The organism is Pseudohaliea sp., assembly GCF_040217025.1.
Classification (GTDB): Bacteria; Pseudomonadota; Gammaproteobacteria; order Pseudomonadales; family Halieaceae; genus Pseudohaliea.
In genome coordinates, this window is sequence record NZ_JAVJOA010000008.1 from 1,485,512 (window position 1) to 1,541,932 (window position 56,421).

Here is a 56,421-nt window from a genome sequence, read left to right on the forward strand (position 1 = left end):
TCAGCGCTGCGAGCGCCAGGGTCAGTTTGGCGAGTCTGGTCACGATACTCTCCCGTAGTTCACTGTAAGTAGTTTACTGTCAGTTGGTTGCTGTAGGTCATTGGCCCACGGTGGTCAGAAACCGCGGCCGAGGGTGAACTGGAACACTTCCTCACGATCGATATCGGAGGCGTTCAGCGGCTTGGCAAGGCTGAAGGTCATGGGGCCGAAGCCGGAAATCCAGGTCACGCCGATCCCTGCAGAGTAGCGGAGTTCATCCGGGTCGATATCGAAGCAGTTCAGCTGGTCGCCACCGCACTTGGTGTCGAAGACGTTGCCGATATCGAAGAAGAACGCCGAGCGCAGGCGGCTGCGGTCCTTGATGAAGGGCAGCGGGAACAGCAGTTCCGCGGAGCCCTCGATGAGAGCGTTGCCGCCGAAGGGCGGCGGACGCCGGAAATTCTGTACTTCCTGGAAGCTGAGCTTGTCCGTCGTCGGGTCGAGGACATAGCCGAACTGGTTGCCGTCGGGGCCGCCGACCTCCGTCGGGTTGCCATCTTCATCAATGCCCGTGGTCGGCTGGTTGACGTCGTAGATGACCGGCGGCGTACTCCGCGGACCGAGCGTGTTCACCTCGTAACCGCGCACGGAGCCGAAGCCACCGGCAAAGAAGTGCTCGTAGAACGGCAGGTCCGTGGTGTCGCCGTAGCCGTCGCCATAGCCCAGCTCCGTGCGGAAATGCAGCACCCACTCGTTGTAGACGGGGAAGTAGATTTCCCCACGGTAGGTGAGCTTGAAGAACTCGAGGTCGGACAGCGGCATGGCCACTTCCAGGGCCACGGACTGGGACGCACCGCGCGTGGCCAGCTGGCCCCGGTTGAGCGTGGACTGGGTCCAGCTGGTGGTGATGGTCCAGTTCAGGAACTCGTCGCCGTTTTCATCGAGGAAGCCGGGCTCGTCCGGAATCGTCAGCGCGCTGTCCGGCAGCTCCGTGATCGGGCGGATCGCCTCCGGCTCCAGGAAGGTGCCGTCCTGCTGGCGGGTGCTCTCGTAGAAGTTGTCGATGCCTTCGATGAGCCGGGGGCTGGAGCGGATTTCCTGCACAGCGAAGCGGCCGGCGGTGATCTCCGTGCTCTCCACACCGAAGCTGAAGCCCAGGCGCTCCGTCTCCTTGATCGGGTAGCCGAAGTTGAGGCCGGCGCCGTAGGTGTCCGTCGTGTAGCTGGCGACGTTCACCTCGTTGAGGTCCGTGGACCGGTAGTAGACGTTGAAACCGCGGCTCACGCCGTCCTCGGTGAAATAGGGGTTGGTGTAGCTGAAGTTGACCTGGTCCTGGAAGCGCGAGGAATTGACACCGATGCCCACACGCTTGCCGCTGCCGAGGAAGTTGTTCTGCTGCAGGTTCACGCCGAGGATGACACCGGCGTCCTGGGCGTAACCGAGGCTGGCGCCGATGCTGCCGGAGGATTGCTCCTCGACTTCGAACTCGACGTCGATGAGGTCATCGTGGCCCGGGACTTCCGGGGTTTCCACCGTGGCGTTACTGAAGAAGCCGAGACGCTGCAGGCGGATACGGGACTGCTCGATGGCGGCAGCGGAGGCCGGTGCGCTCTCCATCTGGCGCATCTCGCGGCGCAGCACGTCGTCGGCGGTGCGCATGTTGCCCTTGAAGCTGATGCGGCGGACATAGGTCCGCTTGCCCGGGTCAATGAAGAACTTGATGCCGACGGTGTTGTCGTCCTCGTTGATTTCCGGAATGCCGGTGACCTTGGCGAAGTTGTAGCCCTCGTTGCCGAGGCGACGGGTGATGTAGTCCTCCGTGGCGGTGACCAGCTGCTGCGAGTAGGTCTGCCCCTCGGTGATCAGGATGAAGCGCCGGAGGTCGCTCTCGTCGAGCACGAGGTCCCCGGACAGGCCCACCGAGTTGACCGAGAACTTCTCGCCCTCGCTGACGTTGGCGGTGATGAACACCTCCTCCTTGTTGGGCGATACGGAGACCTGCGTGGAATCGATGCTGAACTGCAGGTAGCCGCGGTCCATGTAGTAGGACGTCAGGGCCTCGAGGTCGCCCGTGAGTTTCTCCCTGGAGTACTTGTCGTCGTTGGTGAAGAAGGACAGCCAGCCGGTCTCCTTCAGCTCGAAGACATCCTGCAGCTCCTCGTCGCCGAACACGGAGTTGCCGACGATATTGACATGCTTGATGGCAGCGACCGTGCCCTCGTCGACGTCGATGTTCACCGACACCCGGTTGCGCGGCTCCGGCAGCACCTCGGTCTCGATGTTAGCGTCGTAGCGGCCCTGCTGCACGTACTGGCGCTGCAGCTCGAGCTGCATGCCCTCCAGGGTAGAGCGCTGGAAGACCTGGCCGACCGCGAGGCCGGCACTCTTCAGGCCGTCGAGGAGGGCCTCGGTCTCGATGGCCTTGTTGCCCTCGATGTTGATCTCGCTGATGCTCGGGCGCTCGGCGACGACGACCACGAGGACGTTACCGTCACGGCCGATGCGAATGTCGTCGAAGTTGCCGGTGGCAAAGAGGTTGCGCGCCGTGGCCTGGATGCTCCCCGTATCGGCGACATCGCCGACGCCGATGGGCATGGCGGCGAAAACACTGCCGGCGGAGATACGCTGCAGGCCCTCGACCCGGATGTCGGAGACCACGAACCCCTGGGCCCAGGCCAGCGGGGCCAGGAGCCACAGGGCAAGGAGCCAGTTGCGGCAAATCAGCTGTCGCGTTTTCAAGGCGTTTCCAACAATCAGCAAAGCGCGCTCGCAGCACCGGCCGCCCGCGGCGCCGGCGCCCTCCCGCTAGAGGCGCGCAAAATCGTTATACAGTGCCAGCGCCATCAGGCTGATCACCAGGAAGAGGCCGACCTGGTAACCCACCACCTGGATGCGCTCAGGCACCGGTCGTCCAGCCACCAATTCTACCGTGTAATACAGCAGATGACCGCCATCGAGCACCGGAATCGGCAAAAGATTGAGCACGCCGAGGCTCACGCTGAGCAGGGCGAGAAAGCCGATATAGGATTCGAGGCCGGACTTGGCTGAGGTGGACGCCACTTTAGCAATGGTGATCGGGCCGCTCAAGTTCTTCGGCGAGATCAGCCCCTGCAGCATCTTGCGCACGGACTCCAGGGTGAAGGCCACCAGTTCACCGGTGCGCTGGATCCCCGCGCCGAGGGCCGCGATGGGGCCGCGCTCAAACTCCCGGCGCAGGTGGTCGGGCATGGGAGGAATCGCCACGGCCATGCCGATGCGGCCGATGGTCTCGCCCTCGTCCGTGGTCGCCGGCTCCGGCACGATGCGGGTCTCGAATTCGCTGCCGTTCTCCCGGCGAACGCGCAGGTCGATGGGCTGCCCCGGGCGCTCGCGCACGTAGCCGACCCAGTCCTCCCAGAGCGCCATGGGCCGGCCGTCGGCGCTCAGCACCAGGTCGCCGACCGCGAGACCGGCGCGCTCGGCCGCGCCGCCGGGCACGATCTCGTTCGCGCGCGGCTCGATGGGCGGGGTGTAGAGCTGGATACCGATGCCCCCGAGCAGGTCCGGTTCCTCTTCGCCCGCGAGCCAGGCGTCGAGGCGGGCATTGGATTCGTAGCGGATGTCAGAGTCCGGGTAGCGGGCCGTGAAGCGGATTTCGCCCGTATCGCCGATACGCTCGAGGAGGCGGAAGCTGAGCGCCTGCCAGGTGGGCGTCTCCCGCCCGTCCACGGCGACGATCTCCTGGCCGGCCTCGAGCCCCGCGAGGTCCGCCACGGAGCCGGCCTTCACCTCGCCGATGACCGGCGCGTAGCCGCTCTCCCCGGCGAGGAACAGGCCCCAGTAGGCGACGATGGCCAGCAGGAAATTGGCCAGCGGCCCCGCCGCCACCACGGCGATGCGCTGCAGCACCGGCTTGCGGTTGAACGCGCGGTCGAGCTCTTCCGCCGGCACCTCGCCCTCGCGCTCGTCGAGCATCTTCACGTAGCCGCCGAGGGGAATGGCGGCGAGGGTGTACTCCGTGCCCTGGCTGTCGTGCCAGCGGGCCAGGGGCCTGCCGAAGCCGATGGAGAAGCGCAGCACCTTGACGCCACAGCGGCGCGCGACCCAGAAATGGCCGAACTCGTGCACGGCGACCAGGATCGCCAGCGTTCCCAGGGTAATGAGAATGGTTTGCAACAGGTCCATCAGCGCTCCGATTGTGCCAGCGGAGCCCGGCCGCGGGCGCGCATGAGCTCGCCGGCCACCTGCCGGGCCTCGCTATCCGCAGCTTCGACCACAGCCAGGCTCTCGGGTTCAACACGGCTTACGCGGGCCAGGGTCTCCTCGATGACCGCCGGGATCTCCATGAAGCCGATGGCCCCGTCGAGGAAACCGGCTACCGCGATCTCGTTGGCGGCATTGCAGGCAGCCATGGTCGTGCCGCCCGCGGCAATGGCCTCGCGGGCGATACGCAGACAGGGGAAACGCCCTTCGTCCGGCGCCTCGAAGTCCAGCCGGGCGGTCTCGAAGAGGTCCAGCGGCGTGACGCCCGCGGCGAGGCGCTCGGGCCAGCCGAGGCCGTAGGCAATGGGCGTGCGCATGTCCGGGTTGCCGAGCTGGGCCAGCACCGAGCCATCGCGGTACTGCACCAGCGAATGGATCACGCTCTGCGGGTGCACCACGATGGTCACCTGCGCGGGCCCGACGCCGAAAAGCCAGCAGGCCTCGGCCAGCTCCAGGCCCTTGTTCATGAGCGTGGCCGAGTCCACGGAGATCTTCCGGCCCATGGACCAGTTCGGGTGCGCGCAGGCCTGGTCCGGCGTGGCCGCGGCGATGCGGGCCGCGTCCCAGGTGCGGAACGGCCCGCCGGACGCAGTCAGCAGGATACGGTCGACGCCGGCAAGGCCGGGACGGGCACCGTCGTCCACGGGCAGGCACTGGAAGATGGCGTTGTGCTCGCTGTCGATGGGCAGCAGCAGCGCCCCCGCGTCGCGTACCGCCGACATGAACAGGGCACCGGCCATGACCAGCGCCTCCTTGTTGGCCAGGAGCACCCGCTTGCCGGCGTTCGCCGCCGCCAGGGTCGCGGGCAGCCCGGCGGCGCCGACGATGGCCGCCATCACGGCATCCACGGCCGGGTCCGCTGCCACCTGGTCGAGCCCCGCGCCGCCCGCGAGCACGGTAGTCGGCGAGCCCGCCGAGGCCAGCTCCCGCTGCAGTTCCTCGGCCGCGGCCTCATCGGTCATCACCGCGTAGCGCGGCGCATGCACCAGGCACTGGTCGCGGAGCGCGGCGACGGAGCGCTGCGCGGTGAGGGCGTGGACGGCGAAGCGGTCCGGGTGCCGGGCGATCACATCCAGCGTGTTGACGCCGATGGACCCGGTGGAACCGAGGACCGTGACCTGTTGCCTGGTGGTCCGTGCCATGGTCAGTACCCCGCGAGAAGAAGACCAAGGGTGAAGGTAGGCGCTGCGCCGCAGAGGCTGTCGAGGCGGTCGAGCAGGCCGCCGTGGCCCGGCAGCAGCGAGCTGGAGTCTTTCACACCGCTTTCCCGCTTGACCATGCTCACCGTGAGGTCGCCGAGGACGGAGGTCAGCGCGGTGGCCAGCGCCACCGCCACCACCGCGGCGATGCCGAGGTGGTCGAAGCGCGTCGGCAGCGACGTCCACAGCAGCGCGGCGACGGCCACGCTGCAGGCAACGCCGCCCCAGAATCCCTCCCAGGTCTTGGCGGGACTCACGGACGGCGCCAGGTAGTGACGCCCGAAGCGCTTGCCGGTGAAAAAAGCGCCGATGTCCGAAGCGGCGACCAGCAGCACCAGTACCACCATCAGGGCGCCGCCGAGGGGCAGCGTGAGCAGGTAAACGGCCGCCACCCAGGCGGGCACGAGGACGAGCAGGCCCATGACCATGCGCACGGGCCGCGAGTTCCAGATCATCGCGCTGCCCGGGAAGGCGCGGACCCAGAGCAGCGCAAAACACCACCAGAGGCAGGCCAGGCCCAGCACCGGCTGCACATCCGCCCGGCGTGGCGTCTCCCCCAGCGGCAGGAGGAACCAGGCCCCGGTGCAGCCACCGAGCACGAGCAACGCGTACAGGGACTGCAGCGCGGCGCCACGCAGCCCGGCGAGGGGCGCCCACTCCCAGGCGCCGGCGGCCACCACCAGCGCAAAAACGGCGGCGAGCGCGGCGAGGGGCAGGAAAAAGATGCCGGCCAGGAAAAGCCCCGCCATGGCGAGAGCCGTGATAACGCGTTGCCTAAGCATCCAGGTCGCCGCCGGCGACGAGCCCGTCGGGCTCGCGCTGGCCGAAGCGGCGCTCGCGCCGGGAATAGTCGGCCAGGGCGCGGGCGAACTCCAGCTCGCCGAAGTCCGGCCAGAGCGTGGGAGTGAAGTAGAGCTCGCTGTAGGCGAAATGCCAGAGCAGGAAATTGCTGATGCGGGCGTCGCCGCCGGTGCGGATACACAGGTCCGGCAGCGGCAGCTCCGCCAGGCTGAGCTCGGCGGCGAGGGTCGTCTTGTCGATCGAGGCCGGGTCCAGTTCGCCGCTGGCGGCGCGCTCGGCCAGGCGCCGGGCGGCGCGGGCGATATCCCACTGGCCGCCGTAGTCCACGGCGATCACCACCGTCGCCTCCCGGTTGTCCGCGGTGGTGCGCTCCGCGTGCTCCATGAGCCGCTGCAGGCGCGCGCTGAAGCGGGTCCGCTCCCCGATGAAGCGCAGGCGCACGCCATCGTCGCGCAGCTGCTTGACCTCCGTGCGCAGGTAGCGAGAAAGCAGCGCGAGCAGGGCGCGGACCTCGTGCCGGGGCCGGCCCCAGTTCTCGCTGCTGAAGGCGAAAAGGGTGAGCACCTCCACGCCGTGGTCACGGCAGGCCTGCATGACGCTGCGCACGGCCTCCACCCCGGCGCGATGCCCGGCGGGACCGGGCAGGCCGCGGCGCTTGGCCCAGCGGTTGTTGCCGTCCATGATGATGGCGACGTGGCGCGGCACGACCACCGGAGGTTTACCGCTCGGTGCGGTCATCGCAAACCGTCAGATTTCCATCAGGTCGGCTTCCTTGTCCGAGAGCATCGAGTCCACCCGGGCAATGTAGCCGTCTGTGAGTTTCTGCACCGCGTCCTGGCCGCGGCGCTCGTCGTCCTCGCTGATCTCCTTCTCCTTGACCAGGTCCTTGAGCATGGCCATGGCGTCGCGGCGGGCGTTGCGGATGGACACGCGCGCCGATTCCGCCTCGCCCCGGGCCTGCTTGATGTAGCCCTTGCGGGTTTCCTCGGTCAGCGGAGGCATCGGGATGCGGATGACCTCGCCCGCCGTGGCCGGGTTCAGGCCGAGGTCGGACTTCATGATCGCGCGCTCCACCTCCGGGATCATGGATTTGTCCCAGACCGTGAGGCTCAGGGTGCGCGCGTCCTCGACATTGACGTTGGCCACCTGGTTCAGCGGCGTATCGGCGCCGTAGTAGGGCACCTTGAGCCCGTCGAGGATGCTCGGATGCGCCCGCCCGGTGCGGATCTTGTTGAAGTGGGTGCCGAGGGCGTCGAGGCTGTTTTTCATGCGCTGCTCGGCCTCGGACTTGATATCGTTGATCACGCTTTTACTCCCTGTTGATCACTCGATGAGCGTACCATCCTCGCCGCCGCGCACGATATTCAACAGCGCCCCGGTCTTCTCCATCATGAAGACGCGCACGGGCATGCGGTGGTCGCGGCAGAGGCAGATGGCAGTCAGGTCCATGACCTCGAGTTTCTTGTCGAGTACCTCGTCGTAGCTGAGGCGCTGGTAGCGGATGGCCTCCGGTTCCTTCATGGGGTCGGCGGAATAGACACCGTCGACCTTGGTGGCCTTGAGCACCAGGTCCGCCTCCACCTCGATGCCACGCAGGCAGGCGGAGGAGTCCGTGGTGAACAGCGGGTTGCCGGTGCCGGCACAGAAGATGACCACGTCGCCGTTGGACAGCGCCCGGATCGCCTTGCGCCGGTCGTAGTGGTCCACCACGCCGGACATGGGGATGGATGACATCACCTGGGTGGCGATGTTCGAGCGCTCCAGGGCATCGCGCAGGGCCAGGGCGTTCATGACGGTAGCCAGCATGCCCATGTGGTCGCCGGTGACCCGGTCGAGCCCTGCCGCCTGCAGGGCCGCGCCGCGGAACAGGTTGCCCCCGCCGACCACCAGGCCGACCTGCACCCCGATGCCCACCAGCTGGCCGATCTCCAGCGCCATGAGGTCGAGCACCTTGGGATCGATACCGAATTTCTCGCGGCCCGAGAGCGCCTCGCCGCTGAGCTTCAGGAGTATCCGCTTGTACTTCTTCTCGCCGCTTGCCGTCACCCGCTGTACCACCTCCCTGAAAACTGCCGCTATCTTACCCGACAACCCGGGCCGGCGGCAGCGCCCCGGGCTGCTTGACGCCTGCCGGAGTCAGCCCGCCAGCGCGCGATGCGCAAAAAAAACGGGGCCAGAGCCCCGTTTCCGTCAAGCGTGCCGTCCTCAGCCGCCCAGCTGGGCTGCGACCTCGGCGGCGAAGTCGACTTCTTCCTTCTCGATGCCCTCGCCCACCTCGAAGCGGCAGAAGCCCGCCACGGAGGCGCCGGCGGCGGCGACCAGCTTGCCGACCTTGGTCTCCGGGTCCTTGACGAAGGGCTGCTCGACCAGGCTGTTCTCGGCGAGGAACTTCTTGATCCGCCCGCCGATCATCTTCTCGACGATCTCCGCCGGCTTGCCCGAGTCGAGGGCCTGCGCCGTGTAGATCTCCTTTTCCTTGGCGACCAGCTCTTCCGGCATGTCGTCCGGGGAAACCACCTGCGGGTTCACCGCGGCAACATGCATGGCCACGTCGCGGGCCAGGTCCTGGTCACCACCCTTGAGCTGCACCAGCACCGCGATGCGGTTGTTGCCGTGCACGTAGGAGCCGACCACGCCGTCGCTGGCTTCCTGCAACGCCACGCGGCGCACGCTGATGTTCTCGCCGATCTTCTGGACCAGGCCTTCCCGGGCCTGCTCCAGCTCGCCGGCCATGAGCGCGGCAACGTCTTCCTGGCGCTCGCTGAAAGCCTTCTCGAGAACGCTGTCGACGAAGCCCAGGAAACTGCCGTCGCGGGCGACGAAGTCCGTCTCGCTGTTGACCTCGACGAGCACGCCGTAGCTGCCGTCCTCGGCCACGCGGGCCGCGACGACACCGTCAGCAGCCGTCCGGCCGGCCTTCTTGGCCGCCTTCATGCCGCTGGACTTGCGCAGCTCTTCGATCGCCTTCTCGATGTCGCCATCGGCGGCGGCGAGGGCTTTCTTGCATTCGAGCAGGCCGAGCCCGGTCCGCTCCCGAAGTTCCTTGACCAATGCTGCAGACATTGCAGTACCTCCTGCGGTGTCGACCCGGCGCTGCCGGGCCGGTCAAATCCATGTCGAAACGATGAGGGCCCGCCCGGCTATGCCGGCGGGCCCGTGCCCTGTTCAGTGCGGGCGGCGCGCTGCCGCCGGAAGGATCAGCCCGCGTCGGCGGCTTCGGCGGTGCCGGCGTCGTCAGCCTCTGCTGCCGGCGCCTCTTCCACGAACTCGCCTGCGGCGGCCACCGCCTCGCCGGACTCAACGCGGCCGGCGATGCAGGCATCGGCGAAGGTGGTCACGTAGAGCTTGATGGCGCGGATGGCGTCGTCGTTGCCCGGGATCACGTAGTCCACGCCATCCGGGTCGCTGTTGGTGTCGACGATGCCGATGACCGGGATGCCGAGCTTGTTCGCCTCGGTGATCGCGATGCGCTCGTGGTCCACATCGACCACGAACAGCGCGTCCGGCAGACCGCCCATATCCTTGATACCGCCGATGCTGCGCTCCAGCTTCTCCATGTGCCGGGCGCGCATGAGCGCTTCCTTCTTGGTCAGCTTGGCGAAGGTGCCGTCGGCCTGCTGGGCTTCGAGTTCGCGCAGGCGCTTGATGGAGGCACGAATCGTCTTGTAGTTCGTAAGCATGCCGCCCAGCCAGCGGTGGCTGACATAGGGCATGCCGGCGCGCTGCGCCTGCTCCTTGATGATCTTGCCGGCGGCGCGCTTGGTGCCGACGAACAGGATCTTGTTCTTGTTGCCGGCCATGGTCTTGACCAGCGTCAGCGCCTCGTTGAAGGCGGGCACCGTGTGCTCGAGGTTGATGATGTGAATCTTGTTGCGGGCACCGAAGATGTACTGGTCCATCTTGGGATTCCAGAAACGGGTCTGGTGCCCGAAGTGCGCGCCGGCCTGCAGCAGGTCGCGCATGCTTACCTGGGACATGACAATTACCTTTTTTCGGGTTGGGTCCTCCACATGCCCCCGGGGCCAAACCGTCCGTGACGGCACCCTGGCCCGGGTTGCGGCATGTGTGCGTATTTGCCGCGGACCTCCGCGGCGCGCGCTTTATAGCACAGCACCGGCGCAAAGGAAAGCCGGTGTAGAGCCGGCTGGCATCAATCTTGCGGCTCTATCTACCTACCTACGGTTGCTTGCAGCTGCCCTCGCTGTTGCCTTGCCGGTCGCCGCCCCGTTACCGGGCCCCTGCCCTTGCGTTACACTAGCCGGCTGGCATCCCCGGCGCTGTCCGGGGCCTGATCACTGCAACGGATGTCCCATGGCTGTAACGATCAAGTCGGCAGAAGAGCTGGAAAAAATGCGCGTGGCCGGTCGCCTCGCGGCGGAGGTACTGGAGATGATCCGGCCGCAGGTCGTGCCCGGGGTATCGACCGGAGAACTGGACCGCATCTGCCACGACTACATCACCGGAGAGCAGGAGGCCGTCCCGGCCCCGCTCAACTACCACGGCTTCCCGCGCTCGATCTGCACCTCGGTGAATGACGTGGTCTGCCACGGCATTCCCAGCGACGGCAAGAAGTTGAAGAAGGGCGACATCGTGAACATCGACGTCACGGTCATCAAGGACGGGTATCACGGTGACACCAGCATCATGGTCGGCGTCGGCGAGGTGGCCCCGCACGCCGAGCGCCTGGTGCGGATTACGCAGGAATGCCTCTACCGGGCCATCGACATCGTCCGCCCGGGCACCCGGCTCGGCGACATCGGCGCCATCATCCAGCAGCATGCGGAGGCGAACCACTACTCGGTGGTGCGCGAGTACTGCGGCCATGGCATCGGCCGGGGCTTCCACGAGGATCCGCAGGTGCTGCACTACGGGCGCCGCGGCGAGGGGCTGGTCCTCGAGCCGGGCATGACCTTCACCATCGAGCCGATGATCAACGCCGGCCGCCGGCACACGCGGCTCAACCAGAAGGACGGCTGGACCGTCACCACCCGCGACGGCCGGCTGTCGGCGCAGTGGGAGCACACGCTGGCGGTCACCGACGACGGCTGCGAGGTTCTCACCCGGCGCAGCGAAGAAACGTTCGCGTAGGCCCCCGCAATCCCGCCCATGGCACCGCTCCCCGATCCCCTGTTCGACGCCGAAGCCTTCCGCAGCCGCGCCGCGGAGAAAGGCCTGGTCGCGGCCGGGCGGAAAACGCTGGCCGAGAGCAACACCGCCCTCGACGCGGCTTTCACGGCCGGCGAACCCGCGGGCGAGCTGATCCGCGGCCGGGCCTGGGTCATCGACGGGCTGCTGGCCGAACTCTGGTCGCGCGTCGACTGGGGCTCGACGCCCCTCGCCCTGATCGCCGTGGGCGGCTACGGCCGCGGCGAACTCCACCCGCACTCGGACATCGACCTCCTCGTGCTCCACGGCGACGATGCCGCGGTGCCTGAGGTCGCCGTGGAGCGTTTCGTGACCCTGCTCTGGGACCTCGGGCTCTCCCTGGGCCACAGCGTGCGCAGTGTCGACGAGTGCACCCGGCGCGCCCGCGACGACATCACCATTCTCACCAACCTCCTCGAGGCACGGCTGCTCGCCGGCGACGGAACGCTCCTCGATGACCTGCGCGAGCGCACCAGCACCGAGCACATGTGGAGCGCCCGCGCCTTCCTCGAGGCCAAGCGGGAAGAGCAGGAATCCCGGCACGAGAAGTTCGCCGACACGGAGTACAACCTCGAGCCGAACGTGAAGAGCTCTCCCGGCGGCCTGCGCGACCTGCAGCTCATCGGCTGGCTGGCCCGGCGGCACTTCGGCTGGAGCAGCGTCGAGGAACTGGCGGAGAACGGCCTGCTCACGGAAGAGGAAGCGCAGATCCTCCTGCGCGGGCGCGAGTTTCTCTGGCAGGTGCGCTATGCCCTGCACACGCTGGCGGGCCGGGAGGAGGACCGGCTGCTTTTCGATCACCAGCGCGCCCTCGCCCGGCAGTGGGGCTTCACGGACGACGAGAAGCTCGCCGTCGAGAAGTTCATGCAGGTTTATTACCGCTGGGCCCTGGCCATTGCCCAGCTCAACGAACTGCTGCTGCAGACCTTCGACCAGGCCATCCTCTGCACCGACAGCGAGGATGAAGTCGAGGTCATCAACGACAACTTCGAGCTACGCAACGGCTACATCGCCGCCCGCCGGCCCGACCTGTTCAACGAGCGGCCCGGCGCCCTCCTCGAGGTCTTCCACCTCGCCGGCAGCAACCCGGCCATCAAGGGCATCGCCGCGCCGACGATCCGCCTGATCCGCGAGCACCGCCACCTGGTGGACGACGAGTTCCGCGCGGACCCGGCCAACCGGGCCCTGTTCCTCGACATCCTGCGCTGCCCGCATCGCATGACCCGGCAGCTTCGGCGCATGTCGCGCTACGGTATCCTCGGCAAGTACCTGCCGGCCTTCGGCCGGATCGTCGGCCAGATGCAGCACGATCTTTTCCACACCTACACCGTGGACGCGCACACGCTGCAGGTGGTGGAGAACATGCGCCGCTTCCTGCGCCCGGAAAGCGACGAGCGCTTCCCGGTCACCGGCCGCGTGGCCCGGCGCCTGCCGAAGCTCGAGCTGCTCTATATCGCCGGCCTGTACCACGACATCGGCAAGGGCCGCGGCGGCGATCACTCGGAGCTCGGCGCCGTCGACGCAGAGATCTTCTGCCGCGACCACGGCCTCAGCCGCCGGGACACGGAGCTGGTCAGCTGGCTTGTGCGCAACCACCTGCTCATGTCCGCCGTCTCCCAGCGCAAGGACATCTCCGACCCGGACGTGATCCAGCAGTTCGCCCGCCACGTCGGCACCCAGGAGCGGCTCGACTACCTGTTCACGCTGACCGTCGCCGACATCACCGGCACCAACCCGACCCTATGGAACGCCTGGCGCGGCAGCCTGCTGCGCCAGCTCTACGCCGAGACCAAGCGCGCGCTGCGCCGCGGCCTGGAGAACCCCGTTGACAAGGGCGAGTGGATCGAGGAGACGCGGCGCGCCGCCATGGACATCCTGGAGTACCGCGGTTTCACGGAAGACGAGCTCGACTCGCTCTGGGCGCAGCGGGGCGAAGACTACTTCCTGCGCGAGCGCGCCGAGGACATCGCCTGGCACACGGAGGCGATCGCCGGCCACCACGACCGCGAGCAACCGCTGGTGCTGGTGCGCAACACCGTCGAGTCCAGCGTCGCCAACACCACGCAGATCTTCATCTATGCACGCAGCGACAAGGGCACCTTCCCGCGGATCTGCGCCGAGCTCGAGCAGCTCGACCTCAGCGTCCACGACGCCAGGGTCTACAACGGCAGCGACGGCATGAGCCTCGACACCTTTTACGTGCTCGATTCCAGCGGCGCCCCGCTGGACGAGGAGGCGGGCCGCCTCAAGCACATCAGCGAGCACCTGAGCCGGGCCCTCGCCGACGAAGCCCGGGGCGTGGCGATCATGCAGCGGCACATGCCGCGGCAGATGCGTTCCTTCACCCTGCCCACGGAAACCTCCATGAGCACCGACGAGACCAAGGGCGTCACGGTGCTCGAGGTCATGTCGCCGGACCGGCCGGGCCTGCTCGCGCGCATCGGCGAGGTCTTCGTGCGCTACGGCGTGGTACTGCAGGCCGCGAAGATCCAGACCCTCGGTGAGCGGGTCGAGGACGTATTCTTCATCACCGACGATGCGCAGCGCCCGCTCACCGACCCCGCGCGCTGCCGCGACATCCAGGAGGCGATCTGCCGCGAGCTCGACGGGCAGCAGGCGGCATGAACCCGGACCTCGATCGGCTTCAGCCCTACCCCTTCGAACGCCTGCGCGAGCTCTTCGCGGACCTGGTGCCACCCGCGGACCGGCGCCCCATCGCTCTCTCCGTGGGCGAGCCGCAGCACGCGCCACCGGCCGCGGTCTGCGAGGTGCTCGCCGGCTCCCTCGACCGCCTGGCCCGCTACCCGGCCACCCGCGGCGAGCTGGCCCTGCGCGAGGCGGTGGCCGACTGGCTGGCCGCGCGCCACGGCCTGCCGGCGCCGGATCCGGAGCGGGAGGTGCTGCCGGTAAACGGCACGCGCGAAGCCCTGTTCGCCATCGCGCAGACCTGCGTCGACCGCAGCCGCGCGGCCCTGGTGGCGACGCCGAACCCCTTCTACCAGATCTACGAAGGCGCGGCTTTCCTCGCCGGCGCCGACGTGCGCTTCATCGACCTCACCGCCGAGCGCAGCTTCCTGCCGGCCCCGGAGGACCTCACCCCCGAGGACTGGGAGCGCTGCCAGCTCCTGTACCTGTGCACTCCCGGGAACCCGAGCGGCGCCGTGCTCTCGCGGGAGCAGCTTGCCGCCTTCGTGGAGCGGGCGCTGGCACACGACGTGGTCCTGGTCAGCGACGAGTGCTACTCGGAGCTCTACGCCGACGAGAACGCGCCGCCACCGGGGCTCCTGGACGCCTGCCACCTCGCCGGCAACCCCGGCTACCGCAACTGTCTCAGCTTTCACAGCCTGTCGAAGCGGTCGAACCTGCCGGGGCTGCGCTCCGGCTTCGTGGCCGGCGACGCGGCGCTCATCGAGGCCTTCACCCGCTACCGGACCTACCACGGCTGCGCCATGCCGCCGCACCACCAGCTCGCCAGCATCACCGCCTGGCGCGACGAAAACCACGTGCGCGAGAACCGCGAGCGCTACCGCCAGAAGTTCCGCGCCGTCCTGGACCTGCTCGGCGAGCCGCTGGGCCTGTCCCTGCCCCCCGCGGGCTTCTACCTCTGGCCCGAGACCCCGATCGACGACCGCGAGTTCGCCCGCCGCCTCTACGCCGAGGAGGGCGTGACGGTGCTGCCCGGTCGCTACCTGGGGCGTGACGCGGGGGCCGGCAACCCCGGTGCCGGGCGCGTGCGCATGGCCCTGGTAGCGGAACTCGAGGACTGTATCGAGGCTGCCGACCGTATCGGTGCCCTGCTCGGGCGCCTGGCGTGCTGAGCAAGCCGGAGCGGGTTGCCTTCATCCAGGCGAGGCTGGGCGAGCTCTACCCGGACCCGCCGGTCCCGCTGGACCACCGCGACCCGTTCACGCTGCTGGTGGCCGTGCTGCTCTCGGCCCAGTGCACGGACGAGCGCGTCAACCGGGTCACGCCGGCCCTCTTCGCCCTGGCGGACACGCCGGGGGCCATGGCGGCGCTGCCCGAGGATGAAATCCGCGCCGTGATCCGCCCCTGCGGGCTGTCGCCACAGAAAGCAAAGGCCATCAAGCGCCTGAGCGAGATTCTCGTGGAGGAACACGGCAGTGCGGTACCCGGCGACATGGCCGCCCTGGAGCGCCTGCCGGGCGTCGGCCACAAGACCGCGAGCGTGGTCATGGCCCAGGCCTTTGGCGTGCCCGCCTTCCCCGTGGACACGCACATCCACCGGCTGGCGCAGCGCTGGGGTCTTTCCTCGGGGAAGAACGTGACACAGACCGAGCGCGACCTGAAACGCCTGTTCCCGCGAGAGACCTGGAACGACCTGCACCTGCAGATCATCTTCTACGGGCGCGAATTCTGCACCGCCCGCGGCTGCGACGGCCGGGTCTGCGAGATCTGTCGCACCTGCTACCCTGCGCGCAAACACCCGAAGAAGACCCGCAAGGCCTAGCCGCCTGCCGGGTGTCCTGTCGATGCGGCGCAGGGCCCCTTTTGCTATCCTCTCGGACCCCGCAGAGGCCCCCGGGAGGGCGCTGGCAGTGATCACGGTCTACGGCATCAGCAACTGCGATACGGTGCGCAAGGCGCGGCGCTGGCTGGAAGCACACGCTATCGAGTACCGCTTCCACGACCTGCGCGAAGACGGCGTGGACGAGGCCGAGGTCTCGCGCTGGATCGACGAGCTGGGCCTCGACGCAGTCGTCAACCGCCGCAGCACGAGCTGGCGCGCCCTGCCCGACGCGATCCGAGACGCGCTGGACCCGGCGAGCGCACCGGCCGTGATCGCCGGGCACCCGACCCTGGTCAAGCGACCGCTGCTGGATACGGGCACGAGCCTGCATACGGGTTTCCGGGAGGCGGACTACGAGCGCCTCTTTGAGCGTCACACACTCTGAAGCACCCGCCGTGCCGCAAAACCGGGCACGGACTCCGGTCGAGGAAGCCGGGCCGGGAAGCGTTTGTGGGAAGCCGGCCCAGGAATAGAAGGAAGCACCATGACTGACAGCGTTTTTGCCCTCGGCATCGGCCCGGGCACCCGGGACAGCCAGGGCGACTGGCTCGACGTGTTCTACCCGCAGCCGCTGCTAGCGCCCGCAGCGGAGACTGCAACGCGCGTCCGCGATTTCGCCGGTGCCGAGCCTCTGTCCACGGCAGCGCTCGCGGGCCTGGCGGACGCCCTCGCCGACGATCCGGCCCTGGGCCCGCTGGCCGCGCGCCTGCGCGACAGCGGACGGCCGGTAGCCTGCACGCTGCTCGAGAGCGACGCCGCCCCCGCCTCCGTCCCGGAAGCCTACCTGAAGCTGCACCTGCTCTCGCACCGCCTGGTCAAGCCCCACGGCACCAACCTCGACGGGCTCTTCGGCCTGCTGCCCAACGTGGCCTGGACCGACGAGGGCCCCATCGCCCTGCCCGAGCTCGCCGAGCGCCAGCTCGCGGCGCGCCTCGAGGGCAGGGTGCTCGAGGTGAGCTGCGTCGACAAGTTCCCGAAGATGACCAACTACGTGGTCCCCAGCGGGGTGCGCATCGCCCACACCGCGCGCGTCCGCCTCGGCGCCTACCTCGGCGAGGGAACGACGGTCATGCACGAGGGCTTCATCAACTTCAATGCCGGCACGGACGGCCCCGGCATGATCGAGGGCCGCGTCTCCGCCGGTGTCTTCGTCGGTGCCGAGTCGGACCTCGGCGGCGGCTGCTCCACCATGGGCACGCTCTCGGGCGGGGGCAATATCGTCATCTCGGTCGGGCGCCAGTGCCTCATCGGCGCCAACGCCGGCATCGGCATTCCCCTCGGCGACCGCTGCACCGTGGAGGCGGGGCTGTTCGTCACGGCCGGCACCAAGGTGACGGTGCTGGACAGCAACGGGCAGCCCGCGGAGACGGTGAAGGCGCGCGACCTCGCCGGCCTGTCGGACCTCCTGTTCCGCCGCAACTCGCTGAACGGCGCCGTGGAGTGCCAGACCAATCGCTCCGCCATCCAGCTCAACGAAGCACTGCACAGCCACAACTAGCCCGGACTCTTCATGACCGAACCGCTGCAGCCACCTGTTATGGACCCCGTCATCGCCCTATGCCGCGATCTCATCAGCCGCCCCTCGGTGACGCCCGAGGACGCCGGCTGCCAGGTGCTGATGATGGACCGGCTCGCGGCCCTGGGCTTTCGCTGCACACCCCTGCCCTTCGGCAACACCGAGAATTTCTGGGCGGAGCGCGGCGACCCCGCGGGTCCCCTGTTCGTGTTTGCCGGGCACACGGACGTGGTCCCGCCCGGCCCGGCGAGTGCCTGGGAGAGCGACCCCTTCACCCCCACGGAAGAGGACGGCATGCTCCGCGGCCGCGGCGCAGCGGACATGAAGGGCAGCCTGGCGGCCATGATCGTGGCCACGGAACGCTTCGTCGGCGCCAACCCGGACCACCGCGGCCGCATCGGTTTCCTGGTGACGTCCGACGAGGAGGGGCCGGCGACGGACGGCACCGTACGGGTGGTCCAGTGGCTCGGCGAGCAGGGTACGACCATCGACTGGTGCCTGGTGGGCGAGCCCTCCAGCTCCGAGCATGTCGGCGACGTGGTCAAGAACGGGCGCCGCGGGTCCCTCGGCGCGACGCTGACCGTCCGCGGCGTGCAGGGCCACGTGGCCTACCCGCACCGGGCGGACAACCCGATCCATCGCGCCCTGCCCGCGCTCGCCGAACTCACCGCGCGGCACTGGGACAATGGCAACGATTTCTTCCCGCCGACCAGTCTGCAGCTCACCAACGCCCACGGCGGCACCGGCGCTACCAATGTCGTGCCCGGGGAGTTCACGGTGCTGTTCAACTTCCGTTTCTCGACGGAATGCACGGCGGACGGCCTGACGGCGGCCACCGAGGAGATCCTCGACCGCCACGGCCTCGACTACCACCTGCACTGGACGCTGTTCGGTGAACCCTTCCTGACGCCGGAGGGCGAACTCGTCGCCGCCACGCAGGCGGCGATCCGTGCCGTCACCGGCCGCGAGACGCTGCTGTCCACGGCCGGGGGTACGTCCGACGGCCGCTTCATCGCGCCCACGGGCGCGCAGGTGCTGGAACTCGGCCCGGTGAACGCCACCATTCACCAGGTGAACGAAACCGTGAGCTGCGCGGACCTTTCGACCCTCGCCGAGATCTACGAGGACATCCTCGGGCGCCTACTCGCCGACTGAGCGCACCACCCTGCCCAGCGCGGCGCTGACCATGGCGCGGTTTTGCGCGCCGGTCACCAGCACCACGCCGGCCTCCTCGTCGTCCAGCGCGGCGAGACTCCCGGCTACCACCGCATCCGCTTCCATCCACAGTTCCTCGGGCATGCGTGACGGGTCGAAGCCCTCGAAGCTGTCCCGGCTGTGGATTTCCGTGCGCGTGAGCCCCGGACAAAGAGCCTGCACGCGGATACCGTGGCCTTCCTCCTCGGCCTGCAGCGAGAGAGAGAACGCGCTCAGGAAGGCCTTGGTCGCCCCGTAGACCGCGGTACTGGGCATGGGCAGGAAGGCGCCGATGGAAGCCACGTTGATGATCTGACCTCCGCCGGCCTCGCGCATGAAGGGCAGCGCCGCGCGGGTGAGGCGCAGCGTGGCATCCTGGTGCACGCGCACCATGGCGAGTTCCCGATCGATATCACTCGCGGCGAAGGCGCCGAAGGTGCCGAAGCCGGCATTGTTCACCAGCAGTTGCACCGGGCCGCGCTGGCGCAGGGCCTCGACAGCGCGCACCTGGCCTTCCACCGTGGCGAGGTCCGCCACCAGCGGCTCCACGGTCACCGTGTCCGCCAGCTCGGCCGCCAGCGCCTCGAGCCGGTCGCCGCGGCGGGCCACGGCAATGATGTGACGGCAGCGCGGTGCGAGCTGGCGCAGGAACTCCTCGCCGAGGCCGGAGGAGGCACCGGTCACCAGGGCGATGGGCTTGTCGTCGGTCGTGTCTACTGCCATGGGCGTTACTCCGTTGCTGGCCTCTCGCGGTCGGGATTCGGATAAACGTCGAAGCGCACCGCGCGTCCGGGCAGGCTGTGCGACGGGCGGCGGCTGCCGAGGGGCAGTGCACGCCGCGGCCGCTTGACCACGACCCGGCGCACCGGCTGCGCCAGGGCCCAGTCCACCAGCGCCGCCGCCGCTGCCTCATCGTCGTCGAGCAGGTGCTGCAGCACGGTCATCGCCTTGCCGGAGGCAGCACGTTTGCCGGCCACCGGGAACATGGGATCAAGGTAGATCGCATCGGCCGCCGACAAGGTCTCCGCGGGAAGGGTGCGCACGTCGGCGGCCACGAGCCGCAGGCGGCCTGCGACCTCACGCAGCCAGGGATCGTCACCACCCGCGGCGCTGGCGATGGCCTCGGCGAGGAGCGCCGCGAGTACCGGCTGCCGCTCGCAGACCGTGACCTCGGCGCCGAGATCCGCCAGCACGAAGGCGTCGCGGGCAAAACCGCCGGTGCCATCGATGATGCGCACCGGCCGCGCGCTGCCCACCGCCAGGGCCCGGCCGATGGCCTCGTTGTGACCGCCCCGGCGCCGGTGGCGCAGCGCCCCGTCATCGAAGCGGCAGCGCACCGGACCGGAGGCGCCCGGTCCCAGGGGCCGGAGCGCCGGGCCGGCAGCATCGACCAGCAACAGGAGGTCCAGGTCTTCCCCCGGTTCCGGCAGCAGCGGCAGCGCCAGCGTGGCGGCGAGCCGGCGCGCCAGCGCGGGATCGCCGCCGTCGCCGACTGCGACGGCGAGCCGCGGCACAGCGGTCACAGTTCCCCGGGGCGCAGGCCCAGGTGCAGGGGTTCGCCCTCGAGGTCAACGGCGAGCTCGAGATTGTAGGCGCGGTGCGCGAGGCCGTGCTTGTCGCTGAAGGCCAGCGCCCGGGGCTCGCTGCCCTCGGTGCCGTCCGTCAGCCAGCACTTCACTGCGTCGATCGACTGGCCCATCATCTTGAGGCCACGGACCCGGGCCAGACCCTCGCTGCGCCCGGCCACGAAGGCCGGCGCGCCGGCCTTGAAGTCGCCGACCAGCAGCTGCCCGGGCTCCGCCATCTCCAGCATCCGGGCCAGCTCGATGGTGACCGTGCCGACGATGTAGCTGAAAACGCTCGGGTTCACGCCCTCGGCCTGGTACAGCTCATAGTGACTGCCGCAGTGGAAACCGGCGCGAATGACCGGCACGGTCTTGCCGCGGGAGGCGGCCCGGGCCAGGGCGTTGTCGAGCACGGTGAGCACGAGGAAATCGAACAGCAGCTGATCCGCCTCGGGCCCCGTGTCGCGGTTCCACACGTAGTACCCGTCACCGGTAGTCGTCCGCGCGAAGTGGATCTCGAGGCCTAGCGCCGAGAGCTTGTTGTAGACCGAGTTCATGGAGTAGGACAGGCTGTTGAGCTGGCTGGCCTGTTCAAAGGGGGTATGCAGCGAGAAGTCGCAGATATCGAAGAGCAGCACGCCGCGGCCTTCGACGAAGTTGAGGCCATAGCGACGGATGAGTTCCTCCACGCCGTTGATCACCGGCGGCGTGTCCTCGAGCGGCAGGTCGAGCTTGATGAAGGTCGGTGCCGCACCGAGCCGCTCCGCGATGGCGAAGAGCTCTTCCCTGGCCTTGCGACGCCGTCCGGAAATCAGGCTCCGGATGTAGCTTTCGTTGTCCGCCGCGGCTGCCTTGCCTTCCCGGCCCGGCGCACAGAAGTTGCCGAGGAAGTAGTGCGGCACGAGGATCACCAGAATGCCTTTCTCGTCCCGGGACCAGCAGAGCACGATGTTCTGGCCGAGGCGCCACTGGCGGCGCAGCGTGCGCTCGAGGCTCTGCAGGTTTCCTCGCTGTACGAGACTGATGGCTTCCAAGGGGACGGTACTCCTGGCAGGGCGCCGCTGCGGCCGGCACCGCGTGCTATGCTACCACGACCCGCGGCAGCCCGGAGGCCACCGCCCATGCAACCGCACCGCCCTGCCCTGCTGCGCGCCTCCCTGTTTGCCGGCCTGTTTACCGCTCTTCCCGGCGCCCTGCTCCTCGCGGGATGCGCCGACTACGCCGTCACTTTCAACGACCGCACGCTGTACACGCCGCCGCCCCTTTTCCGCGACTTTTCGCTGGACGACGAGGCCCTGCGCGAGTGCGTCACCCAGCATATCGTCGACGGCGAGCTTACCAGCGCCGAGGCGCTCACCCTCCTCGACTGCAGCCAGGCGGGCATCAGTGACCTCGCCGGCATCGAGCGGTTCACGGGGCTCACGCGGGTGCGCTTCTCCGGCAACGCGATCGAGGACGTGACCCCTCTCGCCGCGGCATCGGGTCTCGAGCTACTGCTGCTGGAAAACAACCGCATCAGCGACGCGACACCGCTGTTTGCGCTGGAAGCCCTGGAGCGTCTCGACCTGTCCGGCAATGACCGGCTGACCTGCCCCGAACCCGTCCCGGCCATCGCAGAGCTCACCCTGCCGGAGCACTGCTAGCCCGAGAGGACGCTAGTCGTCGAGAGGAATCCAGCCGAAGCCTTCGCCCTGGCAGGCCCAGTGCGCCCGCTCGAGCCACGCGGGGTGCTCCGCGGCGAGAACCTCGCGCACGGCGGCCGGGCTGTTGTTCTTCTCGCTCATGTGAGCAATGACGAGGTGCCTGAGCGCGGGGCCGTCGAGCGCCGCCAGGAGATCACTGGCCTGGCGGTTGTTGAGGTGGCCCCATTCGCCACCGACCCGCCGCTTCAGCGCCGGCGGGTAAGCGCCCGCGGCGAGCATGGTGCTATCGTGATTGAACTCCAGCACCAGCCCCTGGCAGCCGCGATAGGCGGCCACCACGTGGGGGGTGACGCTGCCGAGGTCCGTGAGGATACCCAGCTCGCGTCCGCCGGCGGCGAGACGGTACTGGCAGGGCTCGCGGGCGTCGTGGGGCACGGCCACCGAGCGCACGGTCACGCAGCCCACGGTGAACCCCTCCCCGGCGTTGAAGCGCTCGAGCACGGCGCACTCGCCGAGGCGGCCGCTGGCGGCGGTACCGTGCGTCGCGTAAACGGGAATGCCGTGGCCCCGGGACAGGGTGCCGACGCCGGCGGCGTGATCGCTGTGCTCGTGGGTGACGAGGATGGCGTCGATATCGCCCGGGGCCAGGCCGAGGCGAGCGAGGCGTCGGGTCGTCTCGCGGAGGGAGAAACCGCAATCGATCAGCAGGCAGGTTTCGCCGCTGGCGACCACCGTCCCGTTACCCTTGCTGCCGCTGCCGAGGGAGGCGACGCGCACCGGAGTCTCCCTGCCTTGCTGTCTGGCTAGTTGATGTTGCCCTGGATCCTCGCGAGGAGCGACTGGTGCTGGCGCTTCTCGAGCGGCTCCCCGACATCGTCCTGGGCCAGGCGGATCTCCACCCCGTCGCCGCCCACGGCGTCGACGGAGAGCAGGAAACGGCGATCGGCGAGGGGATGGTCCTCGTCGCCACCGGTCAGCCAGTCGAACCAGCCGCCCTCGTCATCCTTGTTCGGGCCGAGGAAGCGGAGGTAGTAGCGGCCGGCACTGCGGTCGCGATCGGTGATCTCGAAAGAGGCATCCTCCAGCGCCAGGGCGACGGATGCCCAGGCGCGGTTGAAGGGCAGACCGAGGGCGATATAGGTCTCGCCGTCGTCATCCTCCTCGAGAGCGATGCGGCCGCCGGCGCTGATCGCCTGGTCTGCCATCATCGACACAGGCGCGGTCTCTGCGCTGTTGGCGATGTACTGCGCCACGCTGCGCAGCATGTCCCCCTCCTGGGCGAGGTCGTCGGACACCGGGGGCCACTCGTCGTCCTCGCCGAGGCGCGACTTCTGCAGCACGTGCAGTTCGCTGGTGCCGCGCTGCACACCGCGCTCGATGCGGAAGCGGAAACGGGATTCGCCGCTGGCATCCTGGAGCTGGAGCCAGTCGGATTCGATGATGCCCTGGCGGGCGTCCGCCCGGGCCACCTGCACGCCGGCCGCCGACAGGAAGCTGCGCACCTGCGGCCAGAGCTGCCCCGGGGCGACACCAATGAGCGCCCAGCTGTCTTCGCCGAGCTTCTGGATGCGCACCAGTTGATCCGCGGCGCCCGCGGCGAGCGGTGCCGGCCGCGGCACCTCGAAGTCGCCGGCCAGCAGGAGGTCGTTCCGCACCGGCGGGATGGCGTAGAGCTCCTCGAGGGCTGTCGTGTCCATCCCGGGGGGGACGTCGATGACGTCGAGCTCCACGGCATCGCGATAGGCCTCGGAGCGGTCGCGGAAGAAACCGTCATCGCCGAAGAGGTAACCGCAGCCGCCGAGGGCGAAGGCAAGCAATCCGGTAACGAGGGCGCCCGCAGCACGCCTCATGCCATGACTCCCGCCAGCGCATCGCGCACGACCGCTTCGAGCTTGTGGTCCAGCGGCGTCAGCGGCAGGCGGATGCCCGGGCCGATGAGGCCGAGGTGCGCAAGCGCCCATTTCACCGGGATGGGGTTCGGCTCGAGGAACAGGGCGGAGGTCAGCGCCGCGAGACGCTCGTCGATAGCGGCCGCCTCCTCTGCATCGCCGGCGATCGCTTCGCGGCAGAGCGCCGCCATGAGCTCGGGAACGACGTTCGCGGTAACGGACACGTTGCCGTGGCCGCCGGCGAGCATCAGCTCGCGGGCCGTCGGGTCATCCCCGGAATAGACCGCGAAGCCCTCGGGCGCGCGTGCGAGGAGGTCCCGGGCACGCTCGATATTGCCGGTGGCATCCTTGATACCGATGATGTTCTCGTGCCGCGACAGCGCCAGCGCGGTGTCGTTGGCAAGGTCGACGCCGCAGCGCGCCGGCACATTGTAGAGAAGCTGGGGGATCGCCACGGCGTTGGCGACCGCCAGGAAGTGCTCGTACATCCCGGCCTGGGTGGGCCGGTTGTAGTAGGGCGTCACCAGCAGGCAGGCATCCGCGCCGGCCTCGGCCGCGGCACGGGTCAACTCGATGGCCTCGGTGGTGGCGTTGGCACCGGTCCCGGCGATGACCGGGATGCGACCGCCCACGTACTCGACGCAGTGGCGGATGATGGCCATGTGCTCGGGCACGGAGAGCGTCGCGCTTTCCCCGGTCGTACCGGTCACGCCGATCGCCGCGGTGCCCGAGGCGATGTGGAGGTCGAGGAGTCGCTCGAGTGCCGCCCAGTCGAGACTGCCGTCAGCGTGCATCGGTGTGACGAGGGCGACGATACTGCCAGTGATCATGCAAGGACTCCGGGGGACGGGACAGGCGTGCGGCGCTCCGCGGCCGCACCGCGCCAAAGGCGCAATTATCCACGCCGAGGCCCCGAACACAACCGGATTGAGCGTTACTGCTGCGCGCGCTACCCTTTCCGGATGACTTTACCCGGTACCGCCGCGATGGCCACGAAGCCTCTTTTCACCCGTGTGTCCACACGTCCCCCCACTGGCTCCTGTGCCCGCCTACCGCTGGGCACGCTGGCGCCGCTGCTTGCGCTCTGCGCCGTGCTCTTCGCCCTGCTCGCCGCGCCGGCGGGCGCCCAGGGCACGGGCATGGGGGACGCGGGGCTGGAGGCGCGCATCGGCGAGCTGACGGACCTGGACCGGCGCTACCTGGCGCAGCAGCGCACGGACCTCGAAGACCTGGCACGGACCGAGCTGGGGGCCTTTTTCACCGGGGACCCGGCCAACGACATCCCCGTGATGCAGCGCCTCCTCGACGAGGGCGTTGTCACCGCCGACGACCGGCGCCGGCTGCAGGCCATGGGCGTGGTGCTCGGCGACCTCCTGGCCGAGGACCTCGACATGCACTGGGTCATCTACGAGGACCAGGTCGGGCGCAGCCGGGCGCTGCGTTACCGCCAGAGCGACAACTACCTGTTTCCCGCCACCATGGTGTCTCGCCGGCGGGAAGCCGGTGACCGGACCCCGGTGCAGGAGATCTACGACAAGGCCGTCGGCATTATCCGGCCCGTGCAGGAGCCGCTGCCCTTCCAGTGAGAAGGACCCGGGTGGAACCGGTTCGCGAGCCCCCGCCGTTGAAAGGTCGGCGGCAGGCCTCGCGCAGCGCGATGGCACATCGCCGGTAGCGCCCGTAGACTGGCCCTTTCCCGGCATCAATGACAGGTAACGCGCCCCGGTGGCTGCCCCTGAACCCAGTTGTGACCTGAGCGTCGAGGACGGCGCGGCCCGCCTTCGCGTTGCCGGCTCCTGGCGCGGTGCCAGCCTGCCGGACACCGACGCGGTACTTGCCCGGTTGCGCGCCACGCCGGCGCCGCAGCTCACCGTGGATGCCGCCGCCGTCGCTGACTGGGACTCCCGGCTTCCGGCCTTCCTGCTCGCCTGTCACGAGGCCTGCGGGGCGAACGGGGGCAGCATCGACGGTCGGGGCCTGCCCGACGGCCTGGCCAAGCTGCTGCGCCTGGCCACGGCGACGGACGCGGCGGAAGCATCGCCGTCGCGGCGCCACGGCCTGCTCTCCCGCGCCGCCCTGCGACAGCAACTGCACGAGATCGGCGAGGAAGTCCTCGACTCCCTCGCCTTCCTCGGCGACGCCGTGCGTGCCAGCGCCCGCGCTTTTGTTCCGGGCTCCGCCACCCGCTGGGTGGACCTCAGGGACTGCCTCTACCAGGCCGGCCCGGACGCCCTGCCCATCATCACCCTGACCAGCGTGCTGGTCGGCATGATTCTCGCCTACCTGGGTGCCGTGCAGTTGCAGCAGTTCGGCGCAGAGGTCTATGTCGCCGACCTGGTGGCCATCGGCATGCTCCGGGAAATGGGCGCGCTGATGACCGCGGTGGTCATGGCCGGCCGCACCGGCGCCGCCTACGCGGCGCAGCTCGGCACCATGCAGGGCAACGAGGAGGTGGACGCCATCACCACCCTCGGCCTGTCGCCGATGGAATTCCTCGTGGCGCCGCGCATGCTGGCCCTGGTCGCGACCATGCCGCTGCTGGTCATCTACGCGGACCTTCTCGGCATCATCGGCGGCGGTATCGTGGCGGGCGGCATGGGCATCAGCGCCTTGCAGTACCTGAGCCAACTCGAGGGGTCCTTCTCTTATACCCATGCCCTCGTCGGCCTCGTCAAGGGCGTCCTGTTCGCCTTCCTCATTGCCCTCGCCGGCTGCCGCGCCGGGATGAGTGCCGGGCGCAACGCGGCCGCCGTCGGCCGCGCGACCACGGAGGCGGTGGTCACCGCCGTGGTCTACCTCATCGTGGCCGACGCCGGCATGAACATCCTCTTCCAGCAGCTGGGGATCTGAGCCGATGCCCGCCGAACCCGCCATCACCGTCGAAGGGCTGACCATGGCCTTCGGCAGCAAGGTGCTGCAGCGCGACCTGACCTTCGACATCAACCGCGGCGACATCTTCGTCATCATGGGCGGCTCGGGCTGCGGCAAGAGCACGCTGCTAAAGCACCTGCTGGGCCTCCTCCGACCGGCCGCCGGCGATATCCGCTACGGCGACGAGAGCCTGGTCGGCGCCGACGCCCGCACCCGCCGCCGCCTGCGTCGCAGCTGGGGCATCACCTACCAGGCCGGCGCGCTCCTCAGCGCCATGACCCTCGCCGAAAACGTCGCCCTGCCGCTGACCCAGTACACGGACTACAGCCGCGACACCATCTCCGGCATCGTCCGCTACAAGCTCGCCCTGGTCGGCCTCGCGGGCTACGAGGGCTACCTGCCCTCTGCGATTTCCGGCGGCATGCGCAAGCGCGCGGCGCTCGCGCGGGCGATAGCGCTGGACCCGGAGATCCTGTTCTTTGACGAGCCCTCCGCGGGCCTCGATCCGATCAGCTCCCGGCGTCTCGACGACCTGATCCTGGAGCTGAAGGAATCCACCGGTGCCACGGTGGTGCTGGTTACCCACGAACTGCCCAGCATCTTCGGCATCGCGAACAACTCGGTCTTTCTCGATGCCGGGACCAGGACCATGATCGACGGCGGCGACCCGCGCTGGCTGCGCGATCACAGCAGCCAGCCGCTGGTGAGGCAATTCCTCAACCGGTCCGCGGAAATGGAGGATATACCCCATGGATGAACGCAGGCACAGCGTGCTCATCGGCGCCTTCGTCGTCGGTGGCCTCCTGGTCGCTCTCGGCGCGGCGCTGTTCTTCGGCGGCGCCGGTTTCGGCGGCCAGCGCGACAAGGTCGTGATGGTCTTCGACGGATCGGTCAAGGGCCTCAACGTGGGCGCACCCGTGGCCCTGCGCGGCGTCACCATCGGCCAGGTCACGGACATCCAGCTGGTGCTGTCCACGGACCGCCCCGAGATCACCATGATCGTGGAGGCCGAGCTGGCCGCCGACAACGTCCTGGTCCGCGGCCAGGAGCTCGGCCGCCGGGACATGCTCGACTACCTCGTCGACAACGGCCTGCGCGCCCAGCTCAACATGCAGAGCGTACTCACCGGCCTGCTCTACGTGCAGATGGACTTCCACCCGGAAAGCGAAGTCGTCGTCGCCGACGTCGATTCGCCCTACGCGCAGATCCCCACGATCCCGACGGAACTCGAGATCCTGCGCCGCACCCTGCAGTCCATCGACTACGCGGCCATGGCCGAAGCGGGGCAGAGTATCGTCACCGGCCTGCGGGCCTTCGTCGAGGACGAGGATTTTCTTGCCCTCCCCGGCGAACTGCGCGGCACGCTCGCCTCGCTCGCGGCGGCAAGCGGACGCCTCGAAAGCAGCCTCGCCCGCCTGGAACCCGAGCTCAGCCGGACCCTGGGCAGCGTCGGCGACGCCGCCGCGGGCATGAGCGATGCCCTGCCGACGCTGACCGGCGATCTCGCGACCGCGCTGGCCGGCCTCGAGGAGGCCCTGCGCGCGACCCGCGACGCCATGGGCGGCCTCGGCCGGCAGGTCGCCGAAGACTCGCCGACGCTGCAGCAACTGGGGGCGACCCTGCGCGAGGTTTCCCGCGCGAGCCGCTCGCTGCAGGGTTTCCTGCAGACCCTGGAAGATCAACCGGATGCGCTCCTTCGCGGGCGCCGGGAGAAGTGACCGTGAAGCCCAGCCCCCGCCGCCTGCTCGCCCCGCTCCTTGCGCTGCTGCTCGCCACCGGCTGCGCCAGCCAGGTAGAGCTGCGCTATGTCACCCTGGCACCGGCCGGGCCGCCGGCAGCGCGCGGCGCCGGCCCGGGGCTCGCCGTGGGGCCGGTGACCCTGCCCGACTACCTCATGCGCGGTGACCTGGCCGAGCGGATCGATGCGCACCGCATCAGCTACCGGCGTGACCGGCGCTGGGCCGAGCCCCTTGACCACGGCATCCAGCGCGTCCTGGTCGCAAACCTCGCCGCGCGGCTCGATTCGGCCGCCGTCCGCGGCTTTCCGGGGCCGGGGCCGGCCGCCGACACGCGGGTGGACCTCGTCGTGCACCGCTTCGAAGCCGAGGCCGGCGTGGCGATCGCCATCGTGGACTGGACACTGCACGGCAGCGCCGGCGAGGGCGACCTCGCCCGGGGAACCTTCGACGCGCGGGAACCGCTGGCCGATGAGCGTGCGGTCACCCAGGCCGCTGCCCTCAGCGGGTTGCTCTCCCTCCTGGCGGCCGACATCGCCGCGGCTGTAACCGCCGCCGCGCGCTAGGCGCCGGCGACCGGGGTGGCATATACAGGTCGGGCGACGGAGACTATTATTCTGCCTCCCCCTTCGTAACCGGAGCCTTTGAACAATGGATTTCAGCAGCCTCGACCTGAACGCGCTGATCAACGATTACGCCATCCCCTGGGGAATCCGCATCGCCCTCGCCCTCGTCATCTTCTATCTCGGGCGCGGCGTGGTCGCACTCGTGGTCCGCGGCGTGGAGAAAGTCCTCGAGCGTCAGAAGGTCGACGAGACCCTGGTCAGCTTCATGACCTCGATCCTGCGCTGGCTTCTGCTCCTGTTCGTGGTCATTGCCGCGCTGTCCCAGCTCGGTATCGACACGACCTCGCTCATCGCCCTGCTCGGTGCCGCCGGCCTCGCCGTGGGTCTTGCCCTGCAGGGCTCGCTGGCCAACTTCGCCGCGGGGGTGCTGATCATCATCTTCCGGCCCTTCACCCGCGGCGACTTCATCGACGCCGGCGGCGCCATGGGCACCGTGGACAAGATCAGCATTTTCACGACAATCCTGACCACGCCGGACAACAAGGAAGTGATCGTTCCCAACGGCGGCATCATCGGCGGCGTGATCACCAACTTCTCGGCACGGCCGACGCGCCGCGTGGACATGGTCTTCGGCATCGCCTACGACGACGACCTGCGCAAGGCGCGGCAGATCCTCGAGGAGATCATCGCCGCCGACGACCGCATCCTGGCGGACCCGGCACCCGTGATCACCGTGGGCGAACTCGCGGACTCGAGCGTGAACTTCCTGGTGCGCCCCTGGGTGAACGCCGCCGATTACTGGGCGGTTCTCTGGGATACCACGGAAACGGTCAAGCTGCGCTTCGACGAGGCGGGCATCACCATTCCGTTCCCGCAGCGCGAAGTTCATGTCCGGCAGCCGGCGGCGCCCGCTGCGGCATCGGCTCCCGCAGTCGAGTAGCCCGCCGCCAGCCGAACGCGCGCCCTCAGGGCGCGCAGGCCATACAGAGCATGTACAGGTGCGCGGGGTCCTCGAGGACCTCCAGCGCCTGCCGCGCCGCGGTGAGCGGCGCCCGGAACCGCGGCGGTACCGGCAGCGCCTGTTCCAGCCTGGCCGAAATGCCGAGCCGGTCCGCCAGCGACTGCAGCAGCAGCTGACGCGGCGATTGCGGCGGCTGGACGTAATCCACCCGGTAGGCCCCTTCTTCCAGGCCGGCGAGGCCGGCCGCTGCCCGTGCCGCGTCCTCGAGGCTGCCCAGTTCATCCACGAGCCCGACTGCCCTGGCAGCGGGCGCGCTCCAGACGCGGCCCTCGGCCACGGCCTCCACCTGCGCGGGGGCCATGGCGCGCCCCGAGGCCACGATGTCGATGAACTTGCGATAGCGGTCATTGACGGACAGCTGCAGGGTCTCGGCCACCGCCGGCTGCAGCGGCCGGTCCAGGCGCAGGGCACCGGCACGCTCCGTGGTGCCGACGCCGTCAGTCGCGATCCCGGCGCGCTCGAACAGTTCCTCGACCGTCGGGAAGGCGAGGAATACGCCGATGCTGCCGGTGATCGTCGCGGGGGTGGCCCAGATCTCGTCCGCCGGTGCCGCGATGTAGTAACCGGCGGACGCCGCCACCCGCCCCATGGACACCACCAGCGGCAGTTCCCTGCGCTGCGCAAGATCCTCGAGGCCCGCACGCACGACCTCGGCGGCGAAGGCGCTGCCGCCGGGGCTGTCGATGCGCAGGACGATCGCAGCGACGTCGGGCTCGTCGGCGACCTCGCGCAGCTGGCGCACCAGGGTTTCGGCGCCGATGGACCCCGGATCGCGCTCGCCGCTGAACAGCGGCCCCGCGGCGGTTACCACGGCGACCCGGCTGGCCGCCTTCGGCGCCGGGGGACGGCCGCGCCGTGCCAGGTAGCGCTCGAAGGGCACCGCCTCGAAACGGCCGTCGTCATCCGCGGCCCCCACGACCTCCACCAGGTAATCGTTGGCCGCCTCCCGGGACAGCAGCCGATCCACCAGGCCGTCTGCAAGCGCGAGCTGTGCCGGGTCGCCGCCCTCGGCCGCGAGCCGCTCCGGGTAGCCGTTGATGTGCGCATCAATCGCGCCGGCGGGCAGCGCCCGGCGGGCCTCCACGAGCGACGAGTACTGACCCCAGAGGTCGCCGAGCCAGGCCCGGGTGATGGCTTTCTCATCCTCGGACATGTCCATCCGCGTGAAGGGCTCGGCGATGGACTTGTGCTCGCCCGCGCGGAACACGTGCATGGTGACGGCGAGCTTGTCGAGCGCGTCGCGAAAATAGTTCAGGTAGCTAGCAAAGCCCTCGAGGGCGAGGGCGCCGTGCGGATGCAGGATCACCGTGTCCGCCTGAACCGCGAGCAGGTACTGGTCCTGCGTGAAGTAGTCGCCCCGGGCCACCACCGGCTTGCCCGTGGCGCGGAAGCGCTCGAGGGCCGGCGCCAGCTCCTGGAGCCGGCTGAGACCGAGGTAGAGCAGCTCGTCGGTGTCGATGACCAGGGCGGAGATGGCCGGGTCGTCGGCGGCCCGGTCCACCGCGTCGATCAGGTCGCGGAGGCGGACCTCAGCCGTGGCCGGCGACGGATCACCGAGGAGCGCCAGGGGCTCGACGCGGCTGCGCTCGTCCACGACCCGGCCGGCCGGAGCCAGCAGCAGCGCCGCCCGCTCCGGCAGTTCGCGCGTGGGGCCGCCGGTGAGCACCAGGTAGAGCAGCACCAGCGCCGCGATGAACAACAGGTTGGCCAGCGCCAGGCGCAGTACGGTGATGGCGCGCCAAAGCCCGCCGAAGAAGCGTCGCAGGAACGAGGGTCTAGCCATCGGAGTCTCCCGGGTCGGGTGCGGCGGCGCGGCGAAGTTGCGGACCGCGCAGGCGCACGTAGAGCATGGCGCAGGTGAAGAGGCCGATCACGGCGACCATGCCGACGATCGGCGGCAGTGCGCCTGGCTCGGCGAAGAGCCGCTCCACCAGGCGGACGAAGTAGAGAAGGACCACGAAGCAAAGCCAGACGTAGCTGCGCAGCCGGTCCCGCAGCATGCCGGGCAGGAAGATCAGCAGCGGCAGCAGGTAGGCCACCCAGATGATCCAGGGCGCCCCGCGCACGTAGGCATCCAGGGCCTGCTGGGCCAGCAGCACCAGCCAGAAGCCCCAGCTCGCCGCCCAGAGCAGGGCTGCTGCGCCGGTCCGCGGCACGGCCGTCACGGTTTCTCTCCGACGCCCGCCAGCGCCGCCGCCAGGCGGGCGACCCGCGCGCCGAGGCTGCGGCAGAGGCCCGCCTCGTCGTCGTCGAGGGCGCGCTTGTTGTCGACGCCGCCGAAATGGCTCGCCCCGTAGGGCGTGCCGCCACCGCGCGTACGGGTAAGGCCGGGCTCGCCGTAGTCGAGACCCACGAGCACCATGCCGTGATGCAGGAGCGGCAGCATCATGGACAGCAGCGTGCTCTCCTGGCCGCCGTGCAGGCTCGAGGTGGAGGTGAACACTCCCGCGGGCTTGTCCACCAGGGCGCCACTGAGCCAGCTGTCGCCGGTCTGGTCGAGAAAGTACTTCAGGGGCGCCGCCATGTTGCCGAAGCGGGTGGGGCTGCCGAGCACCAGGCCGGCACAGCCGCGCAGGTCGGCCTGGCTGCAGTACACGGGCCCCTCGGCGGGAACCTCGTCGGCCACCTGCTCGGTCTCGGCGGAGACCCGGGGGACGGTGCGCAGCCGCGCCTCGATGCCGGGGACGGTCGCCACGCCCCGGGCGACCTGGGCGGCCATCGCCGCCGTGGCACCACCGGCGGAGTAATACAGCACGAGGATATAGGGGACCTCGCTCACGGCAGGAGCTCGAGCACGTTTTCCGGCGGCCGGCCGATCACGGCCCGCTTGCCGACCACGGCGACGGGCCGCTCCATGAGCTTCGGGTGGGCGGCGAGGGCCGCCACGAGCTGGTCCTCGTCCGAGTCCGGACCGAGTCCCACCGCCTTGTACTCGGCCTCCCCCCGGCGCACCAGCTCCGCCGCCGGACGCCCCAGACGCCGGAGCAGGTCGCGCAGCCCCGCCTCGTCCAGGGGCGTGTCCAGGTAGCGGACCACCTCGACCTCGGCGCCTTGCTCCTCGAGCAGAGCCAGTGCGGCGCGGGACTTGGAACAGCGGGGGTTGTGGTACAGGGTGACGCTCGCCATGCGGGGACTCCATGTCGTTCCGGGCGCCGCAGTATAGCAAAGCGCGCCCCCTCTCCCGGGGGGGGGAAACGGCATCCTCGCCGCTGCCCGATTTCATGCGATACTGCCCGCCATGCCGGAAATCCCTGCTCAATTCGACCCCTGGCTGCGCCGGCTGCAGTACCTTTACGAGCGCTTCAACAGCGACCGCTGCCGGGACACGGCCGCCGCCCTCACCTATATGAGCCTCTTTGCCATGGTGCCGCTGCTCACGGTGCTCTACACCATGGCCTCCGCGGTGCCCGCCTTCCAGGGCGTGGAAGCCAATATCCAGGACCTGCTTTTCGAGCACCTCATGCCCGAAACGTCCTCGGACATGGAGCAGTACCTCGAGGATTTCTCGCGCCAGGCCAAGAACCTCACGGGCTTCGGGATCGCCTTCCTGGTCGCCACGGCGATCCTCATGCTGCGCAACATCGAGCGCAGCTTCAATCGCATCTGGCGCACCCCGGAAAACCGCAGCCCCGTGTCCAGCTTCCTGCTCTACTGGGCAGTGCTCAGCCTGACGCCCGTGACCATCGGCCTCGGGCTGGCCGCCAGCACCTACCTGGCGTCCTTCGCGAGCCGCCTGGGGCACCTCGACATCATCGGCGCCGGCGCCGCGTTCCTGCGCATCGCGCCGTTCCTGCTCAGCGTCATCGGCTTCACGCTCATCTACGCCGCCGTGCCCAACTGCCGGGTCCCGATCAAGCACGCGCTGATCGGCGGTGCGCTCGCCGCCATCGCCTTCAACGTTGCCCGCTCGCTGTTCACGACCCTGGTGGCCGGCTCGAGCATCACGTTCATCTACGGCGCCTTCGCTGCCGTGCCGCTGTTCCTGCTCTGGATCTTCATCTCCTGGAACATCGTGCTGATCGCCGCCATCGTCGTGCACAGCCTCTCGGCCTACCAGACCTCCGAGCAGGCGGCACGGCCGCTGGCCCTCAAGGCCCTCGAGGCCCTCTACCTGCTCTGGGACCGGCAGCGGCGCGGCGAGGCGCTGCGCGAGATCGACCTGCTCACGGACCGGAGCTGCGGTGTCGACAGCGAGAGCTGGGGCAGGCTGCGCGACACGTTCCTGGCCGAGCGGGTCATTTCCCAGAACGACCGCGGCCACTACCTGCTGTCCCGCGACCTCCATGACATTACCCTCTGGCAGGTGCTGCACTGGACCCGCGGCGACGCCCTGGCGACCGACTACGAGGGCTGCCACGCCGCCGTCGGCTGGGAACAGCGGGCGCTGGCGCTGCTCGCGGCCCAGGAGAACGCGAACCGGGAAGCCCTGTCCATCAACCTTGCGGAGCTCTTCGACCGATGACCCTTCGTGCACGCCTTGCCTGCCTCATACTCCCCTTCGGCCTCGCCATCGCCGGCTGCAGCGAGCCGCGCGGGCCCCTCGATCCCATTGGGGAACACCTCGGCGACTGGGTGCTGGTCAACTACTGGGCGGAGTGGTGCAAACCCTGCATCCACGAGGTGCCGGAGCTGAACAAGCTGGACGGCGAGGACGGCATCACGGTCCTCGGCGTGAACTACGACGGCGTCACCGGCGATGACCTCGCCGCGCAGATCGACGCCCTCGACATCGCCTTCGCCCAGCTGCCGTCGGACCCTGCCGCCGAACTCGGTATCGACCGCCCGCAGGTCCTGCCCACGACCGTGGTCATCGACCCGGACGGCCGCCGGGTGGCGACCCTGGTCGGCCCGCAGACGGCCGAGACCCTGCGCGAGGCCATGGAAGAAAGCGGGGGCTGAAAAAAAAGCCGGCCTTGCGGCCGGCCAGAGAGGAGTCTCGCTCCAGAGGGGTTTACATGACCTGAACGTCGTCCGTCCATGTGGGACGGGCGCCTAGCGCAGCGCCCTTCCACGATCTCAGACCCCCCCTTCCGCAGAAGGTTCCGCGGCGGCGAAAATTTTTCCCGGCAGCAGCACGCTGGAACCGGTGGTGCGCCGGGCCTCCAGCTCCTCGTGAGCCTGGCGGACGTCCGCCAGGGCGTAGCGCTGGTCCACCGCCACCACCAGGCGCCCGTCGGCGACGCGGTCGAGCACGGCCGCCGCGGAGGCCTGCATCTCGGCATCGTCGGCGACATAGCTGAGCAGCGTGGGCCGGGTGATGAACAGGGACCCGCGCTGGGCCAGTTCCTGCAGGTCCAGGGGCGGCGGCGAGCCCGAGGCGTTGCCGAAGCTGACCATCAACCCGCGGGGCCGCAGGCAGTCAAGGGAGGCGAAGAACGTGTCCCGGCCGACACCGTCGTAGACTACAGGCAGGCCGGCACCGCCGGTAAGTTCCCGGACCCGCTCCACCACGTCTTCCTCGCGGTAGTTGATCACGTGGTGGTAGCCGCAGTCCCGGGCCAGCGCCGCCTTTTCCGCGGTACCGACGGTGCCGATGACCGTGGCACCGAGGCTCGCGGCCCACTGCCCGAAGAGCTGGCCGACGCCGCCCGCCGCCGCGTGGAACAGGCAGGTCTCGCCGGCGGCCAGGGGCCAGGTGCGCTGTAGCAGGTATTCCACCGTACAGCCCTTGAGCAGCACCGCGGCGGCGGTCTCGAAGTCCACCGCGTCGGGCAGCGGTACCAGCCGCGACGCCGGCAGGTTGATGGCCTCGGCGTAGGCGCCGATGCCTGCAGCGCAGTAACCGACCCGGGTACCCACCGGCAGGTCGACGCCCTCGCCGACCGCCTCGACCACGCCGGCAGCTTCCAGGCCGATCCCCGTGGGCAGGGGCAGCGGGTACAGGCCGCTGCGGTGGTAGGTGTCGATGTAATTGACCCCGATGGCGCGGTTCTCCACCCGCACCATGCCCGGCCCGGGTGCCGGCAGCTCAAGGGTCTCGAGCCCCATGGCCTCCGGCCCTCCCGGCGCCGCCACGCGCACCGCGCGCACGTTCATCGCCGTCGCCATCGTTCAGGACTCCCCGGCGCCGTAGCGCTCGAACCAGGCCAGCACCGCCGCCGCCTTGGCCGCCAGCTGGCTCGGCCGCTTGGCAATGCTGTGGTAGGCACCGGGCATGCGCACGAGCGCCGTGTCCACGCCGCGCAGCTTCAGGGCCTGGTAGTACTGCTCGCTCTCCGAGATCGGTGTGCGCAGGTCGGCCTCGCCGGTGAGCAGCATGGTCGGCGTGGTCACGTTGCCCACCAGGGAAAGCGGCGACCGCGCCCAGTAGCCCTCCGGATCCTCCCAGGGCATCGCCGGGAACCAGTAGCGGGCAAAGTAAGGCGCCATGTCGGCAGTGAGCACGAAGCTCGCCCAGTTGATCACCGGCTTTGCCACCCCCGCCGCGCGGAAGCGGTCGGTCTTGCCGACGATCCACGCGGTGAGTACACCGCCGCCGCTGCCACCGGTGACGTAGAGCTGCTCCGGGTCGACGTAGCCCTCGTCGATGACCGCGTCCACGGCCGACATGAGGTCGTCGTAATCCTGCCCCGGATAGGCGTGGTGCATCAGGTTGCCGAACGCCTCGCCGTAGCTCGTGCTGCCGCGCGGGTTGACGTAGACCACCACGTAGCCCTGCGCGGCGTACAGCTGCACCTCGGCGCTGAAGCGGAACCCGTAGTTGGTGAAGGGCCCGCCGTGGATCTCGAGGATCATCGGGTATTGCTTCGACGGATCGAAGCCGGGCGGCAGGGCCACCCAGGCCTGGATAGCCCGGCCGTCGGCGCTGGAGCTGACCCAGCGCTCCTCCACCCGGGCCAGGTCGCGGTGGGCCAGCAGGTTCTCGTTCAGCGCCGTGAGCTTCCGGGTGTCGTCACCGCCGCGGCGGCCGACGGCGATATCCGCGGGTCGGGAGGTATCGCCGGCGGTATAGGCGAACCGGTCCCCGCCGCCCACGGCGAAGTCCGAGCCCGCGTAGGGCCGGCCGAGCGTGGTACCGGCCAGTCTCGCGGCCAGCTGCTCCAGCTCGCCGCCCAGGTCTGTCGCCGCCAGCACCGTGTTGCCGCGGTCGTCGTAGCGGAAGAAGAGGCGCTTGCCGTCGGCGGACCACTGCGGGTCTTCGATGTCGCGGTCCAGCTCTGCCAGCAGCTCGCGCTTGCCGCCGCCGTCGAGGTCCATGACGTAGAGCCGGCTGCGATGGTAGCCGAGTCCCCGGTCGTCCCAGCCGGTCCAGGCGACGGTCTCACCGTCCGGCGAGACCACGGGGCCGCTGTCCGGCCCCTGCCGGTCCGTCAGGCGCGTCATGGCGCCGCCGTCCAGGGGCACGCGGAACAGGTCCGTGTTGGCCGGGTTCGTCTCCCAGTCCTCACCACGGTTGGCGGACACGATCAGCGCCTCGCTGTCCGCGGTCCAGGCGAGGCCGCCGTCGTGGTCGTAGTCACCGCTGGTGAGCTGGCGCGGGCTGCCGCCCTCGGCGGGGACCACGAACACGTGCTGGAAACCGTAGGGCCGCGGGCCGCTGCCATCGTTGCGGAACACGGAACGCTCCACTACCACCGGGGGCGGCGCCCACTCGGCACCCTCGGGCTTCTGCGGCAACTCGCCCATCACCGTCGGCTCGTAGGGAACGAGCATGGTGAAGGCCAGCCAGCGGCCGTCCGGCGACCAGGCCAGGCGCCGCGGCGTGTGCGCCACGCGGGTCAGCTGGGCCCGCTCGCCGCCGTCGACCCACTGCACGAAGACCTGCTGGCCCACATCGTCCGCGTCCACGTAGGCCACGCGCCGGCCGTCGGGCGACAGCGCCGGGCTCGACAGGCTGCGCGGCCCCGTGGTGAGGGGCCGGTGGCCGCTGCCGTCTGCACCGATCGTCCAGAGGTTGGCGCGGCGCCGGTCCTTGAGGGCGTCCATGGTGTGGCGCAGGTAGTAGATGCGTTCCCCGGCCGGTCCGACGATCGGATCGCTTGCATAGGCGAGGCCGAAGACGTCGGCGGGGGCAAAGGGTTTGCCGGCAGCCGCGGCGCCCGCTGGCAGGAGCAGGGCGGCGGCGAAAAGAGCGAGCGCTGTGCGAAAAGCACGGGTTGCAACAGGCATAATGATCCCCATTGTCCAGGAAGGTGACTTTCGATGCAGTCCAATTCATTCGCCGGCAGGCTGCTGTCCCCAGCCAGGACACCAGCACCGGGCCGGCCCGAGCGCGGAGTATAACCCCGATGAATCACCCCCTGCCGGCGGACACCGAACTGCCCCGCTACAGCGCGATCGACCCCGCGAGCATCGAGGCCGACCTCGACCGGCTGCTGGCGGACAACCGCGCCGCCATCGACGCGCTCCTCGCGGAGCCGGGCCCGGCAACCTGGGAACGCCTGTGCGCCCCTATCGAGGAACTGGAGGACGAGCTGGAGCGTTTCTGGGCGCCGATCGGCCACCTGAACAGCGTCAGCAACGCCGGGCCGCTGCGGCAGGCCTACAATGCCTGCCTGCCGAAGCTTTCCGCCTATCGCACCTGGCTGGGCCAGCATCGCGCGCTCTACGAGGCGTACCAGGCGGTGGCGCAAGAGGACCCGGCAGTGGATGCAGTGCCCGGCCGACGGCGCGCCCTCGACAACGCGCTGCGCGATTTCGTCCTCGCCGGCGTGGCCCTGGAGCCGGCGGGCCGGACACGCTTCGCCGAGCTCAGCCAGCGCCTGGCGACGCTCAGCGCAAGCTTCAGTGACAATCTCCTCGATGCCACCGACGCCTGGTCGCTCTCCGTGGGCGAAGAGCGCCTTGCGGGACTCCCCGAGAGCACGCGGGCCGCCGCCCGGCGAAACGCCGAGGCGGCCGGCGAACGCGGTTACCGCCTCGCCCTGGACGGGCCCAGCTATCTCGCGGTCATGGCCCACGGTGAAGACCGGGAGCTGCGCCAGGCGATCTACACGGCCTGGCAGACCCGGGCATCGGACCGGGGGCCGCAGGCCGACAAGTGGGACAACAGCGAGGTCATGCACGAGATTCTCGACTGCCGGCGGGAGCTGGCCGCCCTGCTCGGTTTCGCCAATTACGCAGAACTGTCGCTGGCGACCAAGATGGCGCCGGACACGGCGAGCGTCGTCACCTTCCTCGAAGACCTCGCCGCCCGGGCGCGCCCGGTTGCTCAGGGCGAGTGGGACGCCCTGTGCGCGTTCGCCCGGGAGCGGGACGGCCGAGAGCAGCTGGAGGCGTGGGACGTGCCCTACTACAGCGAGCAGCTGCGCCAGGCCCGCTACGCCATCTCGCAGGAAGACCTGCGCCCCTACCTGCCGCTGCCGCGGGTCCTCGCTACGCTGTTCGACCTCTGCGGCGAACTCTTCGGTATCGAATTCAGTCCCTGCGAGCGTTTCGACAGTTACTCCGCGGACCTCGCCCTCTACGCCATCCACCGCGACGGCGAGCTGCTGGCGCACTGCTACCTCGACCTCTACGCCCGCAGCGGCAAGCGGGGCGGGGCCTGGATGGGCGACTGCCGGGTGCGCCGGGAGGGAGCCCATGGCCTGCAGCGGCCCGTGGCCTGGCTCGTCTGCAACTTCTCGCCACCGGCGGACGGGCGCCCCAGCCTGCTCACCCACGACGAGCTGACCACGCTGTTCCACGAATTCGGTCACGGCCTGCACCACCTGCTGACGCGGCAGACCGTCGCCGCCGTCTCGGGCATCAACGGCGTCGAATGGGATGCGGTGGAACTGCCGAGCCAGTTCCTCGAGAACTGGTGCTGGGAGGCCGACTTCCTCGCCCGCCTCGGCGCGCACGTGGACAGCGGCGACCCCATCCCGCCGGTCCTGGTCGAGCGCCTGCTCGCGGCCCGGCGCTTCCAGGCGGCGATGCAGACCGTGCGTCAGCTCGAGTTCGCGCTGTTCGACTTCCGCCTGCACCTGTCCTGGCAGGACGCCGCCGCGACCCCGGTGCAGGCCGTGCTCGATGCGGTACGAAAGGACGTCGCCGTGGTGCAGCCGCCGGACTGGAACCGCTTCCAGCACGGCTTCGCGCACATCTTCGCCGGCGGTTACGCGGCGGGCTACTACAGCTACAAGTGGGCCGAGGTACTGTCGGCGGATGCCTTCTCGCGCTTCGAGGAGGAGGGCATCTTCAACGCCGAAACGGGCCGGGCCTTCCTGCGCGAGGTCCTCGAGATGGGCGGTTCCCGCGACGCGATGGAGACCTTCCGGGCCTTCAGGGGCCGCGAACCGGCTATCGAGCCGCTGCTCCGGCAGAGCGGCATCGCGGCCTGAGGCCCTGCCCGGGATTCAGCCGGCGCGCCAGGTGGCGCAGCCCTTCTGCCCCGGGCCGGAGGCGACGCAGACCCGCAGCTCCCGCAGGTCGTCACCGCGGGAGGCGTGCAGCAGGCGCTCCAGCAGGTAGCGGGAGAGCTCCTCGACGGTGGCGTTGACGATCGGCAGCACCAGCGTGTCGCTGCGCAGGAAGCGCATCTGCTCCTCGCCGAAAATTACCCGGTACTCGTCGCCGTCCTCCTCGATGCGCTGGTAGGGAGAGTCGGCGGGGAGGACGAGGTACTCATCGAGTTCGTCGCAGAGCGCCTTGATGCGATCCTTGTAGACGTTGTAGTCCGCCGCGAAACCGTTGTTGCCCATGGGCGCAACGATCTTCGCAGAGACCGCGTAGTTGTGGCCGTGCAGCCGCTCCCGCTCGCCGGCGGCAAAGATCGTGTAGTGCGCGGCGGAGAACTTGTGGCTCTCCTTGTCGATGTAAAGCGTTGTCAGACGCTCGCGGTCGCTCATCGGCGGTCCTCGGTCGGCGGGTTCGGACTGGGTGCAGGAGGATGGCATGGCCGGCGGACGCGGGCAATGCACCCGCCCGTGCGCAGTATAAGGGGTCGGCCAATCCAGTGACGCCTGCGCCCGGTATAATGCTGGACAAGCGGCGGTCGACACAGCGCCGCCAACAGCATCAGCCCCGGGGGAACCCATGCCCATCGCCATCATCACCGGCGCCAGCGTCGGCATCGGTCGCGCCAGCGCGGCCCGCTTCCTGGGCCGCGGCTTCACGGTCTACAACCTGTCGCGGCGCGCCTGCCCGCTGGACGGCGTGCATAACCTGGCCTGCGACCTGTCGGACCCGGCCAGCCTCGCCGGCGCCCTCGAGACCCTGGCTCCCGCTGTTGCCGGGGCCGACAGCGTCGCCCTCGTGCACAACGCGAGCCAGATGCGCAAGGACTCCGCCCTGGACTGCCCGGACGCGGACCTGCGCGCCGTCCTCGAGACCAACGTGCTGGCGGTGAATGCGCTCAACCAGGGCCTGCTTCCCGCCCTGCCCGCCGGCTCGAGCGTTATCTACGTCGGCTCGACGCTGTCCGAGAAAGCCGTGGCCGGCGCCTTCAGCTACGTGGTCTCAAAGCACGCCCAGCTCGGCCTCATGCGCGCAACCTGCCAGGATCTCATGGGCCGCGGGGTGCACACCGCGCTGGTCTGCCCCGGCTTCACCGACACGGAAATGCTGCGCACGCACCTCGGCAACGACCAGGCGGTAATCGAGACCATCGGCGCCATGAACAGCTACAACCGGCTGGTGGACCCGGCGGAGATCGCCGAGCTCATCGACTGGGTGCACCACAACCCGGTCATCAACGGCGCGGTCCTGCATGGCAACCTGGGCCAGCGGGAGAGCTGAGGCGTGACCGAGCACACGCTCCAGGAGCGCCGGGAACGGGTTTTCCTGGTTCTTGCGGGGACTTTCCTCTGTGCCATGACGCTGCTCAATGTCATCGGCATCACCCGCTTCATCCAGCTCGGCCCCCTCGCCCTGGCCGTGGGCGTCCTGCCCTACCCGCTGACCTTCCTGTGCACGGACCTGGTCTGCGAGCTCTATGGCAAGGCGCGGGCCAATTTCCTGGTGAGCGTCGGCCTGGGTCTCAATTTCCTCATTCTCTTCGTGCTGTTTCTCGGCAACAGCATGCCCTCGGTACCGCATGCGGCCATGCCGCCCTGGCAGGTCCTGCAGCTCGCCGCGCCGCTGGCGCTGCCGAACGGGGAGGTGGTGGAGTCGAGCATCGGCCTCTACCAGCTGATCTACGCCACCACCTCCGGGGCGGTCTTCGCGTCCATGCTCGCCTACATCGCCGCCCAGTACTGCGATGTGCAGCTGTTCCACTTCTGGAAGCGGGTAACCCGCGGCCGCTACCTCTGGGTGCGCAACAACTTCAGCACGCTCATGAGCCAGATGGTGGATTCCCTCATGGTGGTGACGGTGACCTTCGGCGCCGCCTTCCTGCGCGGCGAAATCGCCCTGCCCGCCCTGCTGGTGCTGATCGGCAGCAACTATGCCTTCAAGGCGACCGTTGCCCTTCTCGATACCGGGCCCTTCTACCTCGCCGTGCACCTGCTGCGCCGCTACCTGTGCCTGGAACCGGGGCAGACTGCCGTGCCCGGCGGTGCATCCCTGTCGCCGGCGGCGGACTGAGCCGCCGCAGCAACTGCGCTAAACTGTCGCTCCCATGGCAACGGACCTCCCACCGCAGTGACCGATCGACGCAGCGCCTCCCTGTCTCTGAAACAACTCGCCTACCTGCTTGCCGTGCGCGACACCCTCAACTTCACCCGCGCCGCGGAGCAGTGCTTCGTGACCCAGTCCTCCCTCTCCGGCGGACTCGCCGAGCTCGAGCGCAACCTCGGCCTGAAGCTGGTGGAGCGGAGCCGGCAGCACGTGTCCATGACTGCCGTCGGCGAGGCGGTGTGCACCCGGGCGGAGCAGATCCTCAGTGCCAGCGAAGACCTCCTGGCCTACGCCCGCGCGCAGGCCGAGCCGGGCACCGGCAGCCTGCGCCTGGGAATCATCCCGACCATCGCACCGTACCTCCTCCACGACTTCCTGGCGGGTATTGCGGAGCACTTCCCGACGCTGGAGCTCTTCCTCCACGAGCGCCAGACCGAGAACCTGCTGGCGGAGGTCTCCGGGGGGGAACTCGACGCCGCGGTGCTCGCCCTGCCCATGGATACCGGCACCCTGGAAGTGACGCACCTCTTCGACGACCCGCTGCGGCTGCTCGCAGCCCCGGGACACCCGGTCGCCCGGCTCAAGGCACCGCTGCGGCTGTCGGCGATCGACACCAGCCAGGTCATCCTGCTGGAGCCCGGGCACTGCCTGCGGGAGCACACGCTGGCCGCCTGCGGCGTCGGGGCCCAGGCCAGCCGCCGCTTCGAGGCGACCAATATCGATACGCTGGTACAGCTGGCGGAAGCCGGCTGTGGCCTCGCCCTGCTGCCGGCCATGGCCGTCGCGCGCGGGGTTCTCGACGGCACTTCCCTGCGCGAGGTGCCGCTGCAGGCTCCACCGCACCGCGGGATCGCCCTCGTCACCCGCCCCAGCCACCCCCTGCGGAGCTTCCTTGAGCGCGACATCGCCGCATTGCTCGCCGGCGGCCGCTGAAGGGCACCGGGGACAAACCGAGAACCGGCTCACAGACGCCGCCGAAAGACGTCGTCTTCGCAGGCCTGCCGCTAGGCGGCCTCGCCGCGTTGTTGCAAAATGCATGTCTCGACAACGGGGCTTCGCGCCCTCCAGGCACGGTAGGGGCGGAGGCACTGCCTGATGAACATCGCATCGAGGGTTCTGCTGGTCGAAGCCGGCCAGCCGACGACGGCTGGCTGCCGCGGCCGGCTGGAGAGCTCGCCCCATAGGGTCACGGCGGTGACCAGCATCGTTGCAGCGCGCCAGGCCCTCGGGAATAGCCCGGTGGATATCGTCCTCCTGGACATGCAGTTGCCCGATGGCAGCGGCCTCGATTTCGTGGACGAACTGCTGGCGCGGGAGAGTGCACCGGACATCGTGGTGATCAGCGAGCCCGCCAGCGCCGACATGGCCGTCGAGGCGGTTCGGCGGGGTGCGGTGGACTTCATCACCCGACCCGTCGACGCGGCCCGCCTCCTCCTCACTCTCGACAACACCGCCGCCCGGCAGCTGCTCCGCCGAGACAACGCCCGCCTGTCCCGACAGCAGGCGGCCACCCGCGACCTGGTGGAGCCGCTGTGGCTGGTGGAAAAGCGCGCCATCCAGGCGGCAATTGCCGCCTGTGACGGCAACGTCAACCGCGCCGCAGGTCTGCTCGAGGTCGCCCCGTCAACGATCTACCGCAAGCTCCAGGCCTGGAAGAAGGCGGGTGCCGGGTGTTAGCCCCCCAGGGTGTGGGCCAGGTCGCCCCCGGCGACGCGAATCGCCCGGCGGAATTCAGGCGGCGCGTGCTCGCGCGTGGACGCCGCGGCCCAGCAGCTCGCGGGCCAGGTCTTCAGCGATGTCCTGCGTCTGCCGGTGGCAGGCGTCGGCGCGGGTCAGCACCTCGCCCAGGGTGGCCTCGATGCGGGCAACGTGGGCGCGGGTCGTCGCCGCGTCGGAGCCGAGGCGCTGGTGATAGACATCGATAATGCCGCCGGCGTTGATGAGAAAGTCCGGGCAATAGAGGATGCCCCGGTCCATGAGGCGCGCACCGTCGTCATGGGAGGCCAGCTGATTGTTCGCGGCACCGGCGACGATACCCGCCCGCAGGTTCGGGATGCTCTCGCTGTTGAGTACCGCACCGAGGGCGCAGGGGCTGACCACGTCCACCTCGAGGGCGAGAATCTCCTCCGCCGGGACCTCGGTAACACCGAGCTCGCGCACGGCACGGGCGACGTTGTCGTCGTTGACGTCGGCGCCGAAGACCCGGGCACCGGCATCGACCAGGCGGCGGGCGAGGTGGAAGCCGACATGGCCGAGCCCTTGCACGGCCACGCGCAGCCCCGCCAGGTCCTCGGCGCCGAGGCGGTGGCGCACAGCGGCGCGCAGCGCCAGGAACACGCCCAGGGCCGTGCTCGGCGACGGATCACCGCCGTGCTCGGTTTCGCCGATACCGCTCACGTGCGCCGTGCTCTCACCCATGGTGCGCACGTCCGCCACCGCGATACCCGAGTCTTCCGCCGCCACATAGCGCCCGCCGAGGGAGTCGACGAAGCGGCCCATGGCCAGGAACAGCTCGCGGGACTTGTCCCGACGCGGGTCGCCGATGATCACGGACTTGCCACCGCCCAGCGGCAGCCCCGCCAGGGCGGACTTGAAAGTCATGCCCCGGGACAGGCGCAGCACATCCTCCAGCGCCGCATCCTCGCTGGCGTAGGGGAACATGCGGCAACCGCCGACGGCCGGGCCGAGGGTCGTATCATGGATGGCGATGATCGCCTTGAGGCCCGAGTCCGGGTCGCGGGCGAAGCAGACCTGTTCATGGTCATCAAAGGCGGGGGCGGAAAAGACGTTCATGGTGATCCTCTTGCTTATTTGCCCTGGGGTGGCTTTTTCAGACTGGCTCTGCTCACGTTGAACCTGCTCAGCTTGACGCTGCCTGCCGGCGCCGGGCTCAGGCGGCCTCGACGATGGTGACCGGGTCCGCCGTGCCGTCGCCGCGAAGCTGGGCGAGCAGCCGCTCGCGCCGCGGGGCGAGCTGGGCCCGGTTCCTGTCCTTCACGTGTCCGAAACCGCGCAGCTGCAGCGGCAGCGCCGCCAGCTCCGCGACCAGCGGGTAGTTGTCCTCGGCCAGCTTCGGCAGCACTTCGTCCAGCAGGGCCAGGTAGTCGGCGATATCGGCCCGCTCCTGGCGCCGTTCCGCCGTGTAGCCGAACAGGTCGAGCGGCGTCCCGCGCAGCGAGCGGAGCTTCGCGAGCAGCCGGAAGGCCGGCAGGACCCACGGCCCGAACTCGCGCTTGCGCAGGTGCCCGGTCACCGGGTCCCGCCGCGCCAGCAGCGGCGGCGCGAGGTTGAAACGCAGGCGGAGCTTGCCCTCGAACTGCTCGTGGAGCCCGGCGAGGAACGCCGGGTCGGCATAGAGCCGGGCAACCTCGTACTCGTCCTTGTAGGCCATCAGCTTGTACAGCGACCGGGCCGCGGCGCGGGTTACCGAATCCGCGGCCTCGGGGCGGGGGTCCGCAGCGCGCACGGCCGCCAGGCGGTCCGCGTAGCGCCGGGCGTAGCGCTCGTCCTGGTAGGCCGTCAGCCGTTCGACCCGGTCCGCGATCAGGGCGTCGACGCTGTCGTCGCTCTCGTCGCCGTCCCCGGCCTCCATCTCGGCGGCCAGGCCGGCGGCGGCCAGCACTTTCTCCGGCTGGTGCGCATAGCGCCGGCCCCAGAGGAAAGCCTGCCGGTTGAAGTCCACGGCGACGCCGTTGAGCTCGATAGCGCGCTCCAGCGCCGCCGCCGACACGGGCACCAGCCCCTGCTGCCAGGCGTAGCCGAGCAGGAAGAGATTGCTGGCGATGGCGTCGCCCAGGAGCCGCGTAGCGATCTCGGTGCTGTCCAGGAAGTTGCAGGCGTCGCCGCCGACTTCGCGGCGGATCTTCGCCTTCAGGGTCTCGGTCGGAAACGGTGCATCCGGGTCGAGGATGAAGGCGGCCGTCGGCACCTCCGCGTCATTGATGACCGCGTGGCTGCGGCCCACCGCCGCCTTGCCCATGGCCTCGTAGGTAGTGGCCACGACGAGATCGCAGCCCACGAGCAGATCCGCCTCGCCGGCGGGGATCCGCACCGCCTTGATCGTGTCCTGCGTCGGCGCCACGCGCACGTGGCTGACCACCGCGCCGAACTTCTGCGCGAGACCCGTCTGGTTCATGGTCGCGCAGCCCTTGCCCTCGATATGCGCGGCCATGGCAACGAGTGCCGTGATCGTGAGCACGCCGGTGCCGCCTACGCCCGCGACGACGATGTTCCAGGGCTGGTCGAGTTCGCGCAGCGGGGGTTCCGGCAGCGGGTCGAAAACCTGCTGACTCTGCTCCCCGGCCTTCGGCTTGCGCAGGTCGCCGTCGAGCACCGTGACGAAGCTCGGGCAGAAGCCTTTCGCGCAGCTGTAGTCCTTGTTGCAGCTGCTCTGGTCGATCTGCCGCTTGCGCCCGAGGGGCGTCTCCTTCGGCACCACGGACAGGCAGTTGGACTGGATGCTGCAGTCGCCGCAGCCTTCACAGACCGCGTCGTTGATGTAAAGACGCTTGGGCGGGTCGGCGAGCCGGCCTTTCTTGCGCCGGCGGCGCTTTTCGGCGGCGCAGGTCTGCACGTAGAGAATCACCGAGACGCCGGGGAACTCGCGCAGCTCGCGCTGCAGCGCGTCGTAGTCGTCGCGGTGGGTCACCGTGAGGCCGTCGATGCGCGGCAGGCGGCCGCGCCAGGCGCCGGGGTCGTCGCTCACCAGGGCGATGCGCTTCACGCCCTCGCCGGCCACCTGGCGCAGGATCTCCGGCACCGTGAGGGAGCCGTCGATGGGCTGCCCGCCGGTCATGGCCACGGCGTCGTTGTAGAGGATCTTGTAGGTGATGTTCACACCCGCGGCGACGGCTGCGCGGATGGCCAGGGAGCCGGAGTGGAAGTAGGTCCCGTCGCCGAGGTTCTGGAACACGTGCGGAGTATCGGTAAAGGGTGCCTGGCCGATCCAGGTCGCGCCCTCGCCGCCCATCTGCGTGAAGGTCTCCGTGTGCCGGTCCGGCATCCAGGTGGCCATGTAGTGGCAGCCGATGCCACCGAGCGCGTGGCTACCCTCGGGCACGCGGGTCGACGTGTTGTGCGGGCAGCCCGAGCAGAAATGCGGCACGCGCTCGACCCTGGTCTCCAGCCGCGCCAGGGAGGCCTCCTTCTCGTCGATCCAGCGGATGCGCCGGTCCATGGTCTCGGACTGGTAGAAGCGGCGGATGCGGCTGTGGATGGCCAGGGCCACCGTCGCCGGGGTCAGCTCGCCCAGGTTCGGCAGCAGGTCGCGGCCGTCCTCGTCGAACTCGCCGACCACCTTCGGCCGCGAGCCCACGGGGTAGTTGTAGAGCTGGCCAGTGAGCTGGTCCTCGATGATCGAGCGCTTCTCCTCGACCACGAGGATCTCCTCGAGCCCCTCCGCGAAATCGTGGGTGGCGCGCGGCTCGAGCGGCCAGGGCATCCCCACCTTGTACACCCGCAGGCCGATCTCCGCGGCGACGGCGTCGTCGATGCCCATGTCCTCCAGGGCCTGCATCACGTCGAGGTAGGCCTTGCCGGAGGTGATGATGCCGAAGCGGGGCCGTGGGCTGTCGACCACGACGCGGTTCAGACCGTTCACCCGCGCGAACTCGCGGGCGGCATAGATCTTGTACTTGTTGAGGCGCCGCTCCTGCTCCAGCGGCTTGTCCGGCCAGCGCGCGTGCACGCCGTCCGGCGGCAGCTCAAAATCCTCCGGGATGACGATGTTCACCCGCGACGGGTCGATGTCCGCGGAGATCGCCGAGTCCATGTTCTCGGTGATGGCCTTGAGCGCCACCCAGCAGCCGGTGTAGCGGGACAGCTCCCAGCCGTAGACGCCGAGGTCCAGCACCTCCTGCACGTTGGCCGGGCTGAGTACCGGCACCGAGGCGGCGATGAAGTTGTGCTCGGACTGGTGCGGCAGCGTGGAGGACTTGCAGGCGTGGTCGTCGCCGGCCACGGCGAGCACGCCGCCGTAGCGGGAGGTACCGAAGGCGTTGGCGTGCTTGATCACGTCCATGCTGCGATCGACGCCGGGCCCCTTGCCGTACCACAGCGAGAACACGCCGTCGTAGCGCGCCCCCTCGAAGAGATTGGTCTGCTGGCTGCCCCAGACGGCGGTCGCGGCGAGTTCCTCGTTGACCCCGGGCTTGAACACGATGCTGTGCTGGTCCAGCCAGCGCTGCGCCTTCCAGATGGCCTGGTCGACACCGCCAAGCGGAGAGCCGCGGTAGCCGGAAATGAAGCCGGCCGTGTTGAGGCCGCGCTGCTGGTCGCGCTGGTGCTGCAGCATCGGCAGGCGCACGAGCGCCTCGATGCCGGTCATGTAGGCCCGGGTTGCATCCAGGGCGTACTTGTCGTCGAGAGAAACCTGCGCAAAAGCGCCTGACTGATCGGAGCCCACCGTTCGGCCTCGCTATGGTTATCCGGTCCCCCTAGTCTAGCGCTTTGACCAGGAATTATTATCTTTCCTATCCTCTTCCTACCGCTATTGCTGCATAATTTATGCACCAGATTTACTCAAGAGGCATGATATGGCCCAAACGCTGGCAAAGACCGACCTTCAGATCCTGTCCCTGCTGCAGGCAGATGCGACCCTGAGCACCGGCGAGGTCGCGGAGCGCGTGAACCTGTCCCAGTCCCCCTGCTGGCGGCGCATCAACAAGCTCGAGCAGGAGGGCTTCATCCGCGGGCGGGTCGCACTCCTGGACCGGACGGCCCTGGGCATGGACGTGGTGGTATTCGCCACGATCAACCTCACCTCCACGGGACGCCAGAACCTGCTCGCCTTCGAGCAGGAGATCGTGCGCCACCCGGAAGTGGTGGAGTGCTACACGATGACGGGGATCTGGGACTACATGCTGAAAATCGTGACCCGCGACATCCGCCACTACGAGCGTTTCGTCCGCGACACCCTCGCAGCGAGCCCGTCGGTACGCGAAATGCATTCGCACATGGCGGTCACGGAAATCAAGAACACGACGGCGCTGCCGCTTCAGACCCAGTCGGCCGGCTGAGCTACCAGCCCATCACCTCGCGAACAAAGGGCTGGGTCAGGGGCCGGCGGGCGGCCAGGGAGGCCTCGTCGAGGCGCTCGAGCACGGCCAGGAGGTCGCCCAGGCCCCGCGGCGCCCGTGCGAGGATATAGCCCGCGAGCTCCGCTGACAGGGGCAGGCCCCGGCGCTCCGCGCGGAAGACCAGGATGGCGCGGCGCGCGGCATCGTCCGGCGCCGGCAGGGCGAAAACGAGGCCGGCAGCAAGGCGCGAGCGCAGGTCCGGCAAAGCCAGCGGCAGCGACCCGGGCGGACGCGCGGCGGCCACGCAGAGGCGGCAGCGACTTTCCCGGGCCCGGTTGTAGAGGTGGAACAGCGCCTGCTCCCAGTCTTCCCGCCCGGCGAGCGCATCGAGTTCGTCGATGCAGACGACCGCCAGTTCCTCGGTGCCGGCGAGTACTTCCTCCGCCGGGTAGGCGGCGATAGCCGTCCCGGGCAGGTAGAGCGCGGGCCCCTCGGCGGCGTGGCAGAGCCCCTGCAGCAGGTGCGACTTGCCGCCGTCCGCCGGGCCGTGCAGGAAGACCAGGTCCTCGCCGGGCGCGCGCAGCGCCGCAAGCGCCGCGCTGTTGCCCGGCAAAGGCAGCAGGTTATCCAGCGTCGCGTCGTCCCGCGGCCGGAGGTTGAGGAACAGCTGCCGGGGCGCTAGCGCTGCCACCGGTAGGCCCGCTCCGCTGCAATATCGCCGGGCACGTCCGGCAACGGCTGCAGCCGCTCGTTCAGCTCGATGACCGGCGCCAGCCGGGCGAGATCCGCCCGGGCCTCCAGGCGCAGCACGAGCCGGTCACCGTCGACGGCCTCAGGATTGACCCGGTCGACGAGTTCGAGACCCTCCAGCCAGGCCATGACCGCGGCGTAGTCGGCGAAGCTGTCGACGCCGAGGACCAGCACGCGGGCGCCCGCCGTGGCCACCTCACCCGCGGAGGCGACCGCGTAGCGTCGCGCGATGGCGTCGGCGGCGAGCGCCGCACCGGCCTCCGCGAAGGCCGCCGGATCCGCGGCGGTCACCGCACGGTCCAGGCGCTGGCCATCGTGCAGGTAGACCCAGTCGCCCAGCCACTCGCCGCTGGACAGCGGCAGGCCCCGCCCGGCGAGCACATCCTCGACGCCGTAGCGGGCCGAGGCGGCCGCGATCGTCGCCGCGTCGAGGCGCCAGGCCGGCCCCGTGCCCAGGGCCGCCGTGTCGCGCAGGTCCAGGAGCGGCTGGCGCAGGGGCACGCCGCGGCGCTCGAAAGCCCCCGGCAGGGCCTCCGCCAGCTGCGGCTGGTGTGCCGGGCCGACGAAGTCACGGCCACCGGTGCCCTCCGCCACGAGCCAGACGAGCACCGGCGGCCGGTTGGCGGTCCACAGGGGCGCCCCCGCCTCGAGGAGCACGCCGCGGAGCACCGCCTCGTCGTACTGCAGGTCGGCAGTGAGGCTGCCGTCGTCCACCTCCCGGTAGCTGTACTGCTGCAGGTAGCGCTGCGCATCCTCCAGGGCCGCCTGCACCGGCGCCAGCGCCAGCGCCTCCTCGCTACCGCTCACTTTGACCACGACCTGCGCCAGCCCTTCCCGCGCCGCGCTCGCGAGCGCGCGCCGGCCGCGGTCTTCCACCGCCACCTCCGCCCGGTAGAGATCGTCGATGACAGCCGCGCGCAGCCCCGGCGCAAGGGCGGCGGCGACGCAGAGAAAGATGATGGCCAGCAGTGAGCGCATCGGCGCAGTTTACCAGCAAGGAGCAACGCCCGTAGCACCGGCGGTAGGAAGCGAAGCCGGAGTACCCCTCGGCAACATTCAGGTCGCGCTTTGCTCCTCGCCTCGCGCCGGGGCTTTCCGCGAGGACTGTCCGAGTCCCGAAAAATCGCGAAGCGATTTTTGGTCGAGTTCCGCAGCGGCCGGCGCGGGGCGAGGGGCAGCGGCCGTTGCCGTGGGGTACTCCGGCTTCGCTTCCGGCATGCTAAAGAAAGCGGCCCGATTCCATGACCAACTGGCTGGCGCCCGCGCAGGCCCTGCCCTAAACTAGCGCGCCTGCAGAAGGGGCCTGCCCATGGTTGACAGCGAAAAACACAAGCTCAGCTACCGCGATGCGGGGGTCGACATCGATGCCGGCAACCGCCTGGTCGAGCGCATCCGCGACGTCGCCGCCCGCACGCGTAGGCCCGAGGTGCTGGGCAACCTCGGCGGCTTCGGGGCGCTCTGCGAGCTGCCCGCCGGCTACCGCCAGCCGGTGCTCGTGTCCGGCACCGACGGCGTCGGCACCAAGCTGCGCCTGGCCATGGATCTCGGCCGTCACGACACCATCGGCATCGACCTGGTCGCCATGTGCGTCAACGACCTCGTGGTCGCCGGCGCCGAGCCCCTGTTTTTCCTCGATTACTACGCCACCGGCCGGCTCGACGTGGACATCGCCGAGGCCGTGGTACGCGGCATCGGCCGCGGCTGCGAGCTCGCGGGCTGTGCCCTCGTCGGCGGCGAGACCGCGGAAATGCCCGGCATGTACGAAGGGTCCGACTACGACCTCGCCGGCTTCTGCGTCGGCGTCGTCGAGAAGGATGCGATCATCGACGGCAGCGCCGTCAGCCCGGGGGATGTCCTCATCGCCGTCGGCAGCAGCGGCCCCCACTCGAACGGCTACTCGCTGATCCGCAAGGTACTGGAAGTCAGCGGCGCGAGCACCGACCTGGACCTGGATGGCACCCCCCTGGGTGAAGCGCTCATGGCACCGACCATCATCTACGTCCCGGCCATGCTCGACCTGTGCCGGCGCGCTCCCGTCCATGCCCTCGCCCACATCACCGGCGGCGGCCTCACGGAGAACCTGCCGCGGGTTCTGCCGGCAGGCTGCCACGCGCACGTCGACACCGGCAGCTGGGAATGGCCCGCCGTGTTCCGCTGGCTGGCCGAGGCCGGCCACATCGACCGCGACGAGATGTTCCGGACCTTCAACTGCGGCGTCGGCATGGTCGCCTGCGTACCGGCCGGGGCGGCGGACGACGCCCTCGCCTGTCTCGCGGAGCACGGGCTCCCCGCCTGGACCCTCGGCACCGTCGAGGCCGGTAGCCACGGCATCAGCCTGGCGCCTTGAGCGGACGCATCGCGGTTCTCGCCTCCGGCGTCGGCAGCAATGCCGAGGCCCTGGCAGAAGCCTGTGAGGACGGCCGTATCGACGGCAGCCTCTGCGTGGTGGTCAGCAACCGCCCCGCCGCCCCGGTGCTGGCCCGGGCCGCGGCGCGGGGGCTGCCGACGCTGGCCCTGGACCACCGGGCCTACCCGGACCGCGCCGCCTTCGACGCCGCCCTGAACGAGGCCCTGCTGCCTTTCGCGCCGGACCTCGTCGTCCTCGCCGGCTTCATGCGCATCCTCACGCCGACTTTCATTACGCCCTGGCGCGGGCGCCTGGTGAACATCCACCCGTCCCTGCTGCCGCTCTACCCGGGGCTGGATACGCACGCGCGCGCCCTCGCCGCCGGCGACCGCGAAGCGGGTGCGACGGTGCATTTCGTTATCGAGGCACTGGACGCGGGGCCGGCGATCCTGCAGGCGCGGGTGCCGATCCGGGAGGGCGACGACCCCGGCACGCTCGCGGCGCGGGTACAGCTGGAAGAGCACCGCATCTATCCGCTGGCGGTGCAGGCCTGCCTCGGCGGGCGGGTGCGACTGGCAGGGGACCGGGCGGAGCTGGACGGCGCGCTGCTGCCGCCCTCGGGCGCCGAGGCGGCAGCGCTGGCGCGCTGACTCAGGCCCGGGGCAGGGTGACCCCGCGCTGGCCCTGGTACTTGCCGCCCCGGTCCTTGTAGCTGACCTCGCAGACCTCGTCGGACTCGAAGAACAGCATCTGGGCCACGCCCTCGTTGGCGTAGATCTTCGCCGGCAGCGTCGTGGTATTGGAAAACTCCAGGGTGACGTGACCCTCCCACTCCGGCTCGAGCGGGGTGACGTTCACGATGATGCCGCAGCGGGCGTAGGTCGACTTGCCGAGGCAGATCGTGAGCACGTTGCGCGGAATGCGGAAGTACTCCACGGTGCTGGCGAGCGCGAAGGAGTTCGGCGGGATCACGCACTCGTCGCCGCGAACGCTGACGAAGCTGCTCTCGTCGAAGTGCTTCGGGTCCACCGTGGCCGAATTGATGTTGGTGAACACCTTGAACTCGTCCGAGCAGCGCACGTCGTAGCCGTAGCTCGAGGTGCCGAAGGAGATGAGCTTGCGCCCGTCGCGCTCGCGCACCTGCCCGGCCTCGAAGGGCTCGATCATGCCGTGCTCCCCGGCCATGCGCCGAATCCACCTGTCCGACTTGATGCTCATGACTGCCTCTCCCTGCTGCGCGGCCCCGGCCCGGGCCGCGGATCAATCGTCCGTGATGCTGATAGTGGGGGCCGCCGCCCCGGCGTCGCCGCCCTCGCCCGCCTCGACCACGGCGCGCAGGGCGCGGGCGGCAGCGATAAAGGCCTCGCCGGCGGCCGAGGCGGGATCGGACGCGACCGTCGGGCGGCCGGCGTCGGTCTCCGCGCGCACGGAAGCGGCCAGCGGCAGGCTGCCGAGCAGGCGCACGCCGTATTCGGCCGCGACGCGTTCACCGCCGCCCTCGCCGAAGATATGCTCCACGTGACCGCACTGGCTGCAGCAGTGCAGCGCCATGTTCTCGATGATGCCCAGCACCGGCACATCGACCTTGCGGAACATCTCGATACCCTTGCGCGCATCGAGGAGGGCGATGTCCTGAGGCGTGGTCACGATCACCGCGCCGGTGAGCCTGGCCTTCTGTGCCAGCGTGAGCTGGATGTCGCCGGTTCCCGGGGGCATGTCAATGAGCAGGTAGTCCAGCTCGCCCCAGCGCGTCTGCTCGAGCATCTGCGCCAGGGCACCGCCGGCCATCGGCCCGCGCCAGACCATGGGGGTGCGCTCGTTCGCGAGATAGCCCATGGACATGGTCGACAGACCCTGGGCCGGCACGGGCAGGAGCCACTTGCCGTCTTCCGTGTCCGGTCGCGTGCCCTCGGGGAGGCCGAGCATGGTCGGCTGGCTCGGTCCGTAGATGTCGGCGTCGAGCAGGCCCACCCTGGCTCCGTCGGCGGCCAGGGCGAGGGCCAGGTTAACGGTGACGGTGGACTTGCCGACGCCGCCCTTGCCCGAGGCGACGGCGATGAGGTGGCGAATGGACTGCATGGCAGGACTCGCGTGCTTTGGGGTGGGCTTGAAGAAGGCGCAGTATAGGGACTCGCGAAAGCGCACACAATGCGCTGCAACGCGCGGCAGCACGGGCCGCCGGCAGCGTGAAAAGGCCCGGCAAAACCGCTATAGTGGCGCCCCTTTTTTCCGAGCCGGACCGCGTCCATGAGTGCCCAGAAGCGCAGCATCCTGGTGACCAGTGCCCTGCCCTACGCCAACGGGCCGCTGCACCTCGGCCACCTCCTGGAACAGGTGCAGACGGACATCTGGGTGCGCTTCCAGCGCTCCCGGGGCCACGAGTGCCACTACGTCTGCGCCGACGATGCCCACGGCACGGCCATCATGCTCAGCGCCGAGCGCCAGGGCATCACCCCGGAAGCGCAGATCGCCCACATCCACGAGGAGCACAGCCGCGACGCCGAGGATTTCCTGATCAGCTTCGACAACTACTACACGACGCACTCGGACGAGAACCGGCACTGGTGCGAGTACATCTACGCCAAGCTCCGCGACGGCGGGCACATCGTCGAACGCGAGATCACCCAGGCCTTCGACCCGGAAAAGGGCCTGTTCCTCGCGGACCGCTTCATCAAGGGCACCTGCCCGCGCTGCCACGCGCCGGACCAGTATGGCGACAACTGCGAGGTCTGCGGCGCCACCTACACCCCCGCCGAGCTCATCGACCCGGTATCCGCGCTCTCCGGTGCGACGCCCGTGGAGAAGAAGTCCCGGCATTTCTTCCTGTCGCTCGACAAGCTCGAGGGCATGCTCCGGGAGTGGATCGGCTCCGGTACGCTCCAGCCGGCCATCGCCAACAAGCTGCGGGAATGGACCGATGCGGGCCTGCAGGCCTGGGATATCAGCCGCGATGCACCCTACTTCGGCTTCCGCATCCCGGGCGAGAGCGACAAGTATTTCTATGTCTGGCTGGACGCCCCCATCGGCTACATGGGCAGCTTCCAGGACTACTGCGACCGGGAGGGCGTGGCCTTCGACCGCTTCTGGCGGCCCGGCCACGACACGGAGCTGTACCACTTCATCGGCAAGGACATCATCAACTTCCACGGCCTGTTCTGGCCGGCGATGCTCCATGCCTCCGGCCTGCGCACGCCCACCGGCGTGTTCGCCCATGGCTTCCTCACCGTTAACGGCACCAAGATGTCGAAGAGCCGCGGCACCTTTATCAACGCCCGCCGCTACCTGGACCACCTCGACGCCGAGTACCTGCGCTACTACTTCGCGGCCAAGCTCGGCGGCGGCGTGGACGACATCGACCTGAACTTCGAGGACTTCGTCCAGCGCGTGAACTCGGACCTGGTCGGCAAGGTCGTGAACATCGCCAGCCGCTGCGCCGGCTTCCTGAAGAAGGGCCACGACAACTGGCTCGCCGCAGACTGTGCCGAGCCCGCGCTCCTCGATGACTTCATCGCCGCTGGCGAGAGCATTGCCGGGCGCTACGAGGAGCGGGAGTTCGGCAAGGCCATGCGCGACGTCGTGGCCCTCGCCGACCGGGCCAACCAGTACATCGATCAGCACAAGCCCTGGGTGCTGGCGCGGGACCCGGCAAACGCCGCCGAGGTTCAGGCCATCTGTTCCGTGGGCATCAACCTGTTCCGGGTGATCATGGTCTACCTGAAGCCGGTGCTTCCGGCCATGGCCGCGCGCGCCGAGAACTTCCTTAACGCCTCGCTGGACTGGCCGGAGCTTGACCAGCCGCTCCTCGGGCACCAGCTGCGCGCCTTCACCCCGCTGATGACCCGGGTGGACCCGAAGGCCGTGGACGCGCTCCTCGCGGCGGGCCGCGAGGCGGAGCCGGCGGCGGCAGGGAGCGGGCAGGACGACAGGCAGGCG

54 protein-coding genes (2 of these 54 only partly in view) are annotated in these 56,421 nt (G+C 69.4%); 25 read left to right on the top strand and 29 right to left on the bottom strand.

Features of this window, described 5'->3' with window-relative positions; translation table 11 throughout:
• From RKE50_RS10795 to rpsB, 10 genes are all read right to left on the bottom strand, one after another.
• Positions 1-43, bottom strand: the beginning of a protein-coding gene (locus tag RKE50_RS10795; protein WP_350036410.1) for an OmpH/Skp family outer membrane protein. The gene continues 476 nt to the left of window position 1, outside the view; the window shows 43 of its 519 coding nt (coding positions 1-43); the start codon lies at positions 41-43; its stop codon lies beyond the left edge, outside the window.
• A 71-nt stretch (positions 44-114) separates the two neighbouring features.
• On the bottom strand, positions 115-2,700 hold the full coding sequence (gene bamA, locus RKE50_RS10800; protein WP_502937886.1) for an outer membrane protein assembly factor BamA: 2,586 nt from the start codon (positions 2,698-2,700) through the stop codon (positions 115-117).
• 84 nt (positions 2,701-2,784) lie between these two features.
• Complete coding sequence (rseP, locus tag RKE50_RS10805; protein WP_350036412.1) at positions 2,785-4,143, bottom strand: RIP metalloprotease RseP; 1,359 nt, start codon at positions 4,141-4,143, stop codon at positions 2,785-2,787.
• Positions 4,143-5,363, bottom strand: coding sequence for a 1-deoxy-D-xylulose-5-phosphate reductoisomerase (ispC, locus tag RKE50_RS10810; protein WP_350036413.1), 1,221 nt, complete (start codon positions 5,361-5,363; stop codon positions 4,143-4,145). Before ispC ends, rseP begins: the two co-directional genes overlap by 1 nt.
• Positions 5,364-5,365: 2 nt before the next feature.
• A complete protein-coding gene (locus tag RKE50_RS10815; RefSeq protein ID WP_350036414.1) occupies positions 5,366-6,202 on the bottom strand; it encodes a phosphatidate cytidylyltransferase in 837 nt (278 codons plus the stop codon).
• Positions 6,195-6,902, bottom strand: a complete 708-nt coding sequence (uppS, locus tag RKE50_RS10820) for a polyprenyl diphosphate synthase (protein ID WP_502937887.1) — start codon at positions 6,900-6,902, stop codon at positions 6,195-6,197. The genes RKE50_RS10815 and uppS overlap by 8 nt, the downstream gene beginning before the upstream one ends.
• A gap of 66 nt (positions 6,903-6,968) precedes the next feature.
• Positions 6,969-7,526: a ribosome recycling factor gene (frr, locus tag RKE50_RS10825; RefSeq protein ID WP_350036416.1), complete on the bottom strand. Its 558-nt coding sequence runs from the start codon at positions 7,524-7,526 to the stop codon at positions 6,969-6,971.
• Between the two features lie 18 nt (positions 7,527-7,544).
• Positions 7,545-8,267, bottom strand: coding sequence for a UMP kinase (pyrH, locus tag RKE50_RS10830; protein ID WP_350036417.1), 723 nt, complete (start codon positions 8,265-8,267; stop codon positions 7,545-7,547).
• 159 nt (positions 8,268-8,426) lie between these two features.
• Positions 8,427-9,284, bottom strand: coding sequence for a translation elongation factor Ts (tsf, locus tag RKE50_RS10835; RefSeq protein ID WP_350036418.1), 858 nt, complete (start codon positions 9,282-9,284; stop codon positions 8,427-8,429).
• A gap of 134 nt (positions 9,285-9,418) precedes the next feature.
• Positions 9,419-10,198 (bottom strand): 30S ribosomal protein S2, encoded by a 780-nt coding sequence (gene rpsB / locus RKE50_RS10840; protein ID WP_350036419.1) that lies wholly within the window; start codon positions 10,196-10,198, stop codon positions 9,419-9,421.
• Positions 10,199-10,532: 334 nt separating this feature from the next.
• Between rpsB and map the strand changes: the two genes are divergently transcribed.
• From map to dapE, 7 genes are all read left to right on the top strand, one after another.
• Positions 10,533-11,309, top strand: coding sequence for a type I methionyl aminopeptidase (gene map / locus RKE50_RS10845; RefSeq protein ID WP_350036420.1), 777 nt, complete (start codon positions 10,533-10,535; stop codon positions 11,307-11,309).
• Between the two features lie 18 nt (positions 11,310-11,327).
• Positions 11,328-13,991 (top strand): [protein-PII] uridylyltransferase, encoded by a 2,664-nt coding sequence (gene glnD, locus RKE50_RS10850; protein WP_350036421.1) that lies wholly within the window; start codon positions 11,328-11,330, stop codon positions 13,989-13,991.
• On the top strand, positions 13,988-15,184 hold the full coding sequence (gene dapC, locus RKE50_RS10855) for a succinyldiaminopimelate transaminase (RefSeq protein WP_350036422.1): 1,197 nt from the start codon (positions 13,988-13,990) through the stop codon (positions 15,182-15,184). Before glnD ends, dapC begins: the two co-directional genes overlap by 4 nt.
• Positions 15,181-15,834 carry an endonuclease III gene (gene nth, locus RKE50_RS10860; RefSeq protein WP_350036505.1) on the top strand — a complete coding sequence of 218 codons (654 nt, stop codon included), beginning with the start codon at positions 15,181-15,183 and terminating at the stop codon, positions 15,832-15,834. Before dapC ends, nth begins: the two co-directional genes overlap by 4 nt.
• Positions 15,835-15,922: 88 nt before the next feature.
• Positions 15,923-16,279 carry an ArsC family reductase gene (locus tag RKE50_RS10865; RefSeq protein WP_350036423.1) on the top strand — a complete coding sequence of 119 codons (357 nt, stop codon included), beginning with the start codon at positions 15,923-15,925 and terminating at the stop codon, positions 16,277-16,279.
• A gap of 99 nt (positions 16,280-16,378) precedes the next feature.
• Complete coding sequence (gene dapD, locus RKE50_RS10870) at positions 16,379-17,392, top strand: 2,3,4,5-tetrahydropyridine-2,6-dicarboxylate N-succinyltransferase (RefSeq protein ID WP_350036424.1); 1,014 nt, start codon at positions 16,379-16,381, stop codon at positions 17,390-17,392.
• A gap of 39 nt (positions 17,393-17,431) precedes the next feature.
• Complete coding sequence (gene dapE / locus RKE50_RS10875) at positions 17,432-18,565, top strand: succinyl-diaminopimelate desuccinylase (RefSeq protein WP_350036506.1); 1,134 nt, start codon at positions 17,432-17,434, stop codon at positions 18,563-18,565.
• Here the strand turns inward: dapE and RKE50_RS10880 are convergent.
• From RKE50_RS10880 to RKE50_RS10890, 3 genes are read right to left on the bottom strand one after another with little or no spacing between them, the layout of a single operon-like run.
• Positions 18,551-19,327, bottom strand: a complete 777-nt coding sequence (locus RKE50_RS10880; protein ID WP_350036425.1) for an SDR family NAD(P)-dependent oxidoreductase — start codon at positions 19,325-19,327, stop codon at positions 18,551-18,553. The genes dapE and RKE50_RS10880 overlap by 15 nt on opposite strands.
• Before the next feature lie 5 nt (positions 19,328-19,332).
• Positions 19,333-20,118, bottom strand: coding sequence for a class I SAM-dependent methyltransferase (locus RKE50_RS10885; RefSeq protein ID WP_350036426.1), 786 nt, complete (start codon positions 20,116-20,118; stop codon positions 19,333-19,335).
• Positions 20,119-20,123: 5 nt separating this feature from the next.
• Positions 20,124-21,203, bottom strand: coding sequence for a hypothetical protein (locus RKE50_RS10890; RefSeq protein ID WP_350036427.1), 1,080 nt, complete (start codon positions 21,201-21,203; stop codon positions 20,124-20,126).
• Positions 21,204-21,290: 87 nt separating this feature from the next.
• Between RKE50_RS10890 and RKE50_RS10895 the strand changes: the two genes are divergently transcribed.
• Positions 21,291-21,812, top strand: a complete 522-nt coding sequence (locus RKE50_RS10895; RefSeq protein ID WP_350036428.1) for a leucine-rich repeat domain-containing protein — start codon at positions 21,291-21,293, stop codon at positions 21,810-21,812.
• Between the two features lie 12 nt (positions 21,813-21,824).
• Here the strand turns inward: RKE50_RS10895 and RKE50_RS10900 are convergent, their stop codons facing one another.
• The 3 genes from RKE50_RS10900 to dapA are packed head-to-tail and all read right to left on the bottom strand — an operon-like array spanning position 21,825 to position 24,531.
• Positions 21,825-22,589, bottom strand: coding sequence for an MBL fold metallo-hydrolase (locus RKE50_RS10900; RefSeq protein ID WP_350036429.1), 765 nt, complete (start codon positions 22,587-22,589; stop codon positions 21,825-21,827).
• Positions 22,590-22,615: 26 nt separating this feature from the next.
• Positions 22,616-23,662: an NlpB/DapX family lipoprotein gene (gene bamC, locus RKE50_RS10905; RefSeq protein ID WP_350036430.1), complete on the bottom strand. Its 1,047-nt coding sequence runs from the start codon at positions 23,660-23,662 to the stop codon at positions 22,616-22,618.
• A complete protein-coding gene (gene dapA, locus RKE50_RS10910) occupies positions 23,659-24,531 on the bottom strand; it encodes a 4-hydroxy-tetrahydrodipicolinate synthase (RefSeq protein ID WP_350036431.1) in 873 nt (290 codons plus the stop codon). The genes bamC and dapA overlap by 4 nt, the downstream gene beginning before the upstream one ends.
• Positions 24,532-24,687: 156 nt before the next feature.
• On the opposite strand from dapA, the gene RKE50_RS10915 reads away from it, so the two are divergent.
• The 6 genes from RKE50_RS10915 (at position 24,688) to RKE50_RS10940 (ending at position 29,814) form a co-directional block, all read left to right on the top strand.
• Positions 24,688-25,287 carry a DUF3806 domain-containing protein gene (locus tag RKE50_RS10915; RefSeq protein ID WP_350036432.1) on the top strand — a complete coding sequence of 200 codons (600 nt, stop codon included), beginning with the start codon at positions 24,688-24,690 and terminating at the stop codon, positions 25,285-25,287.
• A gap of 139 nt (positions 25,288-25,426) precedes the next feature.
• The gene (locus RKE50_RS10920) at positions 25,427-26,551 is read left to right on the top strand and encodes an ABC transporter permease (RefSeq protein WP_350036433.1); all 1,125 of its coding nucleotides are present in this window, start codon (positions 25,427-25,429) and stop codon (positions 26,549-26,551) included.
• A 4-nt stretch (positions 26,552-26,555) separates the two neighbouring features.
• Complete coding sequence (locus tag RKE50_RS10925) at positions 26,556-27,329, top strand: ABC transporter ATP-binding protein (RefSeq protein WP_350036434.1); 774 nt, start codon at positions 26,556-26,558, stop codon at positions 27,327-27,329.
• The gene (locus RKE50_RS10930) at positions 27,322-28,290 is read left to right on the top strand and encodes an MlaD family protein (RefSeq protein WP_350036435.1); all 969 of its coding nucleotides are present in this window, start codon (positions 27,322-27,324) and stop codon (positions 28,288-28,290) included. The genes RKE50_RS10925 and RKE50_RS10930 overlap by 8 nt, the downstream gene beginning before the upstream one ends.
• 2 nt (positions 28,291-28,292) lie before the next feature.
• Positions 28,293-28,874: a PqiC family protein gene (locus RKE50_RS10935; RefSeq protein WP_350036436.1), complete on the top strand. Its 582-nt coding sequence runs from the start codon at positions 28,293-28,295 to the stop codon at positions 28,872-28,874.
• A gap of 85 nt (positions 28,875-28,959) precedes the next feature.
• The gene (locus tag RKE50_RS10940) at positions 28,960-29,814 is read left to right on the top strand and encodes a mechanosensitive ion channel family protein (protein WP_350036437.1); all 855 of its coding nucleotides are present in this window, start codon (positions 28,960-28,962) and stop codon (positions 29,812-29,814) included.
• Positions 29,815-29,839: 25 nt separating this feature from the next.
• On the opposite strand, the gene sppA is transcribed toward RKE50_RS10940, so the two are convergent.
• From sppA to arsC, 4 genes are read right to left on the bottom strand one after another with little or no spacing between them, the layout of a single operon-like run.
• Entirely contained in the window at positions 29,840-31,678 is a 1,839-nt protein-coding gene (sppA, locus tag RKE50_RS10945; protein WP_350036438.1) for a signal peptide peptidase SppA, read from the bottom strand.
• Positions 31,671-32,060, bottom strand: coding sequence for a DUF2069 domain-containing protein (locus RKE50_RS10950; protein WP_350036439.1), 390 nt, complete (start codon positions 32,058-32,060; stop codon positions 31,671-31,673). The genes sppA and RKE50_RS10950 overlap by 8 nt, the downstream gene beginning before the upstream one ends.
• Positions 32,057-32,674 carry an NAD(P)H:quinone oxidoreductase gene (gene wrbA / locus RKE50_RS10955; RefSeq protein WP_350036440.1) on the bottom strand — a complete coding sequence of 206 codons (618 nt, stop codon included), beginning with the start codon at positions 32,672-32,674 and terminating at the stop codon, positions 32,057-32,059. The genes RKE50_RS10950 and wrbA overlap by 4 nt, the downstream gene beginning before the upstream one ends.
• Positions 32,671-33,021, bottom strand: coding sequence for an arsenate reductase (glutaredoxin) (gene arsC / locus RKE50_RS10960; protein WP_350036441.1), 351 nt, complete (start codon positions 33,019-33,021; stop codon positions 32,671-32,673). Before arsC ends, wrbA begins: the two co-directional genes overlap by 4 nt.
• 112 nt (positions 33,022-33,133) lie before the next feature.
• Here arsC and RKE50_RS10965 point away from each other — a divergent pair, with 112 nt between their 5' ends.
• Positions 33,134-34,357 carry a YihY family inner membrane protein gene (locus RKE50_RS10965; RefSeq protein WP_350036442.1) on the top strand — a complete coding sequence of 408 codons (1,224 nt, stop codon included), beginning with the start codon at positions 33,134-33,136 and terminating at the stop codon, positions 34,355-34,357.
• Complete coding sequence (locus RKE50_RS10970) at positions 34,354-34,794, top strand: TlpA family protein disulfide reductase (RefSeq protein ID WP_350036443.1); 441 nt, start codon at positions 34,354-34,356, stop codon at positions 34,792-34,794. The genes RKE50_RS10965 and RKE50_RS10970 overlap by 4 nt, the downstream gene beginning before the upstream one ends.
• Positions 34,795-34,911: 117 nt before the next feature.
• Here the strand turns inward: RKE50_RS10970 and RKE50_RS10975 are convergent, their stop codons facing one another.
• Positions 34,912-35,943, bottom strand: coding sequence for a quinone oxidoreductase family protein (locus RKE50_RS10975; protein ID WP_350036444.1), 1,032 nt, complete (start codon positions 35,941-35,943; stop codon positions 34,912-34,914).
• Between the two features lie 3 nt (positions 35,944-35,946).
• The gene (locus RKE50_RS10980; protein WP_350036445.1) at positions 35,947-38,004 is read right to left on the bottom strand and encodes a S9 family peptidase; all 2,058 of its coding nucleotides are present in this window, start codon (positions 38,002-38,004) and stop codon (positions 35,947-35,949) included.
• A 119-nt stretch (positions 38,005-38,123) separates the two neighbouring features.
• On the opposite strand from RKE50_RS10980, the gene RKE50_RS10985 reads away from it, so the two are divergent.
• A complete protein-coding gene (locus RKE50_RS10985; RefSeq protein ID WP_350036446.1) occupies positions 38,124-40,157 on the top strand; it encodes a M3 family metallopeptidase in 2,034 nt (677 codons plus the stop codon).
• 15 nt (positions 40,158-40,172) lie between these two features.
• On the opposite strand, the gene RKE50_RS10990 is transcribed toward RKE50_RS10985, so the two are convergent.
• Positions 40,173-40,664: a 6-pyruvoyl trahydropterin synthase family protein gene (locus tag RKE50_RS10990; protein WP_350036447.1), complete on the bottom strand. Its 492-nt coding sequence runs from the start codon at positions 40,662-40,664 to the stop codon at positions 40,173-40,175.
• Between the two features lie 187 nt (positions 40,665-40,851).
• Here RKE50_RS10990 and RKE50_RS10995 point away from each other — a divergent pair, with 187 nt between their 5' ends.
• The 4 genes from RKE50_RS10995 (at position 40,852) to RKE50_RS11010 (ending at position 44,052) form a co-directional block, all read left to right on the top strand.
• On the top strand, positions 40,852-41,553 hold the full coding sequence (locus RKE50_RS10995; protein WP_350036448.1) for an SDR family NAD(P)-dependent oxidoreductase: 702 nt from the start codon (positions 40,852-40,854) through the stop codon (positions 41,551-41,553).
• A 3-nt stretch (positions 41,554-41,556) separates the two neighbouring features.
• The gene (locus tag RKE50_RS11000) at positions 41,557-42,342 is read left to right on the top strand and encodes a queuosine precursor transporter (protein ID WP_350036449.1); all 786 of its coding nucleotides are present in this window, start codon (positions 41,557-41,559) and stop codon (positions 42,340-42,342) included.
• 57 nt (positions 42,343-42,399) lie between these two features.
• Positions 42,400-43,308: a hydrogen peroxide-inducible genes activator gene (locus RKE50_RS11005; RefSeq protein ID WP_350036450.1), complete on the top strand. Its 909-nt coding sequence runs from the start codon at positions 42,400-42,402 to the stop codon at positions 43,306-43,308.
• Between the two features lie 162 nt (positions 43,309-43,470).
• Entirely contained in the window at positions 43,471-44,052 is a 582-nt protein-coding gene (locus tag RKE50_RS11010) for a DNA-binding response regulator (RefSeq protein ID WP_350036451.1), read from the top strand.
• Positions 44,053-44,106: 54 nt separating this feature from the next.
• On the opposite strand, the gene RKE50_RS11015 is transcribed toward RKE50_RS11010, so the two are convergent.
• Positions 44,107-45,168 (bottom strand): Glu/Leu/Phe/Val family dehydrogenase, encoded by a 1,062-nt coding sequence (locus RKE50_RS11015; RefSeq protein ID WP_350036452.1) that lies wholly within the window; start codon positions 45,166-45,168, stop codon positions 44,107-44,109.
• A 97-nt stretch (positions 45,169-45,265) separates the two neighbouring features.
• Positions 45,266-48,778, bottom strand: a complete 3,513-nt coding sequence (locus RKE50_RS11020; protein WP_350036453.1) for an indolepyruvate ferredoxin oxidoreductase family protein — start codon at positions 48,776-48,778, stop codon at positions 45,266-45,268.
• Positions 48,779-48,908: 130 nt separating this feature from the next.
• On the opposite strand from RKE50_RS11020, the gene RKE50_RS11025 reads away from it, so the two are divergent.
• Positions 48,909-49,391: an Lrp/AsnC family transcriptional regulator gene (locus tag RKE50_RS11025; RefSeq protein WP_350036454.1), complete on the top strand. Its 483-nt coding sequence runs from the start codon at positions 48,909-48,911 to the stop codon at positions 49,389-49,391.
• Position 49,392: 1 nt separating this feature from the next.
• On the opposite strand, the gene hda is transcribed toward RKE50_RS11025, so the two are convergent.
• Positions 49,393-50,082, bottom strand: coding sequence for a DnaA regulatory inactivator Hda (gene hda, locus RKE50_RS11030; RefSeq protein ID WP_350036455.1), 690 nt, complete (start codon positions 50,080-50,082; stop codon positions 49,393-49,395).
• On the bottom strand, positions 50,070-51,119 hold the full coding sequence (locus RKE50_RS11035; RefSeq protein ID WP_350036456.1) for a DUF2066 domain-containing protein: 1,050 nt from the start codon (positions 51,117-51,119) through the stop codon (positions 50,070-50,072). The genes hda and RKE50_RS11035 overlap by 13 nt, the downstream gene beginning before the upstream one ends.
• Before the next feature lie 331 nt (positions 51,120-51,450).
• On the opposite strand from RKE50_RS11035, the gene purM reads away from it, so the two are divergent.
• The gene (gene purM / locus RKE50_RS11040; RefSeq protein ID WP_350036457.1) at positions 51,451-52,488 is read left to right on the top strand and encodes a phosphoribosylformylglycinamidine cyclo-ligase; all 1,038 of its coding nucleotides are present in this window, start codon (positions 51,451-51,453) and stop codon (positions 52,486-52,488) included.
• Positions 52,485-53,138 (top strand): phosphoribosylglycinamide formyltransferase, encoded by a 654-nt coding sequence (gene purN / locus RKE50_RS11045; protein ID WP_350036458.1) that lies wholly within the window; start codon positions 52,485-52,487, stop codon positions 53,136-53,138. Before purM ends, purN begins: the two co-directional genes overlap by 4 nt.
• Position 53,139: 1 nt before the next feature.
• Here the strand turns inward: purN and dcd are convergent, their stop codons facing one another.
• Both dcd and apbC read right to left on the bottom strand, forming a co-directional pair.
• Positions 53,140-53,706: a dCTP deaminase gene (gene dcd / locus RKE50_RS11050; RefSeq protein WP_350036459.1), complete on the bottom strand. Its 567-nt coding sequence runs from the start codon at positions 53,704-53,706 to the stop codon at positions 53,140-53,142.
• 42 nt (positions 53,707-53,748) lie between these two features.
• Positions 53,749-54,660, bottom strand: a complete 912-nt coding sequence (apbC, locus tag RKE50_RS11055) for an iron-sulfur cluster carrier protein ApbC (protein ID WP_502937882.1) — start codon at positions 54,658-54,660, stop codon at positions 53,749-53,751.
• Between the two features lie 75 nt (positions 54,661-54,735).
• Between apbC and metG the strand changes: the two genes are divergently transcribed.
• On the top strand, positions 54,736-56,421 hold the 5' portion of the coding sequence (gene metG, locus RKE50_RS11060; RefSeq protein WP_350036460.1) for a methionine--tRNA ligase. The gene runs 396 nt beyond the window's last position; 1,686 of the gene's 2,082 nt are visible here — the first part of the coding sequence; its start codon is at positions 54,736-54,738; its stop codon lies beyond the right edge, outside the window.

Coding starts and splice junctions, on each gene's coding strand:
- rseP (WP_350036412.1), bottom strand. CDS start 4,143: ATGGACCTGTTGCAAACCATTCTCATTACCCTGGGAACGCTGGCGATC.
- ispC (WP_350036413.1), bottom strand. CDS start 5,363: ATGGCACGGACCACCAGGCAACAGGTCACGGTCCTCGGTTCCACCGGG.
- RKE50_RS10815 (WP_350036414.1), bottom strand. CDS start 6,202: ATGCTTAGGCAACGCGTTATCACGGCTCTCGCCATGGCGGGGCTTTTC.
- uppS (WP_502937887.1), bottom strand. CDS start 6,902: ATGGACGGCAACAACCGCTGGGCCAAGCGCCGCGGCCTGCCCGGTCCC.
- tsf (WP_350036418.1), bottom strand. CDS start 9,284: ATGTCTGCAGCATTGGTCAAGGAACTTCGGGAGCGGACCGGGCTCGGC.
- rpsB (WP_350036419.1), bottom strand. CDS start 10,198: ATGTCCCAGGTAAGCATGCGCGACCTGCTGCAGGCCGGCGCGCACTTC.
- map (WP_350036420.1), top strand. CDS start 10,533: ATGGCTGTAACGATCAAGTCGGCAGAAGAGCTGGAAAAAATGCGCGTG.
- glnD (WP_350036421.1), top strand. CDS start 11,328: ATGGCACCGCTCCCCGATCCCCTGTTCGACGCCGAAGCCTTCCGCAGC.
- dapC (WP_350036422.1), top strand. CDS start 13,988: ATGAACCCGGACCTCGATCGGCTTCAGCCCTACCCCTTCGAACGCCTG.
- dapD (WP_350036424.1), top strand. CDS start 16,379: ATGACTGACAGCGTTTTTGCCCTCGGCATCGGCCCGGGCACCCGGGAC.
- dapE (WP_350036506.1), top strand. CDS start 17,432: ATGGACCCCGTCATCGCCCTATGCCGCGATCTCATCAGCCGCCCCTCG.
- RKE50_RS10880 (WP_350036425.1), bottom strand. CDS start 19,327: ATGGCAGTAGACACGACCGACGACAAGCCCATCGCCCTGGTGACCGGT.
- RKE50_RS10895 (WP_350036428.1), top strand. CDS start 21,291: ATGCAACCGCACCGCCCTGCCCTGCTGCGCGCCTCCCTGTTTGCCGGC.
- bamC (WP_350036430.1), bottom strand. CDS start 23,662: ATGAGGCGTGCTGCGGGCGCCCTCGTTACCGGATTGCTTGCCTTCGCC.
- dapA (WP_350036431.1), bottom strand. CDS start 24,531: ATGATCACTGGCAGTATCGTCGCCCTCGTCACACCGATGCACGCTGAC.
- RKE50_RS10915 (WP_350036432.1), top strand. CDS start 24,688: ATGGCCACGAAGCCTCTTTTCACCCGTGTGTCCACACGTCCCCCCACT.
- RKE50_RS10925 (WP_350036434.1), top strand. CDS start 26,556: ATGCCCGCCGAACCCGCCATCACCGTCGAAGGGCTGACCATGGCCTTC.
- RKE50_RS10930 (WP_350036435.1), top strand. CDS start 27,322: ATGGATGAACGCAGGCACAGCGTGCTCATCGGCGCCTTCGTCGTCGGT.
- RKE50_RS10940 (WP_350036437.1), top strand. CDS start 28,960: ATGGATTTCAGCAGCCTCGACCTGAACGCGCTGATCAACGATTACGCC.
- sppA (WP_350036438.1), bottom strand. CDS start 31,678: ATGGCTAGACCCTCGTTCCTGCGACGCTTCTTCGGCGGGCTTTGGCGC.
- arsC (WP_350036441.1), bottom strand. CDS start 33,021: ATGGCGAGCGTCACCCTGTACCACAACCCCCGCTGTTCCAAGTCCCGC.
- RKE50_RS10965 (WP_350036442.1), top strand. CDS start 33,134: ATGCCGGAAATCCCTGCTCAATTCGACCCCTGGCTGCGCCGGCTGCAG.
- RKE50_RS10970 (WP_350036443.1), top strand. CDS start 34,354: ATGACCCTTCGTGCACGCCTTGCCTGCCTCATACTCCCCTTCGGCCTC.
- RKE50_RS10975 (WP_350036444.1), bottom strand. CDS start 35,943: ATGGCGACGGCGATGAACGTGCGCGCGGTGCGCGTGGCGGCGCCGGGA.
- RKE50_RS10980 (WP_350036445.1), bottom strand. CDS start 38,004: ATGCCTGTTGCAACCCGTGCTTTTCGCACAGCGCTCGCTCTTTTCGCC.
- RKE50_RS10985 (WP_350036446.1), top strand. CDS start 38,124: ATGAATCACCCCCTGCCGGCGGACACCGAACTGCCCCGCTACAGCGCG.
- RKE50_RS10990 (WP_350036447.1), bottom strand. CDS start 40,664: ATGAGCGACCGCGAGCGTCTGACAACGCTTTACATCGACAAGGAGAGC.
- RKE50_RS10995 (WP_350036448.1), top strand. CDS start 40,852: ATGCCCATCGCCATCATCACCGGCGCCAGCGTCGGCATCGGTCGCGCC.
- RKE50_RS11010 (WP_350036451.1), top strand. CDS start 43,471: ATGAACATCGCATCGAGGGTTCTGCTGGTCGAAGCCGGCCAGCCGACG.
- RKE50_RS11015 (WP_350036452.1), bottom strand. CDS start 45,168: ATGAACGTCTTTTCCGCCCCCGCCTTTGATGACCATGAACAGGTCTGC.
- RKE50_RS11025 (WP_350036454.1), top strand. CDS start 48,909: ATGGCCCAAACGCTGGCAAAGACCGACCTTCAGATCCTGTCCCTGCTG.
- RKE50_RS11035 (WP_350036456.1), bottom strand. CDS start 51,119: ATGCGCTCACTGCTGGCCATCATCTTTCTCTGCGTCGCCGCCGCCCTT.
- purM (WP_350036457.1), top strand. CDS start 51,451: ATGGTTGACAGCGAAAAACACAAGCTCAGCTACCGCGATGCGGGGGTC.
- dcd (WP_350036459.1), bottom strand. CDS start 53,706: ATGAGCATCAAGTCGGACAGGTGGATTCGGCGCATGGCCGGGGAGCAC.